Annotated in this window: 54 protein-coding genes (2 of these 54 running past the window's edge); 25 read left to right on the plus strand and 29 right to left on the minus strand. The window is 62.3% G+C overall.

Annotated elements, in window-relative coordinates; genetic code table 11:
• A protein-coding gene (locus tag HU736_RS03040; protein ID WP_186698482.1) for a purine-cytosine permease family protein crosses the window boundary here: on the minus strand, positions 1–921 show its 5' portion. 492 nt of this gene lie to the left of the window's left edge; only the first 921 of its 1,413 coding nucleotides appear in the window; its start codon is at positions 919–921; its stop codon lies off the left edge, out of view.
• A gap of 411 nt (positions 922–1,332) precedes the next feature.
• Between HU736_RS03040 and HU736_RS03045 the strand changes: the two genes are divergently transcribed.
• Positions 1,333–3,543 carry an ATP-binding protein gene (locus HU736_RS03045; protein ID WP_103438752.1) on the plus strand — a complete coding sequence of 737 codons (2,211 nt, stop codon included), beginning with the start codon at positions 1,333–1,335 and terminating at the stop codon, positions 3,541–3,543.
• Here HU736_RS03045 and HU736_RS03050 read toward each other — a convergent pair.
• Positions 3,500–5,284, minus strand: coding sequence for a sensor histidine kinase (locus tag HU736_RS03050; protein ID WP_186698479.1), 1,785 nt, complete (start codon positions 5,282–5,284; stop codon positions 3,500–3,502). The genes HU736_RS03045 and HU736_RS03050 overlap by 44 nt on opposite strands.
• A 76-nt stretch (positions 5,285–5,360) precedes the next feature.
• The gene (locus HU736_RS03055; RefSeq protein ID WP_186698477.1) at positions 5,361–6,407 is read right to left on the minus strand and encodes a LacI family DNA-binding transcriptional regulator; all 1,047 of its coding nucleotides are present in this window, start codon (positions 6,405–6,407) and stop codon (positions 5,361–5,363) included.
• Positions 6,408–6,675: 268 nt separating this feature from the next.
• Here HU736_RS03055 and HU736_RS03060 point away from each other — a divergent pair, with 268 nt between their 5' ends.
• From HU736_RS03060 to HU736_RS03085, 6 genes are all read left to right on the plus strand, one after another.
• A complete protein-coding gene (locus HU736_RS03060; RefSeq protein WP_186698542.1) occupies positions 6,676–8,880 on the plus strand; it encodes a TonB-dependent receptor in 2,205 nt (734 codons plus the stop codon).
• A 53-nt stretch (positions 8,881–8,933) separates the two neighbouring features.
• Positions 8,934–10,277 carry an LLM class flavin-dependent oxidoreductase gene (locus HU736_RS03065; protein ID WP_186698475.1) on the plus strand — a complete coding sequence of 448 codons (1,344 nt, stop codon included), beginning with the start codon at positions 8,934–8,936 and terminating at the stop codon, positions 10,275–10,277.
• Complete coding sequence (gene mgrA / locus HU736_RS03070) at positions 10,274–11,317, plus strand: L-glyceraldehyde 3-phosphate reductase (protein WP_181107242.1); 1,044 nt, start codon at positions 10,274–10,276, stop codon at positions 11,315–11,317. Before HU736_RS03065 ends, mgrA begins: the two co-directional genes overlap by 4 nt.
• Positions 11,318–11,320: 3 nt before the next feature.
• Positions 11,321–12,250 (plus strand): aliphatic sulfonate ABC transporter substrate-binding protein, encoded by a 930-nt coding sequence (locus tag HU736_RS03075; RefSeq protein ID WP_186698473.1) that lies wholly within the window; start codon positions 11,321–11,323, stop codon positions 12,248–12,250.
• Positions 12,251–12,370: 120 nt separating this feature from the next.
• Entirely contained in the window at positions 12,371–12,991 is a 621-nt protein-coding gene (locus tag HU736_RS03080; RefSeq protein ID WP_103437089.1) for a LysE family translocator, read from the plus strand.
• 21 nt (positions 12,992–13,012) lie between these two features.
• Positions 13,013–13,885, plus strand: coding sequence for an alpha/beta fold hydrolase (locus HU736_RS03085; protein ID WP_186698471.1), 873 nt, complete (start codon positions 13,013–13,015; stop codon positions 13,883–13,885).
• 11 nt (positions 13,886–13,896) lie between these two features.
• Here HU736_RS03085 and HU736_RS03090 read toward each other — a convergent pair whose 3' ends face one another.
• Positions 13,897–14,493, minus strand: a complete 597-nt coding sequence (locus HU736_RS03090) for an eCIS core domain-containing protein (RefSeq protein ID WP_225912964.1) — start codon at positions 14,491–14,493, stop codon at positions 13,897–13,899.
• Complete coding sequence (locus HU736_RS03095) at positions 14,490–15,044, minus strand: TetR/AcrR family transcriptional regulator (RefSeq protein ID WP_103438753.1); 555 nt, start codon at positions 15,042–15,044, stop codon at positions 14,490–14,492. The genes HU736_RS03090 and HU736_RS03095 overlap by 4 nt, the downstream gene beginning before the upstream one ends.
• An 89-nt stretch (positions 15,045–15,133) precedes the next feature.
• Here HU736_RS03095 and HU736_RS03100 point away from each other — a divergent pair, with 89 nt between their 5' ends.
• Together HU736_RS03100 and HU736_RS03105 are read left to right on the plus strand one after the other, a co-directional pair.
• Positions 15,134–15,865, plus strand: coding sequence for an SDR family oxidoreductase (locus tag HU736_RS03100; protein WP_103438754.1), 732 nt, complete (start codon positions 15,134–15,136; stop codon positions 15,863–15,865).
• Between the two features lie 24 nt (positions 15,866–15,889).
• Positions 15,890–16,480 carry a 2-hydroxychromene-2-carboxylate isomerase gene (locus tag HU736_RS03105; protein ID WP_186698467.1) on the plus strand — a complete coding sequence of 197 codons (591 nt, stop codon included), beginning with the start codon at positions 15,890–15,892 and terminating at the stop codon, positions 16,478–16,480.
• Here HU736_RS03105 and HU736_RS03110 read toward each other — a convergent pair.
• From HU736_RS03110 to HU736_RS03125, 4 genes are all read right to left on the minus strand, one after another.
• A complete protein-coding gene (locus HU736_RS03110; RefSeq protein WP_186698465.1) occupies positions 16,477–16,773 on the minus strand; it encodes a DUF7693 family protein in 297 nt (98 codons plus the stop codon). The genes HU736_RS03105 and HU736_RS03110 overlap by 4 nt on opposite strands.
• A gap of 8 nt (positions 16,774–16,781) precedes the next feature.
• Positions 16,782–17,327 carry a cupin domain-containing protein gene (locus tag HU736_RS03115; RefSeq protein WP_101318818.1) on the minus strand — a complete coding sequence of 182 codons (546 nt, stop codon included), beginning with the start codon at positions 17,325–17,327 and terminating at the stop codon, positions 16,782–16,784.
• 138 nt (positions 17,328–17,465) lie between these two features.
• Positions 17,466–17,999, minus strand: coding sequence for a cytochrome b (locus HU736_RS03120; RefSeq protein WP_103437094.1), 534 nt, complete (start codon positions 17,997–17,999; stop codon positions 17,466–17,468).
• Complete coding sequence (locus HU736_RS03125) at positions 17,996–19,048, minus strand: catalase family peroxidase (RefSeq protein ID WP_186698540.1); 1,053 nt, start codon at positions 19,046–19,048, stop codon at positions 17,996–17,998. Before HU736_RS03125 ends, HU736_RS03120 begins: the two co-directional genes overlap by 4 nt.
• Positions 19,049–19,173: 125 nt before the next feature.
• On the opposite strand from HU736_RS03125, the gene HU736_RS03130 reads away from it, so the two are divergent.
• Both HU736_RS03130 and HU736_RS03135 read left to right on the plus strand, forming a co-directional pair.
• Entirely contained in the window at positions 19,174–19,695 is a 522-nt protein-coding gene (locus tag HU736_RS03130) for a sigma-70 family RNA polymerase sigma factor (RefSeq protein ID WP_150569456.1), read from the plus strand.
• Positions 19,692–20,444 (plus strand): anti-sigma factor family protein, encoded by a 753-nt coding sequence (locus tag HU736_RS03135; RefSeq protein WP_186698463.1) that lies wholly within the window; start codon positions 19,692–19,694, stop codon positions 20,442–20,444. Before HU736_RS03130 ends, HU736_RS03135 begins: the two co-directional genes overlap by 4 nt.
• A gap of 9 nt (positions 20,445–20,453) precedes the next feature.
• Here HU736_RS03135 and HU736_RS03140 read toward each other — a convergent pair whose 3' ends face one another.
• Complete coding sequence (locus HU736_RS03140; RefSeq protein ID WP_103437097.1) at positions 20,454–21,113, minus strand: HAD family hydrolase; 660 nt, start codon at positions 21,111–21,113, stop codon at positions 20,454–20,456.
• Between the two features lie 100 nt (positions 21,114–21,213).
• Here HU736_RS03140 and lexA point away from each other — a divergent pair, with 100 nt between their 5' ends.
• The 4 genes from lexA to HU736_RS03160 are packed head-to-tail and all read left to right on the plus strand — an operon-like array spanning position 21,214 to position 26,944.
• The gene (lexA, locus tag HU736_RS03145) at positions 21,214–21,822 is read left to right on the plus strand and encodes a transcriptional repressor LexA (RefSeq protein WP_449127596.1); all 609 of its coding nucleotides are present in this window, start codon (positions 21,214–21,216) and stop codon (positions 21,820–21,822) included.
• A complete protein-coding gene (gene imuA, locus HU736_RS03150) occupies positions 21,822–22,442 on the plus strand; it encodes a translesion DNA synthesis-associated protein ImuA (protein ID WP_186698458.1) in 621 nt (206 codons plus the stop codon). The genes lexA and imuA overlap by 1 nt, the downstream gene beginning before the upstream one ends.
• Positions 22,443–22,448: 6 nt before the next feature.
• Positions 22,449–23,867, plus strand: coding sequence for a Y-family DNA polymerase (locus HU736_RS03155; RefSeq protein ID WP_186698456.1), 1,419 nt, complete (start codon positions 22,449–22,451; stop codon positions 23,865–23,867).
• A complete protein-coding gene (locus HU736_RS03160; RefSeq protein ID WP_186698454.1) occupies positions 23,864–26,944 on the plus strand; it encodes an error-prone DNA polymerase in 3,081 nt (1,026 codons plus the stop codon). The genes HU736_RS03155 and HU736_RS03160 overlap by 4 nt, the downstream gene beginning before the upstream one ends.
• A gap of 7 nt (positions 26,945–26,951) precedes the next feature.
• Here the strand turns inward: HU736_RS03160 and HU736_RS03165 are convergent, their stop codons facing one another.
• Entirely contained in the window at positions 26,952–27,773 is an 822-nt protein-coding gene (locus HU736_RS03165) for an aldo/keto reductase (protein ID WP_186698452.1), read from the minus strand.
• Positions 27,761–28,666 carry a LysR family transcriptional regulator gene (locus HU736_RS03170; protein ID WP_101318835.1) on the minus strand — a complete coding sequence of 302 codons (906 nt, stop codon included), beginning with the start codon at positions 28,664–28,666 and terminating at the stop codon, positions 27,761–27,763. Before HU736_RS03170 ends, HU736_RS03165 begins: the two co-directional genes overlap by 13 nt.
• 119 nt (positions 28,667–28,785) lie before the next feature.
• Here HU736_RS03170 and HU736_RS03175 point away from each other — a divergent pair, with 119 nt between their 5' ends.
• The 4 genes from HU736_RS03175 (at position 28,786) to HU736_RS03190 (ending at position 32,152) form a co-directional block, all read left to right on the plus strand.
• Positions 28,786–29,484: a CoA transferase subunit A gene (locus tag HU736_RS03175; protein WP_186698450.1), complete on the plus strand. Its 699-nt coding sequence runs from the start codon at positions 28,786–28,788 to the stop codon at positions 29,482–29,484.
• Positions 29,485–29,518: 34 nt separating this feature from the next.
• Entirely contained in the window at positions 29,519–30,175 is a 657-nt protein-coding gene (locus tag HU736_RS03180) for a CoA transferase subunit B (RefSeq protein ID WP_103437102.1), read from the plus strand.
• A 141-nt stretch (positions 30,176–30,316) separates the two neighbouring features.
• Entirely contained in the window at positions 30,317–31,735 is a 1,419-nt protein-coding gene (locus tag HU736_RS03185; RefSeq protein WP_103437103.1) for a short-chain fatty acid transporter, read from the plus strand.
• Between the two features lie 66 nt (positions 31,736–31,801).
• Complete coding sequence (locus HU736_RS03190) at positions 31,802–32,152, plus strand: hypothetical protein (protein ID WP_150569449.1); 351 nt, start codon at positions 31,802–31,804, stop codon at positions 32,150–32,152.
• Positions 32,153–32,253: 101 nt separating this feature from the next.
• On the opposite strand, the gene HU736_RS03195 is transcribed toward HU736_RS03190, so the two are convergent.
• Positions 32,254–33,138, minus strand: coding sequence for a dihydrodipicolinate synthase family protein (locus HU736_RS03195; RefSeq protein ID WP_186698448.1), 885 nt, complete (start codon positions 33,136–33,138; stop codon positions 32,254–32,256).
• Positions 33,139–33,170: 32 nt separating this feature from the next.
• Complete coding sequence (locus HU736_RS03200) at positions 33,171–33,953, minus strand: aldolase (RefSeq protein WP_186698446.1); 783 nt, start codon at positions 33,951–33,953, stop codon at positions 33,171–33,173.
• A gap of 154 nt (positions 33,954–34,107) precedes the next feature.
• Here HU736_RS03200 and HU736_RS03205 point away from each other — a divergent pair, with 154 nt between their 5' ends.
• Positions 34,108–34,647 (plus strand): helix-turn-helix domain-containing protein, encoded by a 540-nt coding sequence (locus HU736_RS03205; protein ID WP_186698444.1) that lies wholly within the window; start codon positions 34,108–34,110, stop codon positions 34,645–34,647.
• Between the two features lie 11 nt (positions 34,648–34,658).
• The gene (locus tag HU736_RS03210; RefSeq protein WP_186698443.1) at positions 34,659–35,471 is read left to right on the plus strand and encodes an AraC family transcriptional regulator; all 813 of its coding nucleotides are present in this window, start codon (positions 34,659–34,661) and stop codon (positions 35,469–35,471) included.
• On the opposite strand, the gene HU736_RS03215 is transcribed toward HU736_RS03210, so the two are convergent.
• Positions 35,433–36,017 carry a LysE family translocator gene (locus HU736_RS03215; RefSeq protein WP_186698441.1) on the minus strand — a complete coding sequence of 195 codons (585 nt, stop codon included), beginning with the start codon at positions 36,015–36,017 and terminating at the stop codon, positions 35,433–35,435. The genes HU736_RS03210 and HU736_RS03215 overlap by 39 nt on opposite strands.
• A gap of 270 nt (positions 36,018–36,287) precedes the next feature.
• On the opposite strand from HU736_RS03215, the gene HU736_RS03220 reads away from it, so the two are divergent.
• On the plus strand, positions 36,288–37,859 hold the full coding sequence (locus HU736_RS03220; RefSeq protein WP_103437109.1) for a TerC family protein: 1,572 nt from the start codon (positions 36,288–36,290) through the stop codon (positions 37,857–37,859).
• Here HU736_RS03220 and rarD read toward each other — a convergent pair.
• Positions 37,822–38,709: an EamA family transporter RarD gene (gene rarD, locus HU736_RS03225; RefSeq protein ID WP_103437110.1), complete on the minus strand. Its 888-nt coding sequence runs from the start codon at positions 38,707–38,709 to the stop codon at positions 37,822–37,824. The genes HU736_RS03220 and rarD overlap by 38 nt on opposite strands.
• Positions 38,710–38,772: 63 nt before the next feature.
• On the minus strand, positions 38,773–40,320 hold the full coding sequence (locus HU736_RS03230) for an EAL domain-containing protein (RefSeq protein WP_186698439.1): 1,548 nt from the start codon (positions 40,318–40,320) through the stop codon (positions 38,773–38,775).
• Positions 40,321–40,621: 301 nt separating this feature from the next.
• Here HU736_RS03230 and hppD point away from each other — a divergent pair, with 301 nt between their 5' ends.
• Positions 40,622–41,698 (plus strand): 4-hydroxyphenylpyruvate dioxygenase, encoded by a 1,077-nt coding sequence (gene hppD, locus HU736_RS03235; protein ID WP_101318855.1) that lies wholly within the window; start codon positions 40,622–40,624, stop codon positions 41,696–41,698.
• A 24-nt stretch (positions 41,699–41,722) separates the two neighbouring features.
• Here the strand turns inward: hppD and HU736_RS03240 are convergent, their stop codons facing one another.
• On the minus strand, positions 41,723–42,526 hold the full coding sequence (locus HU736_RS03240) for a CSS-motif domain-containing protein (protein ID WP_103437112.1): 804 nt from the start codon (positions 42,524–42,526) through the stop codon (positions 41,723–41,725).
• Between the two features lie 244 nt (positions 42,527–42,770).
• On the opposite strand from HU736_RS03240, the gene HU736_RS03245 reads away from it, so the two are divergent.
• Positions 42,771–44,846, plus strand: a complete 2,076-nt coding sequence (locus tag HU736_RS03245) for a hybrid sensor histidine kinase/response regulator (RefSeq protein ID WP_367615278.1) — start codon at positions 42,771–42,773, stop codon at positions 44,844–44,846.
• An 88-nt stretch (positions 44,847–44,934) separates the two neighbouring features.
• On the opposite strand, the gene HU736_RS03250 is transcribed toward HU736_RS03245, so the two are convergent.
• From HU736_RS03250 to HU736_RS03295, 10 genes are all read right to left on the minus strand, one after another.
• Positions 44,935–45,990 carry a HEAT repeat domain-containing protein gene (locus HU736_RS03250; protein ID WP_186698437.1) on the minus strand — a complete coding sequence of 352 codons (1,056 nt, stop codon included), beginning with the start codon at positions 45,988–45,990 and terminating at the stop codon, positions 44,935–44,937.
• Between the two features lie 96 nt (positions 45,991–46,086).
• Positions 46,087–46,650 (minus strand): NUDIX hydrolase, encoded by a 564-nt coding sequence (locus tag HU736_RS03255; protein ID WP_103437115.1) that lies wholly within the window; start codon positions 46,648–46,650, stop codon positions 46,087–46,089.
• A 2-nt stretch (positions 46,651–46,652) separates the two neighbouring features.
• Positions 46,653–47,405, minus strand: a complete 753-nt coding sequence (locus HU736_RS03260) for a GntR family transcriptional regulator (protein WP_103437116.1) — start codon at positions 47,403–47,405, stop codon at positions 46,653–46,655.
• 88 nt (positions 47,406–47,493) lie between these two features.
• Complete coding sequence (locus HU736_RS03265) at positions 47,494–47,883, minus strand: carboxymuconolactone decarboxylase family protein (protein ID WP_101318865.1); 390 nt, start codon at positions 47,881–47,883, stop codon at positions 47,494–47,496.
• A 100-nt stretch (positions 47,884–47,983) separates the two neighbouring features.
• Positions 47,984–48,469, minus strand: a complete 486-nt coding sequence (locus HU736_RS03270) for a flavin reductase family protein (protein WP_103437117.1) — start codon at positions 48,467–48,469, stop codon at positions 47,984–47,986.
• Positions 48,470–48,483: 14 nt separating this feature from the next.
• Entirely contained in the window at positions 48,484–49,965 is a 1,482-nt protein-coding gene (locus HU736_RS03275; protein ID WP_186698434.1) for an aldehyde dehydrogenase, read from the minus strand.
• Positions 49,962–50,795 carry an alpha/beta fold hydrolase gene (locus HU736_RS03280; protein ID WP_101318871.1) on the minus strand — a complete coding sequence of 278 codons (834 nt, stop codon included), beginning with the start codon at positions 50,793–50,795 and terminating at the stop codon, positions 49,962–49,964. The genes HU736_RS03275 and HU736_RS03280 overlap by 4 nt, the downstream gene beginning before the upstream one ends.
• A 64-nt stretch (positions 50,796–50,859) precedes the next feature.
• The gene (locus HU736_RS03285) at positions 50,860–51,450 is read right to left on the minus strand and encodes an amino acid synthesis family protein (RefSeq protein WP_101318873.1); all 591 of its coding nucleotides are present in this window, start codon (positions 51,448–51,450) and stop codon (positions 50,860–50,862) included.
• A 224-nt stretch (positions 51,451–51,674) separates the two neighbouring features.
• Positions 51,675–52,718, minus strand: coding sequence for an LLM class flavin-dependent oxidoreductase (locus tag HU736_RS03290; RefSeq protein ID WP_186698432.1), 1,044 nt, complete (start codon positions 52,716–52,718; stop codon positions 51,675–51,677).
• A gap of 96 nt (positions 52,719–52,814) precedes the next feature.
• Positions 52,815–53,300, minus strand: coding sequence for a flavin reductase family protein (locus HU736_RS03295; RefSeq protein ID WP_186698430.1), 486 nt, complete (start codon positions 53,298–53,300; stop codon positions 52,815–52,817).
• A 317-nt stretch (positions 53,301–53,617) separates the two neighbouring features.
• Between HU736_RS03295 and HU736_RS03300 the strand changes: the two genes are divergently transcribed.
• The gene (locus HU736_RS03300) at positions 53,618–55,021 is read left to right on the plus strand and encodes a purine-cytosine permease family protein (protein ID WP_186698427.1); all 1,404 of its coding nucleotides are present in this window, start codon (positions 53,618–53,620) and stop codon (positions 55,019–55,021) included.
• 37 nt (positions 55,022–55,058) lie between these two features.
• On the opposite strand, the gene HU736_RS03305 is transcribed toward HU736_RS03300, so the two are convergent.
• Positions 55,059–55,841, minus strand: the 3' portion of a protein-coding gene (locus tag HU736_RS03305) for a methyl-accepting chemotaxis protein (protein WP_103437121.1). The gene runs 843 nt beyond the window's last position; only the last 783 of its 1,626 coding nucleotides appear in the window; the start codon falls outside the window, past its right edge — the gene reads right to left on this strand; its stop codon occupies positions 55,059–55,061.

The following is a 55,841-nucleotide window of genomic DNA, read 5'->3' on the forward strand; positions in this document are numbered from 1 at the left end:
GATCGACAGCACCGCACCATACAGGTTGAGTGCGTTATGGCTGATCACGCTGAGCAGGAACAGCACCAGCATCAACGGGCCTATGGCGCCGGTGGCCATCTTCACCGCGTCCATGGTGTCCATCCCGGCCGGGATTGCCAGCACGGCTACAGCGCCGAACACGAACGACAGGCTCGAACCGAGCGCTGAACCGAGGTAGGTGCTCCAGAACGTCGAAGAGACTTTGACGTCGGCTGGGAGGTAGCGCGAGTAGTCGGACACGTACGGCGCAAAGGCGATCTGCCACAGTGCGGCGAGCGAGACGGTGGCCAGCCAGCCGGCCAGGTTGAAGCTGCCGCGGGTGAGGAAGTCGTCGCTTTGTACATGGCTGAAGATATAGCCAAAGCCGACCACGATACCGATGCCCAATACCCAGGTGCCGATACGGTTGAGCACATGGATGAAGCGGTAACCGATGATGCCGATGATGCCCGATCCCAGCGCCCCGACCACGATGCCGACCGATACCGGAATCGACTCCGCGACACCGTGCAGTGACTTGCCGGCAAGAACGATGTTGGATGCGAAGAAGCCGATGTACATGACTCCGGCAATCACCACCACCAGCAGGGCGCCGAGCGAGCCGAACTGGGCGCGGCTCTGAATCATCTGCGGGATGCCCATCTGCGGCCCCTGCGCCGAATGCAGCGCCATTAGCACGCCACCGAGCAGGTGGCCAACCAGAATGGCGACGATGCCCCACACCAGGTTCAGGTGAAACAGCTGCACGCCGAGCGCGCCGGTGACGATCGGCAGCGGCGCGATATTGCCACCGAACCAGAGGGTGAACAGATCCCTGACCTTTCCGTGGCGATCCTGCGGCGGTACATAGCCGATTGTATGTTTTTCTATCAGAGGGGCCGAATTGGCTGCACTGGTCATGACTGACTCCAAGGCAAGGAGGGGCGTCGGGAGATCCCCGGGTACGCGCCGGCAATGGGCGACGTGTTCTTGTTGGAGGGATGATGGCGGCTGGCTGGCGAACGAGAAATTAGTAAATATGTACTCATGAACGTTAAAAAACCTAAGGCTGAACTCGGCCTGAAAGGTCTTGGCAGGCAAGCTTCGTGCCGGCCTGGCAAATGCCCGCAGGCACGCGAGTACAGCGCCATGCGTGGTGAGTCTGTGCCATGCAATGGGGCGCGCTGTAACGCCCTGCACCAGCCTGGTGAGCGCTACTGTCGGCCGTTTTGTCCGACCTAGTACAAAATGGCACGGAACGTCTGCGCCGGTTTGATCTCCTATTCAGCAGATGGAGGACAACGCGCCTTGGGAATCGATGGTCAGCAAAAGATGAAATCAGATCAGGATAAGCACCCCGACCAGACGAACCCTCCGTTCCTGCTAGAGGGCGGGATTGTAAGCAGCCTGATCCAGACCATGGATTGGTCGTGCTCGCCCTTGGGCGCTCCCCGACAGTGGTCGTCCAGCCTGAAGACGCTGATGGCAACCATCTTGCCAGCCCAGGCGCAGATCGTGCTGTTCTGGGGGCCTGAATATGTTGCGCTGTACAACGATGCCTACACACCCACGATTGGCGCCAAGCACCCGCTAGCACTGGGCCGCCCCGCTCAGGAAAACTGGACAGAGCTTTGGGATGACCTCGAACCGCTGCTGAGCGGCGTGCGCAACACCGGGCAGACTTTTTCGGCGAAAGATCGGCCCTTTTACATCGAGCGTAGCGGCTATGGAGAGACGGCTTATTTCGATGTTTCCTATTCGGCAGTGCACGAGATCGACGGCACTGTCGGTGGCGTGCTGTGCATCGTCGCAGAGACGACCGAGCGGGTGCAGTTCGAGCGCCGGCAGAGTTTTCTGCTGGAGCTGGGGCAGGCCCTGCCGGAGCTGAACGAGCCGGAACAAATCGAGGCGTATGCCATTGAGCGGGTAGGCCAGCAACTGGGCGCGGCGCGGGTATTTCTCGCCGAGGCGCAGGGCGATGACCTGCAGGTGCGGATTGCCCGCGACTGGGTCAATGGTGCGAGTTCCAGGATTGGTGAGCTGCGCTATGCGGACATTGCCGCGCAACTGCCCGAACAGCTGGGCCGCGGCTTTATCGTAAACGCTGCCGAGACTGCCAGCGTGTATGTGCCGGTGCTGCGCGGCAACAGGCTGGAGGCCATGCTTGGCGTCGAGTTTGCGCAACCGCACTTCGTCGACAAAGACCAGTGCCTGCTGCTCGAGGACACCGCCAAGCGGGTTTGGCAAGCGATCACCCATGCCCGCTCCGAACGGGCTTTGCGCGCCAGCAGCGCGCACCTTGAGGCGACCTTTGCCGAGCTGATGGCGCTCAACGAATGCCTCGAAGAGCGCGTCTCGTCCATGCTCGCCGAACGCGAAGAAGCCAACCGGCAACTGCATGAAGCCAGCAAGATGGAGATGATTGGCCAGCTCACGGGCGGCATCGCTCATGATTTCAACAATATGCTCACACCGATCATTGCCTCGCTCGAGCTGATCCGTCGCCACCCTGAAGATGCCCAGCGTTCGGTGCGCTTGATCGATGGCGCACTGCAGGCAGCCGACCGCGCGCGGATTCTGGTCGGGCGCCTGCTCAGTTTCGCTCGTCGGCAGACGCTCAAGCCACAGGCTGTTTGCCTGGCAACGCTGGTCGATGAGATGCACGAGTTGATCGCGCGCTCGCTGGGACCGACCATCGAAGTCGTGGTGCAGATCGATCCGCAGTTGCCCAATGTGCTGGTCGATCCGCATCACCTGGAGCTTGCCTTGCTCAACCTGGTGATCAACGCGCGCGACGCCATGAGCAATGGCGGGCGGGTGTATCTGGCCGCTGGGGTTGGCGAAGACGACCCGACCTGGCCTGAGAACGTGCATGGCCGGCAGGTCTGGCTGCAGGTGCGCGACAGCGGCTGCGGCATGAGTCAGGAAGTGCTGGGACGTTGCTTTGAACCGTTCTATTCGACCAAGCAGGTCGGCAAAGGTACCGGGCTTGGCTTGCCCATGGTGCAGGGCCTGGCAGCCCAATCAGGCGGTGGCTTTGTCATCAAATCGCAGCCGGGACAGGGGACCCAGGCGACATTGTGGTTGCCGGTGAGTCGCGGTCAAGTCAGCGAACCGCTCGCCGAGGGCGCCGAGGACATCATGGCGCAGGGGCCGCTGCAAGTACTGCTGGTGGATGACGAGGACATCGTGCGTAACGCGACGGCTTTGCAATTGCGTGATCTGGGCTACCAGGTGGCTGAGGCAGCGAGCCCCGCCCAGGCGCGGCAGTTGCTGGCCGATGGGTTGGTGATGGATGTATTGGTGACCGACCAGATCATGGCCGATGAGACCGGTGCCGAGTTCGCTCAACGACTACGGCAGCGGCACCCACAGTTGCCGGTGTTGATCATTACCGGTTACGCCAATCTGACCCCGCGTGAGTTGAATGGCTTTGCTGTTCTGCGCAAGCCGTTTCGCCGGGCCGAACTGGCTGAGAGTCTGGCCCAGTTGCTCGCGCTCAACAGCCCACTGACGGAACCTCCTGAGGCAAGTACAGGGTAAACGTGGTGCCCTGGCCAGGTCGGCTGATCACCTGCACATCGCCGCCCGACTGCTTGGCGAAGCCAAATACCTGCGACAAGCCCAGGCCGGTGCCTTCACCGGCCGGCTTGGTGGTGAAGAAGGGGTCAAAAATCCGCTCCAGCAGCTCTGGCGCAATACCCGTGCCATTGTCGAACACCGAAATCGCGGCAAACGCCCCCGCCTGCAGATGATCACCCGGTTGCGCAGGCATGCTCTGGTTGGCGTCCAGCCGCAGCACCAGCGTGCCCACTGCACTCAACGCATCACGGCCGTTGATCATCAGGTTGAGCACTGCCGTCTCCAGCTGGCCTGGGTCAGCGTGGACAAAACACGGCGTCTGGGGCAGTTCCAGTACCACGTTGACCCGCGCACCGGTGGCGGTATCGAGCATGTCGGCCATGGCTTGCAGGCGGTGGCCAACCTCGAATATCTGCGGGCTGAGCGCTTGGCGCCGGGCAAAGGCGAGCAGCTGGCCGGTCAGTTTCGAGCCACGCTCAACCGTCTCGATCATGGTTTGCAGATAGCGCTGGCGGCGGCTGTCTTCCAGGTCGGGACGTTTCAGGAAGTGCAGCGACGAGCGAATGATGGTCAGTAGATTATTGAAGTCGTGCGCCACGCCTCCGGTCAGCTGGCCGATGGCTTCGAGCTTTTGCGACTGGCGCAGGACTGCTTCGGTTTGCAGCAATTGCTCGGTGCGCTCTTCGACACGCTGTTCCAGGCTGGCATTGAGTGCTTCGAGGGCGGCGGCGCTGGCGCGCACCTCGGCAACGGCCTGGACCCGCTGGATATGCGCCCAGCAGCGCTCGGTGACTTCGCTGATGAGCCCCTGCTCGTAAGCCGTCCAGTGGCGCGGTTGGCGGTCATGGATGGCCATCAGTGCGGTCAGCCGACCGTCCTTGATCAGCGGCATGCAGATGGTCGCAGTGATGCCAATGGCCTGGAATGTCGCGGCCTCATGTGGCAGCAGTTGGCTGAGGTTGTCGTCGATCACCAACGCCCGACCGGCGCGCAGCTGGCTGACCGCCATGCTGCCGAAATCAGCCAGCCGATAGTGGCCCACCAACCGTGGTGAGCCGGTCGCGACGGCATCGCCGCAAATGGTGAAACCGTCCTGATCTGCGTCCATGACGGCGTAGGCACAGCTGGACAGGCCGAGATGTCCGACCAGTAGACGGGTGGTGGTGGCCATGATCAGGTCAGGCTCGGTGGCGTCGGCCAAGGAACGGCTCAGACCGTCGAGAAAATTCAGGCGCTGATTGGCGACCACTGTCGCGGTGGTCTCAGTGACCGTATCGAGCATGCCGACCAATTCGCCATTGTGGTCGCGGATCGGGCTGTAGCAGAACGTGAAATAAGCGCGTTCGGTACCGCGCTGGCGATCAATCAGCAGTGGAAAGTTATCGATGAACACCGCTTCGCCGGCAAGGGCGCGCTCGGCAAGTACTCCGATGTCGCTCCACGCCTCCTGCCAGACTTCGCTGAAGGGAATGCCCAAGGCCAGTGGTTTGCCGCCCAGGATATCGCTGAAGGCATCGTTGTGCAGAGTGAGCATCTGCTCGCCCCATAGCACTGCCTGAGCGAACCGTGAGTTAAGGCACAGCGACAGGGTGGTCTTGAGCACGTCGGGCCAGCTTTCCATAGGCCCGAGCGCAGTTTCCGCCCAATCGTGGGCGCGGATGCGTTCGGCCATCAATCCGCCGCCTTCCAGCCATTTAGCCATTGCTAGGTCGATCCGTTTGCAGGGAGCACAAGGGTGCCCGGTGGCAGGGCTGATTGCGAGCGCTTTATGCGGGATGTCAGGCACTTTCGCGCGCGATCAGCTCGCAGTGCAACAGGTTCAGCCGCGGCACATCGCCATCCACGGCGATTGCTCCCAGGTGCTGCAGGACGCGCAGCGCCGCGATCTCGCCGATCTCCCGCGAGGGCGGGCGCAAGGTGGTCAGGCTTGGCAGCAGCAAATCAGCAAAGGCGTAGTCACCAAAGCCCATGATGGCCATGTCTTCGGGCAGCTTCAGGCCGGCGCGCTGGCCGGCGAGCACCGCGCCGGCGGCCAAGTTGTCGTTGGCAAAGATGATCGCATCCGGGCGCGGCTCGCGGCGGATCAAGGCCTGCATCGCCTGCTTGCCCGCCTCGAACGGAGCGCTGTCCGCCGTCGGCACGAAGAACCACGGCTCCAGCCCGGCATCGCGCAAGGTTTGCGCATAACCATCGCGCCGTTGCAGCGCACTGAAGTCGCCGGCCGCGCTGTTCTGCACGAAGGCGATGCGCCGGTGGCCCTTGTCGAGCAGATAGCGGCAGGCCTGCACGCCGACCTCGAAGTGCAGAAAACCTACCTGCAATGGCTCCCGCTCGGGACAGTAGTCCCAGATTTCCACGACCGGTACATCGGCCTCTGCCAGCATCTTCTCGGTGGCCGGGCTGTGAAACTGGCTGGTGACCACCAGTGCCGCCGGCGACCAACCGAGAAACGCGCGCACTGCGCTTTCTTCCTGTTCTTCGCTGAAATAGCTCGACGCCAGCAGCAACTGATAACCGTGCTTGATCAGGGTGTCGCTGAAGGCCTGGATGGTCTGGGCAAAGATCGGCCCGGAGATGTTTGGGATGACCATACCGACGATACGCCCGCGTGCCGAAGCCAGCCCGCCGGCTACCAGATTGGGCACATAGCCCAAGGCTTCGACCACGGCCTTGATGCGCTCACGCAGGGGCGGCGAAACCTGCTCGGGTTGATTGAAGTAGCGAGACACGCTGATCGATGAGACGCCGGCCTCGCGCGCCACTTGGGCGAGGGTGACGCGGCCCGCACCGCGGCGCTTACGAGGGGTGTCCTTGAGCTGGCTCACAGGGGCATCTCGAATGAATGAGCGCCGATGTTAGCGCTAACCCAGGCATGCTGCGCAAATAGCTTTATGGAATAAGAAAAGTTTTTTTAAGTATTTGACCTGCTAAGCGACGGGCTTGGATACTCGGTCCATGTTAGCGCTAACACAGCGCTGCTGTTGGCCACCGACTGCCACTCGCACGAGCGAGACCAGACATCGACAGCACTTCAATTCAGTCTGGTCTTTCAGGGCAGTGAGCATCATGCAGACACATCACATCCGTGGCGCGATGAATCGCGCCAACCGTTTCCCGGGCCGTTCACCACTGGCAACAGCCGTGCTGCTGGTAGCCATTGGCCAGTCGGCCCACGCCGCCGCTGACGACCAGCAGAGCCCGCAGGCTACTGCGCTGAGCGCCGTCACCGTGACCGCTACACGCCGCGAGGCGAGCCTGCAGGAAGTGCCGGTTGCGGTCTCGGTGGTGCAGGGCGAACAGCTCGAACGCGATAACCGCAACAGCGTCGCCAGCATCGTCCAGCAGGTGCCGACCCTCAACTACCGCGCGGGTGCGTCGAACAAGGACACCTCTCTGTTCATCCGTGGCGTCGGCACTATCTCGACCTCACCAGGCGTCGAGCCGACCGTAGCTACGGTGGTCGACGGCGTGGTGTTTGGCCGACCAGGCCAATCCACCCTCGATCTGCTTGATCTGGAACGCATCGAAGTGCTGCGCGGCCCGCAGGGCACGCTGTTCGGCAAAAACGCCTCCGCCGGCGTGCTCAACGTGGTCAGCAAAGCCATCCCCGAGCAGACCCAAGGCTATGTCGACTATTCGCACTTTGGCGGTGGCGACGAAAACCGTCTGCGCTTTGGCCTCGGTGGCCGCTTGAACGAGCAGCTCAAAGGTTCGTTGAGCACGCTGTGGGCCGACTATGACGGCAACGTGGAGAACCTCGCCAATGGCCATGATGTAAATGGCTATGAGCGCAAAGGCCTGCGCGGCAAGCTTGAATTCGAACCCAGCGATGAGCTGCGCCTGACCCTGATCGGCGACTACATGAAGGGTGAGGACACCTTGCCCAGTGGCGTCGTCACCCAGGCCAGCACGGCCTTTCGCAACCAGCTGGGCGCGGTCCGGCCGAGCGCGCACAACCGCGACATCAGAAGTGATTTCAAGACCCACGTCGAGGACGAAAACCAGGGCTTCTCGGCCCAGCTTGACTGGCAACTGGGGGATTACACCCTGACCTCGATCAGCGCCTGGCGCGGTTGGGACAACACCCAGTATCAGGACGGTGACCGCCGTGCGCTGCTGCCGCTGACCGCCTCCCATGACAAAGGCACTGTCGACTACGACCAGTACAGCCAGGAGTTTCGCCTGACCTCGCCCAAGGGCCAGTTCAACGAGTACGTGCTGGGCGCGTTCTACATGCATGGCACATCGCAGGAAACCTACCAGCGGCTGTCGGTCAACGGCGGCGTAGCCAACAGTGGCCGCGCCGACTATTCGACCACCAATGACAGCGTCGCCCTGTTCGGTGAAAACACCTTCAACTTCACCGATGATTTGCGGGCCATCTTCGGCCTGCGCTGGACCCACGATGACCTCGAATACGATCACCGCCGGGTGTCCACCTCGCCGACCTCGGTGACCGGCATCCAGCCCTCGACTGCCAGTCAGGGCTCGGTCGATGAAGACGGTTGGAGCGGCCGCACTGGCCTGCAATATGACTTCAACGACAACCTGACCGGCTACGTGACCTATTCACGTGGTTACAAGGGGCCGGCCTACAACGTGTTCTTCAACATGCAGCCGCGCGATACCGGTGCACTCAAGCCAGAAACCTCCGACGCTTACGAGATCGGCCTCAAGAGCACTGCGCTGGACAACCGCCTGGTGGCCAACCTGGCGCTGTTCCATACCGACTACGACGACTACCAGGCCAACTTCTTCGACACCGTGGCCAACCAGGTGGTCACCCGCCTGGTCAACGCCGGCAAGGTCAAGACCCAGGGCGTCGAGCTGGATGCCAGCTTCCAGGTCACCTCGCAGCTGAAACTGTCCGCCGCAGCGGCCTATACCAAAGCCCGCGTCGACCACTTCAACTGCCCAGCGGGCGCGGCTGCCAGCTGCGACATCGACGGCGGCCGCCTGCCGTTCACCCCGGACTGGAAGACCTACCTGCGCGCCGACTATGTGATCCCGCTGGACAACGGCCTGGATATCGAGTTGGCCAGTGACTACAGCTGGCAGGACTCGGTGCAGTTCAGCCTCGACCAGAACCCCGACACCGTACAGGGTGCCTACGGCATCTGGAACGCCAGTGTTGCCCTGGCCGATTACAACGAGGGCTGGCGGGTCGCACTGCTGGGCAAGAACCTCGGCGACAAGTCTTACGCACAGATGCTCTCCAGCGGCGGCGACTACATCTATCGCTCGGTGCCGCGCGATGACGGCCGCTACTTCGGCGTGCAACTGCGCAAGGACTTCTAACCGAGCGGCCCGTCCTGTGGCCGCCTCTTTGCACCGATCAGCGAGTAACTCCGATGAGTACAGCACCCCGTCAACTCAGCCTCGGCGCCTTCATCATGGCCACCGGGCACCACGTCGCCGCCTGGCGTCATCCAGACGTGCCGGCTGATCCGCTGGATTTCGCCACCTACCGGCGCGTAGCTCAGGCCGCCGAGGCGGCCTGCTTCGACGCACTGTTCGTCGCCGACAGCGTGGCCGCGCCGAGTGATGCCCTAGCCAGCCACAGCGCACGCTCGGTGTACTTCGAGCCACTGACATTGCTGTCAGCACTCAGCGCAGTTACCGAGCGCATCGGCCTGATCGCCACGGCCACCACCAGCTACAACGAGCCGTACCATGTGGCGCGCAAGTTTGCCTCGCTCGATCACTTGTCCGCCGGCCGCGCCGGCTGGAACCTGGTCACTTCGGATGCCGCCGCCGAGGCTGGCAATTTTGGCCGCAGTGCGCACATCCCGCATGGCGAACGCTATGCCCGCGCTCGCGAGTTTCAGCTGGTGGTGCAGGGCCTGTGGGACAGCTGGGCGGATGATGCGTTTGTCCGCGACAAGGCCAGTGGCGTGTTCCATCACGCCGATGGCGTGCGTGCCCTTGAGCATGTTGGCAAGCACTTTCGCGTCAAAGGCCCGCTCAATGTTGCTCGCACGCCGCAGGGCAGGCCGGTGCTGGTGCAGGCCGGTTCGTCCGAGGCCGGACGCGAGCTGGCGGCCGAAACTGCCGAAGTGGTATTTACCGCGCAGCCTTCACTGGCCAGGGCGCAAGCATTTTATGCCGACCTCAAGGGCCGCTTGGCGCGCTACGGGCGCGAGCCGGATGCGCTGAAGATCATGCCCGGCGTGTTTATCGTAGTGGGGCAGAGCGAGGCCGAGGCGCAGGACAAGGCCGAGCAGTTTCAGGCGCTGGTCGACCCCCGGGTAGGCGTGGCCTTGCTCGGGCGCATGCTCGGTAACTTCGACCTGTCCGGCTACCCGCTGGACGGCCCGTTGCCTGACCTGCCACCGACCGAAGACGGCCAGCGCAGCCGCCAGCAGTTGCTCACCGAGCTGGCCGGCAGCGAACAGCTGACCCTGGCCCAGCTTGGCCAGCGCATCGCCGGTGGCCGCGGCCACTACAGCCTGATCGGCACGCCGACGCATATCGCCGATGAGCTGCAGGCCTGGTTCGAAGGCGCCGCCGCCGACGGTTTCAACGTGCTGGTGCCGCACTTGCCGCAGGGCCTGGAAGACCTCGCCCGCTGGGTCGTGCCTGAGCTGCAGCGCCGTGGGCTGTTCCGCCGTGAATACCAGGGCCGCACCCTGCGTGAGCATCTGGGCTTGCAGGTGCCGGCCAATCCCTTCTTTGCCAAACGAGGTCAACCATGAGCTACACCGCCCACCCCGAGCGCTATGCGCGCATGCCGTACCGCCGCGTCGGCCGCAGTGGCCTGGTCCTGCCGGCGTTGTCACTGGGCCTGTGGCACAACTTTGGCGATGCCACGCCGATTGATACCCAGCGCGCGCTGCTGCGCACGGCGTTCGATGCCGGCATCAATCATTTCGACCTGGCCAACAACTACGGCCCGCCGTACGGCAGCGCCGAAAGCAACTTTGGCCGCTTGCTGCGCGAAGACCTGCGCGCCTATCGCGATGAGCTGATCATCTCCAGCAAGGCTGGCTGGGACATGTGGCCTGGGCCCTATGGGCAGGGCGGCAGCTCGCGTAAGTACCTGATTTCCAGCCTCGATCAGAGCCTGACGCGGCTGGGTCTTGACTACGTCGATATCTTCTATTCGCATCGTTTCGACGCCGACACGCCGCTGGAAGAAACCGCGATTGCCCTGGCCGATATTGTCCGCCAGGGCAAGGCTCTGTACATCGGTATCTCGTCCTATTCGGCGGGTAAAACCCGCGAGATCGCAGCATTGCTGCAAGCGCTGAACGTGCCACTGCTGATCCATCAGCCCTCGTATAATCTGTTCAACCGCTGGATCGAACAGGACCTGCTCGACACCACCGCAGAGGTCGGCGCCGGGGTCATCGTGTTCACTGCGCTGGCCCAGGGACTGCTCACCGACAAGTATCTGCAGGGCGTGCCGGCTGATGCTCGGGTCAACCGTGCCGGCGGCAGCTCGCTGCGCGCCGAACACTTGTCCGAAGCCAATATCGCTCGCGCTCAGGCGCTCAATGAAATCGCCCGCCGGCGTGGCCAGAGCCTGGCGCAATTGGCCTTGGCGTGGACCTTGCGCGACCCACGCGTGAGTTCGGCCCTGATTGGCGCCAGCCGGCCCGAGCAGATTATCGAGAACGTCGCCGCTCTGGACAACCTCGCGTTCAGCGCCGAGGAGCTGGCCGAGATCGACCAGTTCGCCGTGGAAGGCGGGATCAACCTCTGGGAAAAACCTTCGACCGACTGGAAGGAGTAAGCCATGACTATTGTTCGCTTGGCCGCAGCACTGCTATTGGCCCTCGCGGGGACTGTGCAAGCGGCAGATCCGGCCAGTTTGCGCATCGGCTACCAGAAGGGCTCGATCAGCCTGGTGCTGGCCAAACAGCACGGTTTGCTCGAGCAGCGCTTTGCCAATACCAAGGTGCAATGGATCGAGTTTCCGGCCGGGCCGCAGATGCTCGAGGCGCTCAACATAGGCAGCCTGGATATCGGCTCGACCGGCGATATCCCGCCGATCTTCGCCCAGGCGGCCGGTGCCGATCTGCTCTACATCGGCGCCGAGCCGGCCAAACCGCAAGCCGAAGTGATCCTGGTGCCCAAAGCCAGCACGCTGGCCAGCGTTGCCGAGCTCAAGGGCAAGCGCATCGCCCTGCAGAAAGGCTCCAGCGCGTACAACCTGCTGTTGCGCAGCCTGGCCAAGGCCGGCTTGAGCATCCGCGACGTGCAACCGGTGTACCTGGCCCCGGCCGATGCCCGCGCGGCGTTCGAACGCGGCAGTGTCGATGCCTGGGCGATCTGGGACCCGTTCTATTCGGCCATCGACGTCGAAGGCAAGGCGCGGGTACTGGCGGACGGGCAGGGCTTGGGCCTGATCGGCCCGTTCATGCTCGGCGCGCGGGGCTATGTCGAAGCCAACCCCGAATTCGTCGGCCACCTGCTTGAGCAGATAAGCCAGGCCGAGGCGCTGACCCGCAGTGACGAGGCCGGCAGTATCCGCACATTGGCGGACTTCATGGGTATGCCCGAGGAGGTCGTGCGGCGCAGTTTCAGCCATCGTCCGGCGTCGCCAGTGCTTGCCGTCAGTGACGAAATCATCGCCGCGCAGCAGCGCACGGCACAGTTGTTTTTCGACAACCGCTTGCTGCCCATGCAGGTGCAAATCGCGCCGGCAGTGTGGCGGCGACCTTGATCTATCTCCCAGCAGTACAAAATGTGTATCTGCTTATTTGAGGCTAACTGTATAGGTGGGCGGGCGAGGGCGCTGGGCTACTGTGGGTGCACAACATCTACCCGCTCGGGACACTTGCTCATGTTTGCCTCCTTCGACCTGCTGATGGCGTTCGTACTGTTCGCCTTCGTATCCTCCATCACTCCGGGGCCCAACAACACCATGTTGCTGGCCTCGGGGGTCAACTTCGGCGCGCTGCGGACCATTCCCCATGCGCTGGGGGTCAGCATTGGCTTCATGTTGATGGTGCTTGGTGTGGGTTTTGGTCTGGGTGAAGTGTTCAAGGCCTGGCCTGTGCTGTACACGGTATTGCGCTATGTCGGCGCCGCCTACCTGCTGTACCTGGCGTACAAGATCGCTACCTCCGGACCGATCTCCGCCAACGGCAAAAGCACGGCCAAACCGATGACCTTTCTCGGCGCTGCGGCGTTTCAGTGGGTCAATCCGAAGGCCTGGGTCATGGCTGTTGGCGCCATTACCACCTACACCCCAGCGCAAGGCTACGTGGTCAACGTGATCGTGATTGCCGCCGTATTCGCTCTGGTCAACCTGCCTAGCGTCGGGATCTGGGTAATGTTCGGCAGTGCCTTGCGCAACCTGCTGCAGAATCCGCGCTGGCTGATGCTGTTCAATGTCCTGATGGCCGTGCTGCTGGTGATATCGCTTTACCCGCTGCTGTTTGTACAATCGGCGTTTTCCTGAACCGGCGAGTACAGCCAAGCAATGCAATTGATCCCCTGGTCTCACGACTGCTCCGAAGGCTTCACCCTGCGCAGCTGGCGCACGCCGGCCAGCGGCAAGCCGTTGTTGCACTTTCTGCATGGCAACGGCTTTTGCAGCCTGGCCTATCAACCCCTGCTGATGCGCCTGGGTGATCACTTCGACTTGTGGCTGAGCGATGTGCAGGGCCACGGCGACAGTGACCACGGCGGTGAATTTCGCGGCTGGAATCGCTCGGCGCAGCTGGCGGTGGAAGCCTTCGAGACTGGCCGAGGCGAGTACGGCGAGGTACCGCGCTATGCGCTGGGGCACAGCTTTGGTGGCGTGTTGACTGGGCTGATCGTGGCTGATCATCCGCAGTTGTTCGAGCGCGCCGTGCTGCTCGACCCGGTTATCTTCAGCCAGCGCATGCTCGTCACCATGGGCGCTGCCCGGCTGTGTGGCCTGCACCGCAGTCATGGACTTGCGCGCAAGGCAGCTACCCGCCGCAGCCACTGGCCTGACCGCGAGGCGGCCTTCGCTGCGTTGCAGGGAAGGGGGATTTTCAAGGGCTGGCACGACTCCGCGCTGCGTGCCTACGTCGAGCATGCGATCGGTGATTGCGGCGAGGGAGTCGTGCTCAAGTGCCGGCCTGCGCGGGAGGTCGATATCTTTAGTTCGTCGCCGCAGCGGTTGTGGTCGAATCTGGCCAGGATCAGCACGCCTACGTGCATTCTCTATGGTGAGCAGACGTACCCGTTTGTGTTGGCGTCGGTGCAGCGGCTGGCTGCGCTCAATCCGCAGGTGAGCAGCCAGGCGGTGGCGGGTGGGCATTGCTTCATGCAGGAAGATCCAGCGGCGGCAGCGGAGCGAGTATTGAGTTTTTTCTGCCAGTAGGAGCCGCGTGATCAGCGCGCCTGACCAGACTGCTTTTTGCGCAACGCAGCCGCCACCTCGGCCTCGATCGCGTAGGCCGGGGCTTCCAGCTCGTTGTAGTTGCGCGTGTAGCGCCGGGCGAACTCGCTGACGCCCAGCTCCTGATACTGCTGTACATGCTTGAGTTCATGGGCCCATAGCGCGACGTTGTTCTCGGCGTCGCTGGCATGGCGAAAAATCACCGTGTCGATCAAGGTCACCGCGTTCACATCGGGGTTTTGCAGCAGGGCATTGGCGGCGCTGACCTGCTGTTGGTCACCGACCCGGTAGCGCACGGCGTCGAGCACGGCAAAGTCGTACCAGGCGTCTAACTGAACGCGGATATGCAGCGGGATCGGCTCGGTGCCGAGTGCAGTGGCGTCGGCCTGAGCTTGTTGCAGGGCGAAGACCAGGCCGCTTGAGGCCATCTGCTCGGCATCCTGCAGAATCTGCCCAGCCTGGCCGGGGTCGAAGGGGGTGCAGAAACAGCCCATCAAGCACACTTGATACTGGCCCGCCGGGCAGGTGTCTGCGGCAGCTGCAGGTTGGGCCAGGGCCAGGCTGAGCCACAGCAGCAGGGCAGGCCTCAAGCGAGCACCTTGGCGACCAGGCTGCGGCTGGCCTGAAGCAGTTCGCTTTGCACGGTTTCGCTGGCCAGCATGCGCCCGACCACCACCGCGCCGACACATTGGCTGATCAAGGCCCAGGCCAGTTCAGGATCATCCAGGGTCTCGCTCCAGGCTGCATGCAGTACGACCAACCAGTGCTCTGCCTCCTGGCGTACGGTTTGGTCGGCGCGGGCGATCTCCACCGCCAGTGGCGGCAGCGGGCAGCCTTCTTCGGCGTTATGCAGATGGGCCAGGCTCAGGTACTGCTCCAGGCAGCGGGCCAGACGCTGGCGTTCGGCGCCGCGCGCGGCCAGGCGGGCGAGGGGGCTGTTGCTCAGCTCACGGCGGACGATCTCGCTGAACAGGTCGTCCTTGCACGGGAAGTGGTTGTAGAACGCGCCGCCGGTGAGGCCAATAGCTTTCATCAAGTCAGCCACGCCGGTGCTGGCGAAGCCGCCGCGCTTGGCCAGTGCGCCACTGCTGGCGATGAGTTTTTCGCGGGTCTGCAGTTTGTGTTCAGTGGAGTAGCGCATCCAGATGACCTCCGCGCCCGGGCTTGACGATGGGCGAATCATAACATAGCGTTCGTTTACTAAATGATCGTTCATCAATGGAGGTGGCCGTGGCTGAACAAGACAAGGTGGTGCTGGTGATCGGTGCCGGCGATGCGACCGGCGGAGCCATTGCCAAGCGCTTTGCTCGTGAGGGGTATATCGCCTGTGTGACCCGTCGCGACGCGGCCAAGCTGCAGCCGTTGCTGGACGAGATTCATGCCGAGGGTGGCCGGGCGCATGGCTTTGGCTCCGATGCGCGCAGCGAAGAGGATGTCGCCACACTGATCGAAACCATCGAGCGTGACATCGGCCCGATTGAAGCCTTCGTCTTCAACATCGGCGCCAATGTGCCGTGCAGCATCCTCGATGAAACCCCGCGCAAGTTCTACAAGATCTGGGAGATGGCTTGCTTTGCTGGTTTTCTGACCGCTCAGGCAGTGGCCAGGCGCATGGTCACTCGCGAACGCGGCAGCATCATCTTTACCGGCGCCACCGCCGGCACTCGTGGCGCGGCGGGGTTTGCCGCGTTCGCCACCGCCAAGCATGGCCTGCGGGCGCTGGCGCAGAGCATGGCGCGGGAGCTGGGGCCGCGTAATATCCATGTTGCCCATGCAGTGGTCGATGGGGCCATCGACACCGCCTTCATTCGCGACAATTTCCCTGAGCGGTATGCGCAAAAAGACCAGGACGGCATCCTCGACCCTGCGCACATCGCCGACAGCTATTGGTTTTTGCATGCCCAGCCCCGCGATGCCTGGACCTTCGAGCTAGACCTGCGGCCGTGGATCGAACGCTGGTAAAACTGCCCTTCAAAGGATCGAGCGATGAGTAAATCCGTGGAGTTTTTCTTCGACCTCGGCAGCCCGGCCAGTTATCTGGCCTGGACGCAACTGCCCGAGTTATGCGCGCGCCATGCTGCGCAGCTGGTCTATCGGCCGATGCTGTTGGGAGGGGTCTTCCAGGCGACCGGCAACGCATCGCCAGTCATGGTCCCGGCCAAGGGCCGCTACATGATGCTCGACCTGCAGCGGTTCGCGCAGCGCTATGGCGTGGTATTCGGGCTGCCAGCTGGCTTTCCGCTCAATACCCTGGGGTTGATGCGCGGGCTGACGGGTATGCAATTGCAGGCACCTGAGCGCTTTGAGGCCTTGCTTGCGTTGCTGTTCAACGCACTTTGGGCAGAGCAACGCGCACTGGGCGATGCGCAGGTGTTGGAGCAGACGTTGGCTGCTGGCGGTTTCGATCCACAGCAGTTCGCCGAACTCGCAGCGCAAGTCGAAGTCAAGCAGGCATTGAAAGCGGCAACCGAGGAGGCAGTCACGCGCGGCGTATTTGGTGCGCCGACCTGTTTTATCGAGGGGCAGATGTTCTTTGGTCAGGACCGGTTGGACTTTGTCGAACAGGCCTTGCGCTAACTATCCAGGCCTAGCAGTAGCTCGATCTGTCGGCGCTCCCAGATGCTCAGCAGCTCGACCGGGTTGGTGCCGTAGCGCTGCCAGCTGTCACCGTTGCTGCTGATACCTTGCGGGTTGCAGCAGTTGGCGCAGTGGGCGAGGCCTTCGTGATCGATGATCAAACTCAGTTGCCAGCCGGCGCTGCTGACTTCGATCAGGTCTGGGCGCGGGCGCGCACAGACCTGCAACGGCTCGACCCCCATCGCAACATCACGCAGGCATTGGTATACCTCACGGCTGCTGGGCGCGCGCATGCTATCGATCAGAAGTTGGCTGGGGTGTTGGCGCTGATGATCTCAGCCTCGTCCTGGCCGATGTTCTTGAAGCTGTGGGCCAGGGTAGTGGGGATGTAGTAACCATCGCCGGCATTGAGCACGCTGACCTGGCCGTCTACCCACAGCTCAATGGTGCCGCGGGTAACCAGGCCGCATTCTTCGCCTTCGGCATGCACGATCGGCTCGCCGGAATCGGCGCCAGGCGCATACAACTCACGCAGCATACGCATCTGCCGGCCTTCGACGCTGGCACCGACCAGCAGCATGCGCAGGCCGTTGCGGCCCAGGTCGGGCTGGTCGCCGCCGCGGAAGACAAAGCGCTCTTCGCGCACCGGGGTATCGAAACTGAAGAACTCCGCCAGGGACATGGGGATGCCTTCAAGCAGCTTTTTCAACGAACTGACAGAGGGGCTGACGCGGTTTTGCTCGATCTGCGAGATGGTCGAATTGGTCAGGCCGCTGCGGCGAGCCAGTTCTCGTTGCGAGAGGCCGTTGCGTTCACGCACCAGTTTGAGTCGTGTCCCCGTGTCCATTAGCCGCCTTGTCTGTACTGAAGAGTGGTGTAAAAAATAATAAGCGACGCATTAAAACACACTCTTGTCAGCAACGCGCTGAGCATCTAAACGGCGCTGGTCGTGGTGGCTTGAGTCACGGCCAACGCCTGCTGCAGCTTATTTGCTGTCGCGCAGCGGCCCCGGCCACATGCTTTTGAACACTGCATCGCGGCGGACCCAGGCGTGCATCAATGCCGCACCCAGATGCACCAGCACCGTGGCAAACAGCAGATAGCCAGCCCAGCTGTGTGCGCCTCGCAGCAGCGCATACAGCTGCAGGTCGTGCGGGGCAATGGCCGGCAACTGCAAGGGGCGTGGATAACCACCGGCCGAGAGCATCGCCCAGCCCAGCAGCGGCATGCTCAGCATCAGGCCATACAGGGCAATGTGCGAGGCCTTGGCGGCTAGCCGCTGCAGCGCCGGCAGGTCTGCCGGCAGCGGTGGATGGGGAACTGTCAGGCGTACAGCGATGCGCACCAACACCAGCAGCAACAGTAACAGGCCGGTTGCCTTGTGCAGTTCCACCAGCAACGGATGGCGGGTCGACAGGTCGCTGACCATGCCCACGCCGATAAACAGCATTGCCAGGATCAGCACCGCCATCAGCCAGTGTAGCAACCGTGCGAAGGGGTGAAAGGCAGCAGGTTTCATGGTCGCACTCCAGTATTGAGGGACTCGCGGCTACGCCGATTGAAGGACTCCGAGTAGGCCGCCGAGCGCGCTGCCAGGATCGGATCGGCAGTGGCCTGAATGCCAGTCGGCAGAATCAGCGGATCGAAGTTGAGATCACGGCAGGCGCCTTGCTCGGGGGCATCGACGGCATTGATCACCAGCGTGCCGGCATCGATGCTGCGCCGTTGCGCGGGCCACGGTTTGGACGGGTCTTCCAGCGGGTCGCCCGGCTCTGCCAGCACCAGGCGCAAGGTCCAGCGCAGTGGGCCCTGGCTCAGCCGTTGGGCGAGGTCGTGCTGCAAAAACAGCGTGTCGCTGACCTGTGCAGGGAGGGCGCTATAGGGTGTTTGCGGTTCGACCTGCCAGCGCACCGGCTGCTCTTTGCCCTGGCGGTCGATCAGGCGGAAGGCGTTGATGCTGTGGTATTGGGTGCTGGCAAAGCTGTCGCTGGGCTTGTATGACGCCGCCCATTGGCGAAACGCCGCACTTTCCGGGTGCTCGGCAAAAAACGCCTGCATACGCGCCGGGTCCGCTTTGCCGGTGGCCGGGTCCGGGGTCATGGCCAGCACCTGTTGGTAGAACGCCTCTGGCGTGCCGATTGCCAGTACCGGCGGGTTGTTCATTCCGGTGCGCCAGAGCTGGCCGTCGTCGGTAGCAAATTGCAACGCCATGCTTCGCACGGGCACACCGGTGTCAGGCGTGGCCGGGTTGGCGCCGCCAATTGCGAAGCGGCCGATCACCGGCACCCGCGCTTGCTCGAAGACCCGCGCGCTGGACAACGGCGCGGCCAGCCCGCTGCTCTCGAAGTAGCCGGTGACGCAAAGGCCCTTGGCGTGGTTCTTGCGATACCCGGGGTGGTGCCCGGCCTGGGCTTCGAAGGTGTCGATGATGCGTTGCGGGCTGAGTTTGGGGCCGCCGATCCAGCCAGCGGTGTAGGCAAACGCGCAGCCGGCGGCGAGCAGGCCGGCGGCAATGGCCGTCAGCCGCCAAAGCTTGGCGGGGCCGTGCACGGGAGTGTTCATAAGCAACATCCGGATCAGTGAAGATGCAAGTACGACGGGGCAGGGCGCAACTTATTCCAGCCGCCCGGGAATAAATTTCGTGGCGCTGCGTCTGCCCCTTACACTGACTGTCCATGGGCCGGAATCACAGCATGCACGATCTCGACGACTCGCAATGGCGCGAACTGCTGCAGCGCCTGCGCCGCTTTGCCGTGTGGCTGACGCGCGAGCCGGGCAGTGCCGACGACCTGGTCCAGGCTACCATCGAACGCGCTTTGAGCCGCAGCGGCCAGCAGCGCGAGGCCGAGGCGCTGCGGGCGTGGCTGTTCAGTATCCTGTATCGGCTGTTTCTCGACAGCAAGCGTCGCGACCGGCTGCACCGGCGGTGGCTGGCTTGGTTCAGCGGCGGCCAGGAGATCAGCGAGCCGATCGGCGACAACACCGAAGACATCATCTTCGCCCAGGCCGACCTGCAGGCATTTGCCCAGTTGTCGGCCGAGCAGCGCGCGCTGCTGTTGTTGGTCAGCGTCGAGGGCTTGAGTTACAAGGAGGCCGCCGAGGCCTTGGCTATTCCTATCGGCACGGTGATGTCGCGCTTGTCGCGGGCCCGTGCAGCATTGCGCCAACTGACCGAGGGCAGCCCAGCGTCCCCGGCCCTGCGGAGACTGAAATGACACACCTGATCCCCAGCGAGCACGAGTTGCACGCCTATATCGACGAGCGCCTCGACCCTGCGCGCCGCGCTGAAGTACACGCGTGGCTGGCCGCCAATCCGCAGGAGGCTGCGCGTATCGAGGCCTGGCGCAACGACGCCCGACGCCTGCGTGCAGCCCTGGCCGGTTTTGGCGAACTGGCCCCCGGCCCGCCGCTTGAGCTTGGCCAGCTGCAACGGCGCTTGCGTCAACGGCGTGTGCGCCGGCTGGCGACGGCTGCGGCGTTGCTGTTGAGTCTGGGTGTCGGCGGCATGGGCGGCTGGCAAGCGCGGCAAATGAGCATGGCCTCCACCGAGCTGCCCATGGCCGATGCGCTGCAGGCTCATCGGTTATTTGTCGGCAGCAGCGCATTGGATATTCAGGCCAGCGACCCGGGCCAGCTACGCGCCTGGCTGGGCAGCCATTTCAATCGGGTCGGCCAATTGCCCGACCTGGCCGGCTTGGGCTTTCAGCCAGTGGGTGCGCGCCTGTTGAGCAACGAGCAGGGGCCGGCGGCGCTGGTGGTGTTCGAAGACAAGCAGGGCGAGCGGGTCAGCCTGTTCATGCGCCTGCCCGGCGAGCACTTTGCCAAGATGCCGACCGGTCAACGCACCGATGGCCAGCTGGAAGCCCGCTACTGGTCGCATGGCGCTTACAACTTCGCGTTGGTCAGCGACGCTGACGATCAGCGCAGCGAGTCGCTGCGTGAAGTACTTGGCGTCAGCCTTTAGCGGTTGCTGTCAGCCGCGCAGCTGTTCGATCAGGTGCCACAAGCGCGGGTCGTTGAAATCATCGATGACCAGTTGCGCGCCGGCTTGCTGCAAGCGTTCGGCCGTCTGGGTGGTGGCTATGGCCACGGTGAAGATCCCTGCAGCGCTGGCAGCGGTTACGCCGGGCAGTGAGTCTTCAAACGCCAGCGCATGCTCGGCATTCGCCTGCAGCCGCTCCAGGCCGGTCAGGTAGGGCAGCGGATCGGGCTTGGCCCGCGCCAGTTCGTCGGCTACCAGCACATGCGTGAAGCGTTGGGTCAGGCCCATTGCGCCAAGCATGTGTTCAGCATTCAAGCGCGGCGCATTGGTCACCACACACATGCCGATGGCCTCGGTCTTGGCGTAATCGAGCAAGCGCAGTAACCCAGGCAACGGTTGCAGTTCAGGGGCGAGCTCGCGAAACAGCGCTTCCTTGCGCTCCGCCAGCGCCTGGCGCTGCGCCGGGCTCTGATCTGGGAACAGCCTGGCGAATAGCTCACCGTTGGCCTGACCGCTGATCTGTTCATCGAACTGCGCCTGGGTCAGCTCGCGGCCGTCCTGCTCGTGCAGCAACTGGCGAAAGGCTTGCAGGTGCAGCGTGTCGGTATCGGTCAGGGTGCCATCGAGGTCAAACAGCAGGGCGGTCAGCATTGGTTATCCATAAGCTTGAACATCGAGCAGGGGATCATAACCAATGCGCACGACGAAGGGGGCTGTTCAGTTTTAGCAGAAAAGAGTACAAATGTGCTCCATGGACAATATGACCCCAAAACGCCGCGCGATTCTGGCTTTTATCCGCGAGCGCATCACCGATCACAGCCAGCCCCCGAGCCTCGCCGATATCGCCGAGCGCTTTGGTTTTGCCTCGCGTAGCGTTGCCCGCAAGCACATCAGTGCGCTGTGCCAGGGCGGCTACCTCGAAGTCACGCCCAATCAGGCCCGCGGTATCCGCCTGGCCGAGCCTTTGCGCCGGCCAGAAATCCTTGAACTGCCGGTACTCGGCCAAGTCGCTGCCGGTGCGCCGATCGGGCCCGATCTGGATATCCACGAGCAGTTGCTGCTCGACCCAAGCCTGTTCCGGCGCACGCCCGACTACCTGCTCAAGGTGCGCGGCGAGTCGATGATCGATGACGGCATATTTGACGGTGACCTGGTCGGCATCCGCCAGCAAGGCGAAGCCGACGACGGCCAGATCGTGGTCGCCCGGCTGGATGGCGAGGTCACTATCAAGCGTCTGCAGCGCATCCCCGGCGGCTTTCGTTTGCTGCCGCGCAACCCGGCCTATGCGCCGATCGAGGTTGGCCCTGAGCGCGACTTCTGTATCGAAGGGGTCTTCTGCGGCCTGCTGAGGCGCGACTGATGGGCGCCGTGGTCGATCTGGACGGCCTGCTCGACCAGCGCCGAATTTGGCGTGGCCGGCAAACCCAGGCGCGCCCGCTCGGCCTGCAGCCAACCGGCCATGCCCATCTCGATGAGCGCCTGCCCGACGGCGGTTGGCCTGCCGCTGCGCTGAGTGAGCTGCTGTTGGCCAGTCCAGGCTGTGGTGAATTGCAACTGTTATGGCCGAGCCTGGCCCGGCTCACCGCAGAGGCCGGGCGGGTGGTGCTGATCGCGCCGCCGTTTATTCCTTATGCGCCGGCGTGGCAGGCAGCCGGGGTTGATCTGCGCTGGCTGAGCCAGGTCGAGGCTGCGCCTGCCGATGCCTTGTGGGCTGCCGAGCAGTGCTTGCGCTCGGGCAGTTGTGCAGCGGTGCTGTGCTGGCCTGAACGGGCCGATGATCGCGCCCTGCGCCGCTTGCAGGTGGCTGCCGAAACCGGCCAGGCACTGGCGTTCGCCTGCCGCCCGCAGCACGCGGCGCACAACCCGTCACCGGCGGCGCTGCGCATTGCTGTCGATACTCGCCCCGCACAATGGCGGGTGCTCAAGTGCCGCGGCGGCATGCCGCCTGCTGTGCCAATTGCCAGTCGCCGTCAGGGTTGATGCAGCATGTTGTGGGCCTGCATTTTATTGCCACAGCTGGCGCTGGACAGCGTCCTGCGTGAACGCGACGACCCGGATACGCCGCTGGTATTGATCGGCGGGGCGACCCAGCGCCGCGTGCTGCAAGCGGTCAACCCGGCTGCCGCCAGGCTCGGCTTGCGCGCTGGGCAGACGCTTATGGCCGCCCGCGCATTGGCCGATGGTTTCACCTGCGTTGAAGCCGACCCGGCCCAGGTCGAGCAGGTCCAGCAGTTGCTGGCTGCCTGGGCCTACCGCTACAGCGCGCAGGTTAGCCTGCATTATCCGCGGGCCTTGCTGCTCGAGGTCGGTTCCAGCCTGCAGTTGTTCGGGCCATGGCCTGTGCTTCAGGCGCGCCTGCGCGAAGAGCTGGATGCTCTGGGGCTGCGCCAGCGCATTGTGCTGGCGAGCAATCCGGTGGCCGCTCGCATGCTTGCCAACTGTCATGACGGCCTTGCCCTGAGCGATGCCGACGACACCCGCACGGCCCTGGCCAAGCTGCCGATCAACAAGGTCGGGCTGCCCACCGAGGCCAGCGAGGCCTTTACGCGGATGGGCCTGCGTCAGCTCGGCGAGGTGCTTGGCCTGCCGCGTGATGCGCTGGCCCGGCGCTTTGCCGCCGGGGTACAGCTGCATCTGGATCAACTGCTGGGGCTGCGCAGTCTGGGTCTCGAGTTCTACCTGCCGCCGGACCGCTTCGAGACGCGTCTAGAGCTCAACTTCGACGTTGAATCGCATCAGGCCTTGCTGTTCCCGTTGCGGCGGATGATCAACGACCTGGCGGCGTTTCTGGCCGGGCGCGACTGTGGCGTGCAGCGCTTCGAGCTGCACCTTGAACATGTTGAGGGCCCGGACACCGTGCTCAAGGTCGGGTTGTTGGCCGCCGAACGTGATGCGACCCTGCTGTTCGAGCTGGCCCGCGGGCGCCTGGAGCCGCTGCGCATCACTGCGCCGGTGCGCAACCTGCGTTTGCTGGCAGCGGACCTGCCGGCCTTTGTGCCGCAGCATCAAGCGCTGTTCGACCCGCGCGCGCAACAGGCGCAGCCGTGGGAGCAACTGCGCGAACGGCTGCGCGCGCGGCTGGGTGATGAAGCGGTGCAGGGCCTGCGTGCCGAAGCCGATCATCGCCCCGAGTGCGCTTGGCAACTTGCCAGCCAAGGTGCGTCCGGGACGCTGCAGGCTGCTGCAGATAGCCGCCCAGGTTGGTTGTTGGCGGCGCCTTTGCGCTTGAGTGAGGCCGATGTGCAGCTGTTGGGGCGGGCCGAACGGATCGAATCGGGCTGGTGGGATGGCGGCGATGTGCGCCGTGACTACTACCGCATCGAAACCCGTGAAGGCTTGCGCGGCTGGGCCTATCAAGACCTCGCCGAGCCTGGTCCGCTGTGGTTGCAGGGGTGGTTCGCATGAGCGCCGGCGGCTATGCCGAGCTGCATTGCCTGTCGAACTTCAGCTTCCAGCGTGGGGCTTCCAGTGCCGACGAGTTGTTCAAGCGTGCCCGCGAGCAAGGCTATACGGCGCTGGCGATCACCGATGAGTGCACCCTGGCCGGTATCGTACGCGGCTGGCAAGCCGCCAAAGCGCACCAGCTGCGGCTGATCGTCGGCAGCGAAGTACGCTTGCAGGACGGGCCGAAACTGGTTTTGCTGGTCGAGAATCTGCGCGGCTATCAGAGCCTGTGTGGCTTGATCACCCGCGCCCGGCGGCGGGCGGGCAAAGGTGAGTATCAGTTGTTTGCTGCGGACCTTGAGGCCAATTGCGAGGGCTTGCTGGCGCTATGGATACCGGATGAGGCTGACGACGCGAACGCTGCTCAGTGGCTGCGTGAGCTGTTTGGTGAACGGCTGTACCTGGCCGTGCACCTGCACCGTGGGGCTGACGATACTACGCGCCTGGCTCGTTTGCGCACGCTGGCTGCCCAGTTAGGCATTCGCGCTGTGGCCTGTGGTGATGTGCACATGCACAGCCGTGGACGGCGCGCCCTGCAGGATTGCATGACCGCCGTGCGCCATCACTGCACGATCACCAGCGCCGGGCGTTACCTGTTCGCCAACGGCGAACGCCACCTGCGCAGCCTGGCTCAGCTCAACGAGCTGTACCCGGGAGACTTGCTCGAACAAAGCCAGGTGATCGCCGAGCGCTGTCACTTCGAGCTGAGTGAGCTGAAATACCAGTATCCACGCGAAGTGGTGCCGCCAGGGCAAACCCCGGCCAGTTGGCTGCGCCACCTGTGTGAACAGGGCCTGCCCCGGCGTTGGCCGGACGGCGCCAGTGCCGAGGTGCGCCAGGTCCTCGACAAGGAGCTGGCGCTGATCGAAGAGCTGCACTACGAAAGCTACTTTCTCACTGTGCACGACATCGTCGATTTCGCCCGCAACCAAGGCATTCTCTGTCAGGGCCGCGGTTCGGCGGCCAACTCGGTGGTGTGTTTTGTGCTCGGCATCACCGAGCTTGATCCGATGCAGCATCATCTGCTGTTCGAGCGCTTTCTCTCACGCGAGCGCAACGAGCCGCCCGATATCGATGTGGATTTCGAGCACAATCGCCGCGAAGAGGTCATTCAATATGTATTCCGCCGCTATGGTCGCCACCGTGCGGCACTGACCGCCGTGGTCAGTACCTATCACGCGGCTGGCGCGGTGCGCGATGTGGCGCGGGTGCTCGGGCTGCCGGCCGACCAGGTCGATGCGCTGGCCAAGTGCTGCGGCCGCTGGACGGATCGCATCCCCGATGCGCAGCGCCTGGCTGAGGCGGGCTTCGAGGCGCAAAGCCCGTCGTTGCGGCGGATTCTGGTGCTGGCCGGCGATCTGATCGGTTTCCCCCGGCACCTGTCGCAGCACCCTGGGGGCTTTGTCATTTCCGAGCAACCGCTGGACCAGCTGGTGCCGGTGGAAAACGCGGCCATGGCCGAGCGCACGGTGATCCAGTGGGACAAGGACGACCTCGATATGGTCGGCCTGCTCAAGGTCGACGTGCTGGCGCTGGGGATGCTCAGCGCGCTTCGCCGTTGTTTCGATCTGCTCGCGCAGCACCGTGGGCGCCATTTGACCCTGGCTACCATTCCCAGCGAAGACCCTGCGACCTACGCCATGATCAGCCGCGCCGAGACCATCGGTGTGTTTCAGATCGAATCACGCGCGCAGATGGCCATGCTGCCGCGGCTCAAACCCAAGACGTTTTATGACCTGGTAATCGAAGTGGCGATCGTCCGCCCGGGCCCGATTCAGGGCGACATGGTCCACCCGTATCTGCGCCGGCGGCTGAAGCAGGAAGAGGTGACGTATCCATCGCCAGCGCTCGAGGCCGTGTTCAAGCGCACGCTGGGTGTGCCGTTGTTCCAGGAACAGGTCATGGAGTTGGCGATGGTTGCCGCCGACTACAGCCCTGGCGAAGCCGATCAGTTGCGCCGCAGCATGGCCGCCTGGAAACGCCACGGCGGCCTTGAACCGCATCGCGTGCGCTTGCTCGAGGGCATGCTGCGTAACGGCTACGCGCTGGCCTTTGCCGAGCGAATCTTCGAGCAGATCAAGGGCTTTGGCAGTTATGGCTTTCCCGAGTCGCACGCTGCCAGCTTTGCCTTGTTGTGTTACGCCAGCAGCTGGCTCAAGTGCCACGAGCCGGCGATCTTCACCTGTGCTTTGGTCAACAGCTGGCCAATGGGCTTCTACAGCCCTGACCAGTTGCTCCAGGACGCCAGGCGCCAAGGGATCGAGGTGCGCCCGGTGGACGTCTTTTACAGCGAGTGGGACTGCACCCTTGAGCCCTTGGTCGGCGACGCCTTGGCCATTCGCCTGGGCTTGCGCCAGATCCGCGGGTTTACCGAAGCCGACGCTTCACGGCTGCAGCAGGCCAGGCAGCAACGACCTTGGCGCGATGTCGAAGACCTGTGCCTGCGCGCCGAGCTCGACAGCCGTGCCCGCGCGCGCCTGGCCGATGCCGGGGCGTTGCGCGGGTTGGCCAGCGATCGTCATCAGGCCCGCTGGCAGGTGGCTGCCGTGCAGGCGCAACTGCCCTTGTTCGCCGATATCGGCAGCGCAGGCGAGCAGGCCGTGGCGTTGCCAAGGCCAACCGTGGCGCAGGACCTGGTAGCCGATTACGCCACCCTCGGCACTACCCTTGGGCCGCACCCATTGAGTCTGTTGCGCCCGCGCCTGCGCGCATTGGGTTGTCGCAGCTCGGCGGAGCTGGACAGCGTCGAGCATGGCGATGCGATTGCCGTGACCGGTCTGGTGGTTGGTCGGCAGCGACCTGGCACGGCCAGCGGGGTGACGTTTGTCACCCTGGAAGATGAGGCGGGCATGGTCAACGTGGTGGTCTGGCGCGACCTGGCCGAACGTCAGCGAAGGGCGCTGGTTGGCGCCCAGTTGCTCAAGGTCAGTGGCCGGCTGGAACATGAGAAAGGCGTCAGGCACTTGATTGCCCGCCGGCTGGAAGACGTCAGCCCGCTATTGCAAGGGCTGGACGTGCGCAGCCGCGACTTTCACTGAGGCCGGCCTAGACCATCGCCAGGTGCTGCTTGCGCGTAGGCGGGGCAAAGGCCTGATCAATCGCTTGCAGGTCGGCAGCGCTCAAGCTTAGCTCGCCTGCCGCGGCATTGAGCTGCACATGCCTTGGGTCGACGGCCTTGGGGATGGCAATCACTCCCGCATGGCGGGTAACCCAGGCCAGGCTGACCTGCGCTGGGGTGGCGTTATGGCGCTCGGCGATTTCGGCCAGCAGCGGATGCTGCAGTAGCTGGCCTGCCTGGGCTAGCGGGCAGTAAGCCATGATCGGCATCTGCTGCGCCTGGCTCCAGGGCAACAGGTCGAACTCGATGCCGCGCTGGGGCGGGTTGTACAGCACCTGGTTGGCTGCACAGGCCGCGTTATCAAGCTCGATCATGTCGTTCAGATCGAAGTTGGAAACGCCCCAGCGGCGAATCTTGCCTTGTTCGCGCAAGCGCTCGAAGGCCTCGACGGTTTCTTCCAGCGGATACTGGCCACGCCAGTGCAGCAGGTACAGGTCAATGCAATCGGTGCCCAGCCGGCGCAGGCTGCGCTCGCAGGCTTGCGGCACGCCGCGCTGGCTGGCGTTGTGCGGGTAGACCTTGCTGACCAGAAACACCTGGTCACGGCGACCAGCCATGGCGGCGCCGACCACTTCCTCGGCGCCACCTTCGGCATACATCTCGGCGGTGTCGATCAGGCTCATGCCAAGCTCGATGCCTTGCTGCAAGGCCGCCACCTCGGCGGCCTTGCGCGCCGGGTCTTCGCCCATGTACCAAGTGCCTTGGCCTATGGCGGCAATGCGGCGGTCTGCAAGTTCTACTGTGCGCATGTCAACTCCTGTGGCGGGGTGTGGGCAATGACGACATCCAGCAGCGCCTCGGCTGCGGTTGAAAGCTTGTGTTCACTCAGCGAAATAACGCCAATACGCCGCTCGACGCTGGGTTCAACCAAGGCGACGCAGCGGGCGCCAAGCTCCTGCATCTGCTTGATGCACAGAGCCGGCACAGCGCTGACGCCAAGGCCATTGGCGACCATGCGGCCGATGGTGGTCAACTGATGGCTCTCGAACGCCACGGTCAACTTGCCGTGGCCGGCGGCGACGTTCTGTTCCAGCAGCAGGCGCACCGCAGACGGTCGTTGCAGGGCGATGAAATCTTCGGCCAGCAATGCCTGCCAGCTCACCTCATGCTGCAGTGCCAGCGGTGAGTCTGCTGGCACCACCGCCACGAAGCGGTCCATGTACAGCGGCACAAAGCGCAGACCGTCGAGGTTGTCCGGCTCGAAACCAATGCCTAGTTCGACGCGGCGATGGCGCACCAGTTCCTGCACCTGTTCATTGATCACGTCATGCACGGTGACGTTGACCCGCGGATAACGCTGGCGAAACACCTTCAACGCCTGCGGCAGCAAGTTGCCGGCGAAGGCCGGCATCGCCGCCACCGAGACCCGCCCCAGTTGCAAGGTAAAGCGCTGGCGCAGCATCTCTTCGGTGTCGTCCCAGTCGGCCAGCAGCCGCCGCGCCAACGGCAGCAGCACCTCGCCTTCGGGGGTCAGGCTGACGCTGCGGGTGGTGCGGGCGAGCAGGGCGCCGCCGAGGTTGTCCTCCAACGCCTTGATGGTCAGGCTCAAGGCCGGCTGCGACACATGCAGATGCTCGCCCGCCTGGGCAAAGCTCAGGTACTTGGCTACGGTGACAAAGGCACGCAACTGCTTGACGTTCATGCGGGGGTGGGCCTTTTGTTTTAGAAAAATTATCAATCGATGACTAAAACAAAATTAACAAATCAGTCGGCAGCGGTGAAGATGGCTGCACGCACAAACAACTATAAAGGCGAATCAGCATGGCCGGACTGGACAAGCGCGTTGCAACCTACGAAGAGGCCCTGGCAGGCCTGACCGACAACATGACCGTACTGGCCGGCGGCTTCGGCCTCTGCGGCATCCCGGAAAACCTCATCGCCCAGATCAAGCGCAGCGGGGTCAAGGGCCTGACCGTGGTCTCGAACAACTGCGGCGTCGATGGTTTCGGCCTGGGCATCCTCCTCGAAGAACGGCAGATCGCCAAGATGATCGCGTCCTATGTCGGCGAAAACGCCGAGTTCGAGCGCCAGTTGCTCAGCGGCGAACTTGAAGTGGTACTGACCCCCCAAGGCACTCTGGCAGAGAAAATGCGCGCTGGTGGCGCTGGCATACCGGCGTTCTTCACCGCCACCGGCTATGGCACCCCGGTTGCCGAAGGCAAGGAAGTGCGTGAGTTCAATGGCCGCAAGTACATCCTCGAAGAAGCCATCACCGGCGATTTCGCCATCGTCAAAGGCTGGAAGGCCGACCACTACGGCAACGTGATATATCGCAACACGGCGCAGAACTTCAACCCGCTGGCCGCTACTGCCGGCAAGATCACCGTGGTCGAGGTCGAGGAGATCGTCGAGCCCGGCGTGTTGCTGCCAAGCGAGATCCATACCCCAGGGATCTTCGTCGATCGTGTGATCGTCGGCACCTTCGAGAAGCGCATCGAAAAGCGCACCGTCAAGGCCTGAACGCCGCCCATAGAACAACAAAGAGATCCAGACCATGGCACTGACCCGCGAACAGATGGCCCAACGCGTCGCCCGTGAACTGCAGGATGGCTTCTACGTCAACCTCGGCATCGGTATCCCGACCCTGGTGGCCAACTATGTCCCCGCCGACATGGACGTGATGCTGCAATCGGAAAACGGTCTGCTCGGCATGGGCGAGTTTCCCACCGAGAGCACCATCGATGCCGACATGATCAACGCCGGCAAACAAACCGTCACCGCCCGCCGCGGCGCCTCGATTTTCGATTCGGCACAATCGTTCGCGATGATCCGCGGCGGCCATGTAGACCTGACCGTACTCGGCGCCTTTGAAGTGGATGTGGAAGGGAACATTGCCTCGTGGATGATCCCCGGCAAGCTGGTCAAAGGCATGGGCGGCGCCATGGACCTGGTTGCAGGCGCCGACAACATCATCGTCACCATGACCCATGCATCCAAGGACGGCGAGTCCAAGCTGCTGTCGCGCTGCAGCCTGCCGTTGACCGGTGCTGGCTGCATTCGCAAGGTGCTGACCGACCTGGCCTATCTGGAAATCGAAAACGGGGCATTCATCCTGCGCGAAACCGCGCCGGGCGTGACTGTCGAAGAAGTGATTGCCAAAACCGCCGGCAAGCTGATCGTTGCCGATGATGTGAAAGAAATGACCTTCTGATCGCCGCTGGTTTACCCCAGCCCCCTGTAGTGGTGGGCTTGCTCTGCAAAGGCTGACCCCTTTGCCGAGCAGGCCCGTTGCTGCAGGTTTTTTGCGTGTGCCTTGAAATCCCCTGACAAGACCAATAAAAGGAAAACTACCGTGGCCGCTGAAATTCAGGATAGCCGCTCCGCCCGGTTCGCTCTGCGCTGCTCCAACTGGGCCGAGCGCTGGTTCCCCGACTCGTGGGTATTTGCCGCCTTGGCGGTGGTGCTGGTGTGCGTCGCCGCAATGGCCATGGGCGCCAAGCCGACCGACACTGCCAAGGCCTTTGGCGATGGTTTCTGGAGCCTGATCCCGTTCACCATGCAGATGGCCTTTGTGGTCATCGGCGGTTATGTGGTCGCCAGCTCACCGCCGGCGGCACGGCTGATCGATCGGCTGGCACGGATCCCGAAAAACGGCCGTTCTGCAGTCTGCTGGGTGGCGCTGATCTCGATGGTGGCGTCGTTGCTCAACTGGGGCCTGTCGCTGGTGTTCGGCGGCTTACTGGTAAGGGCACTGGCCCGCCGCACCGATCTGAAAATGGACTATCGCGCTGCAGGCGCAGCGGCCTACCTTGGCTTGGGCGCGGTATGGGCGTTAGGCTTGTCGTCGTCGGCGGCGCAGCTGCAGGCCAACCCGGCCAGCCTGCCACCGTCGATCCTGTCGATCACCGGCGTGATTCCCTTCACCGAGACCATCTTCCTTTGGCAGTCCGGCGTCCTGCTGGCGGCGCTGGTGATCGTCTCGCTGATCGTGGCCTATGCCACCGCACCCGGCGCCAGCAGCGCGCGTACTGCCGAGCAATGCGGGATCGACCCCAGCTTCAGCGCGCCGCCGCCGGCGCCGCGTACCCGTCCCGGCGAATGGCTGGAACACAGCCCGGTGCTAACCTTGTTGCTGGTGGCATTGGCTGCTGGCTGGCTATATCAGGAGTTCGCCAGCAAGCCGGCGATTACCGCGATTTCCGGGCTCAATACCTACAACTTCCTGTTCATCATGCTCGGCGCTCTGCTGCACTGGCGGCCGCGCAGCTTTCTCGATGCCGTGACCCGCGCGGTGCCGACCACCACCGGGGTGCTGATCCAGTTTCCCCTGTATGGCTCGATCGCCGCGGTGCTGACTCAGGTCAAGGGCATCGATGAGCAGACTCTGGCTCATCATATCTCGACCTTCTTCGTGCAGATCGCCACGCACGACACCTATGCCTTGCTGATGGGTGTGTACTCGGCGGTGCTGGGCTTCTTCATCCCCTCGGGCGGCGGCAAGTGGATCATCGAAGCGCCGTACGTGATGCTGGTGGCCAACGACCTGCAGTATCACCTCGGCTGGGCGGTACAGATCTACAACGCGGCCGAAGCCTTGCCCAACCTGATCAACCCGTTCTACATGCTGCCGCTGCTTGGGGTGCTTGGGCTCAAGGCGCGGGACCTGATCGGCTTCTCGTTCGTGCAGCTGCTGGTGCATGCGCCGTTGGTGCTGGTGCTGCTGTGGGCACTCGGCTCGACCTTGCAGTACACGCCACCGGTGATGCCGTGAGCGGGTCCGGGCACTTAAACGGTTAAACGCGGTCACAGCCGGGCACACATTTACTCAGGAGCTGTAATGAAGAAGATTTCTCTGTGTCTCGGCGCCGCACTGTTGGCCGGGCTGGCGGGCTGCGCCGGCAATGACCACCTCGACACCAGCCGACTGACCAAAGTCGATGAAAACCACGCCAACCTCGAAGCGAACGGCGCGCGTTATACCCTCGACAGCTACATCATCCCGTTCAACCAGCCATACTTCATCAGCGTCCAGCGCGATGACGGCAAACCGCTGACCATCGCCGAGGCGGCAGCTGTCGCACAGCCGTACATCGAAACACGTGGCTGCACCCAGCCCGTGGCGCGTCGCCCGGATCTGGACAAGAGCAACGCTGCGAAAACCCAGTGGATCGTCGGCATCGAGTGCTGATGACTGGCTGTTTGCTGTTGCGTTGAATCGACAACGTCTGCCTGACCTTGGTTGAGGTTCAGGCAGGCGCTTGTACAGGGTGTGGCTACCCGCTCAACCGCTCAGCGCAGTTGCGCCAACAGTTCCTGCAGTTTCTCGATGTTCTGTTGATCCAGAGCGAATACCGGCCGGCGTGGTTCACCCGCATCCAGCCCGGTCAGGGTCAGGCCGGCCTTGACGGTAGCCGGTAAGCCGCCCTTGAGGATGAACTCAAGCAATGGCAACTGCCGGTAGAACAGCGTTTTGGCCTGTTCCAGGTCGCCCGCCAGTACCGCGTGGTACAGCTCCAGGTTGAGTTCCGGGATCAGGTTGCAGGCCGCCGTGCACCAGCCCTTGGCACCCGCTGCGAAGGATTCCAGCGCCAACGGGTTGCAGCCGTTGTAGAACGGCACCTGACCCTCACCGAGTACATGCAGCTTGTGCATCCGCTGAATATCACCGGTACTTTCCTTGACCATAGTGACGTTGTCGATCTCGCGCACGATGCGCAGGATCAGTTCGACCGGCATGTCGGTGCCGCTGGTGGCCGGGTTGTTGTAGAGCATGATCGGCAGGTCTACCGAGGCTGCGATGGCGCGGTAGTGCTGGACAATCTCGCGCTCGCTGAGCTTCCAGTACGCAGTTGGTAACACCATCAGCGCATCGGCGCCATGTGCCTGGGCAAAACGGGCACGGCGGATCGCCCCGGTAGTGGTCAGGTCAGAGACGCTGACGATGCTCGGCACGCGCTTGGCAATGCTGCTCAGGCTGTACTCGGCGACCTGTTGCCATTCACTGTCGCTCAGGTAGGCGCCTTCACCGGTGCTGCCCAGCGGCGCGATCACGTGGACGCCACTGTCGATCAGGCGCTCGATGCACTGGCCGAGTGCAGGCAGGTCAAGCTGTTCGCCGGCATGGCTGAACGGGGTAACGGTGTAGCCGATGATGCCGTGGAATTGTGTAGTCATGGTGCAAGGCTCCGCAAACAAGGCAGGGTTGATCAGTTCAGGCAGTCTTCATGCTTACGCAGGCACTGGCGGGCGTAATAGTTGAAGGCAGCAGTGTGGCGTTTGGGCCGGTCGATCCAGTCGTGTGCCTCGCGGCCCAACGCGGGAGAGATTGGTTTGATGGTGCCGGCAGCCATCGCCAGCAATTGCAGGCGGGCGGCGCGTTCGATCAATTGGGCGTAGACGCAGGCTTGCTCGACGCTGGCACCGGTCGACAGCTGGCCGTGGTGCGAGAGCAGAATGGCGCGCTTGTCGCCCAGCGCGTTGCTGATCAGTTCGCCTTCTTCGTTGCCCACCGGGACACCAGGCCAGCTTTCGAGAAACGCGCAGTCCTCAAAAAGCGGGCACAGGTCCATGTGCGAGACCTGCAGCGGCACTTCAAGCATCGACAGCGCTGCGACATGGGTCGGATGCGTGTGAATGATGCAGTTAACGTCTGGACGGGCGCGATAGACCCAGCTGTGAAAACGGTTGGCCGGGTTTGGCATGCCTTGTCCTTCGAGCACTTCCAGGTCCTCGTTGACCAGCAGCAGGTTGCTGGCGCTGATCTCGTCGAAACCCAGGCCCAATTGTTGGGTGTAGAAGGTACCGGGTTGTGGCCCGCGGGCGCTGATTTGCCCAGCCAGGCCGGAGTCATGGCCGTGGTCGAACAGAATTCGGCAGGTCAGTGCCAGCTTTTCGCGCACGGTCCACGTATTATCGGCGAGCGAACTTTGCATCTGGGTCAGCGCCTGGCGCACCAGTTGCTCTTTGCTGTGTGACAGGGTTGTGGCCATGGGCGACTATCCTCTGTGGCGAATGATGAAGGTCAGCGGTCTGTGTTCGGCTGTGTGGTGTGGTCCGAGCTCGATGATGCAATTAATGACACTAGATATCCTATATGACACAAAGTGTCATAAGCAACAGTGTTTCTTGGGAATACCGAAATTCATGTCTATCCGATTGAAATTGCTGAGAAAAAAACTCGGTATCACGCTTGAGGTACTGGCTGACAAGGCCGGGATGACCAAAAGCTACCTGTCCAAAGTCGAGCGCGGGCTGAACACACCGTCGATTGCCAGCGCGCTGAAATTGGCGCGGGCGTTGAACGTTAACGTCGAGGAGCTGTTCTCTGAAGATGCCAGCGACCAGGCGCGCTACAGCCTGGTCCGCCAGGGCGAACGGCAGGCCTTGGTCGGCAGCGGCGAGGGTCCCGGCTATGCCGTGCTGACCTCGCAGGTCGGCCAGCGCAGCCTGCTGCCGTTTCTGATCCAGCCGCCCACCGAGTTCAGCGATCCGACCTTCAAGGAGCACCAGGGCGAGGAGTTTCTGTTCGTCCATAGTGGCCAGGTTGAGGTCGATTTCATGACCGAGCGGGTGCTCCTGGGGAAGGGCGATGCCTTGCATTTCAACGCCCAGACTCCCCACCGGCTGCGCTCGATTGGCCCGCAGCAGGCGCAGTTGCTGGTGGTCGTGCAGGGCAGCGAGTAAGGGGCAGGGCGATGATCGAGGCCTCACGGTTCTGGCGCGATCCGGCATTGCCTTTCGTTGAAGCGCGCCGCGTGGGTGACGGCCGCCAGGTGTGTTACGCGGCACACTCCCATGAGAGCTTCTCGCTTGGAGTGATTACGGGTGGGCGCAGCAGCTACATGACCGGTGCGGTCAGTCATGAGGTGACTGCGGGCAGCACGGTGTTGATCAAACCGAGCGTGGTGCACAGTTGCAACCCAGTTGCTGGCGAGGCGTGGTCGTACCTGATGCTGTTTGTCGATATGCCGTGGCTGAGTGCGCAAGGCGTGCAGTTGCCAGAGGCAACCCTGAGCCATTCCCCAGCGCTGTACAGCCGGGTACTGCAGTTGTTCGCGAACTTGTTCGATGAAGCGACGGCCGAGCGCGAAGCCTTGCTCGCAGCTTTTTTTCGGGACTTGCCCGGCTATCTGCAACCTGCGGCAGCGACGCCCAGTGATGAGCATGCGCAATTGGAAGCTGGCGCAGCGTTCATCCGCACGCACCGGCAGGACCCGTTGACCCTCGCCGATATCTGCGCCGCTGCCGGATTGTCGCGGGCCTACCTGATTCGCGCCTTTCGCCAGCGCTTTGGGTTGACCCCGCATGGTTATCTGCTGGACCAGCGCGTGCAATATGCGCGTAGCCAACTGCGCCTGGGCCGGCCCATCGCCGAGGTGGCGGTGGACGCAGGCTTCGCTGATCAGGCGCATTTGCAGCGCGCGTTCAAGCGGCACCTGGCGGCAACCCCCGGGCACTACCGTAACGCCTCAGGCGCGCAGCAGCACCACAGCGCTGGCCACGATTAATGCCGCCAGCAGGCGATTGAACAGGCGCAAGCGCTTCGGGTTGTCCAGATAGTGGCTGATCACACTGCCGGCCCACGCCCAGCTGGCGATCGAGACAAAGCAGATCGGCGCGTAGATTGCGCTGAACAGCCACAGCAGTGGCTGATCCCCGCCGGTATAGACGCCCACGCCGGCAACGGCCGCCAGCCACGCCTTCGGGCTCAGCCACTGCATGGCCGCGCCTTGCCAGGCTGAGGGTGCCTGCTGCTGTTGTTCAGCCGCTAGTTCGCCGTCGTCGTGGGCCAGTTGCCAAGCCATATACAGCAGGAACAACACACCGCCCCCCAGCAGCAACTGGCCCAGCGCTGGCCAGCGCAGCAACAGCTGGTGCACACCCAAACCGCACAACAGCAGTAGCAAACAGAAACCCAGCGTCGCACCCGCGACATGGCCAAGGCTCGCCCGCAGGCCGTGGCGGGCGCCGCTGGCCAGGGCTACGATATTGACGGGGCCGGGTGAAATCGAGGCTGCCAGGGCAAAGGCAGCCATGGACAAGGACAGGCTCATGAGCAGGATTCCAGAGTTGAGGTGCGCTGATCGTGCGCGCCCACCCGGCCTGCGTATTGAACCAAAGTCCCCTCTGGTTTGCCTCAGAAACACCTGTTACAGGTTTTGTAATAGTTTCCCGCTGTCAGAAAATACGACTGTAATTGTAGGATCTGCATCCCAATTTCCCATTCAGGTATCTATGAACACCTTCTCGGAGCCCCCCAGTTCCTGGTCGTCCCGGCCATCTTGCACCCCCTCCCGTAACACATCCCTTGTGAGTACCCGCTAATGGAATGGCTTGCCGACCCCACGGCCTGGCTAGGCCTGTTAACGCTTATCGTCCTCGAGCTGGTGCTGGGTATCGATAACCTGGTGTTCATCGCCATCCTGGCTGACAAGCTGCCCCCGCATCAGCGCGACCGCGCGCGGGTGATCGGCTTGAGCCTGGCGCTGATCATGCGCCTGGGCCTGCTGGCGAGTATCTCGTGGATGGTCACCCTGACCGAGCCGCTGGTCGAACTCTTCGGCAAGACGTTCTCGGGCCGTGACCTGATCATGCTGTTTGGTGGTGTGTTCCTGCTGTTCAAGGCCACCATGGAGCTGCACGAACGACTGGAAGGGCACGTTGCGCAGTCCAGCGGCAGCGTCCGCCATTCGGCGTTCTGGCCGATCGTTGCGCAGATCGTGGTGCTTGATGCGGTGTTCTCGCTGGACGCGGTAATTACTGCAGTGGGGATGGTCGAACACCTGTCGATCATGATGATCGCGGTGATCTTCTCGATCGGTATCATGATTGTTGCCAGCAAGCCGCTGACCCGCTTCGTCAACGCCCACCCGACCGTGATCATGCTGTGTCTGGGCTTCTTGATGATGATCGGCTTCAGCCTGACCGCAGAGGGTCTGGGCTTTCATATCCCGAAAGGCTACCTGTACGCGGCGATTGGTTTCTCGATCCTGATCGAGCTGTTCAACCAGCTCGCCCGGGCTCGTCGCAAGCGCAGCCTGCAAGAACATCGCCCACTGCGTGAGCGCACTGCGCATGCGGTATTGCGCCTGATGGGCGGTCGTCGGGTAGAAGCGGACGAAGTTGGTGAAGAGATTGCCGATCTGGTTGAGGGTGGTCAGGAGCAGGTGCTGTTCGATCGCCGCGAGCGGGTCATGATCAGCGGTGTGCTGAACCTTGCCGAACGGCCTATCCGCACGGTGATGACGGTGCGTACCGAAGTCGATGCGCTGGACCTGGCACTGCCTGCCGAGAGCATTACCTTGGCCTTGGCCAACTCGCCATACTCGCGCCTACCGCTGATTCGTAACGGGCGTATCGAGGAGCCGCTTGGTTTCGTGCACAAGAAGGAGTTGCTCAAGGAGTACCTCGAGGGCAACAGACCTGACCTTGAGGCGATGGTGCGGGCGCCCCTGAATCTGCTGGAGAGCTTCAGCATCCTCAATGCGCTGGAGCAGATGCGCGGCCAGTCGACTCATATCGCCTTTGTGGTCAACGAATTCGGTGACTTCACCGGTTTGCTGACCATGACCGATATTCTTGAGTCGATTGCCGGTGAGTTGCCAGACGCCAGTGAGGTCGAAGGCCCGGCCATTGTCGAGGAGGCTGACGGCTTTGTGGTCAGCGGTGCCTTGAACCTTAGCCAGGTGCAGGCGCGGACCGGCTTCAGTGCCCGCGCTACCGAGGACTACCAGACCCTCGCGGGTCTGGTGATGAGCTTGCTGGACCGCTTGCCGCGGGTCGGTGACTGTCTGGCCTGGAACGGCTGGACCATGACCGTGATTGCGGTGGAGGAGCGGCGCGTGCGCCAGGTGCGCCTTACACAGAGCGGCGGCGTTGACGGAGCAGGTGCTTGATGCCCTCGAGCACCAGCACCAGTACCGCCGCCCAGATAGGCAGGTAGGTCAACCACTGGTCACGACCAATGGTTTCGCCCAGCAGCAGGGCGACGCCGACCAGTAGTACCGGCTCGACATAGCTGAGCAGGCCAAACAGGCCGAACGGCAACAGCCGACTGGCGAGTACATAGGCAATCAGTGCACCGGCGCTGATTGCCCCGAGCAGCGGAATCAAGCCGTAGAGCCCGGGGTATGCACGCAGGTCGGCGGCCGACAGTGGGCCGTGGAACACGAAGTACAGCGCCCACGGCAACAGCAAAAACATGTCGCACCACAGACCGCCCAGGTGATCGGTGCGGCAGCGCCTGCGCAGCACGAAGTAGATCGGGTAGCCTATCATCACCACCAGGGTTTCCCAGGCGAAGCTGCCATGCTGGTATAGCTCGTGGCCTACCCCCAGCGCAGCGCACGCGACTGCCACTTTTTGCAGGCGTGAAAGCCGTTCGCCGTAGACCAGCCGCCCGGTCATGACCATTGCCAGCGGCAACAGGAAATAGCCCATCGACACCTCTAGGCTACGCCCGTGCAACGGTGCCCAGAGGAACAGCCACAGCTGCACGCCCATCAACCAGGAAGTGCCGAGCATGCCCAGTAGCAGCGCCGGGCTGCGGCGCACCCGGGCAAACAGCTCGGCGACACGCTGCCAGTCCTTGCTCAGCAGCATGAACAAGGTCAGACAGGGTAGGGTAAGCAGGGTCCGCCAGCCAAAAATCTCTTCGCCGTCGAGCGGCGCCAGCAGCGAGCTGTAGAAGTACATCACGGCGAACAGGCAGGACGCCGTGACCGATGTAACAATTCCTTTTGACACGAATGCCTCAATTACAGTGAATGGACGGTTTGGTCAGCTGCGCATGATCTCAGGGCGAACCTCCTAGAGCAACCGCGGACGAGCCGCCAACGCCTGCAGAAAGTCCTCCAGCGGCATCGGTCGGGCAAACAGGTAACCTTGCTGAAAGTCCACGCCGTGACCTTGCAGATAATCGCGCTGCGTGGCTGTTTCGACACCTTCGGCGACAATGCCCAGACCCAGCTTGGCCGACAGTTCGATGATGCTCTCGAGGATGTGCTGCGACAGCGCGTCACCGCCGATCATGGCGACAAAGCTCTGATCGATCTTGAGGTAATCGACCTTGAACTGGCGCAGGTAATTAAGGCTTGACTGGCCGGTGCCAAAGTCGTCGAGGGCGATCATCACGCCCATGTCATGCAGTTTGGCAAACAGCTCGAGCGCAACCGGGGTGGCCTCAAGCAACTTGCGTTCGGTGAGCTCCAGGGTCAAGGCAACTCGCCCAGGAGGAAAATGCTGCAGGAACGTCCGGCAATCTTCCAGCAAGCTCAGATCCTGGCAGTGGTCGGCAGTGATGTTGATGCCGATATGAAAGCCGTCTTCCAACAGGGCGGCGTAGGGCGCGAGGCTTTGAGCGGTGTGCAGCATGAGGGCGCGGGTCATCGCGACGATCTGCCCGCTGTGTTCTGCATAGGGGATGAACAGGTCAGGGCGCACCAGACCTTCGCGCGGATGGTTCCAGCGCATCAACACCTCGGCCCCGGCCCAGTGGTAATCACCATTGCGTACTACAGGTTGGAAGTATGGTACGAATTCGTTGGCCTGTAGCGCCCGATCCAGCTCCGCGCGTGGGGACGATGCACGGCGCAGTTGCCAGTGGCAGACACCTGCGGCCGCGACGCCCAGCAGGATTAACAGGGCCATCACCGCAGGGTACTGATGACTGATCAGTTCGGCCTGCTTGCCTGTGGCGAAACCGCCATGGACACTGAACGGATAACGCGTCGAGGCCTGCTCTACCGCGGCGCTGGGCGATGCAGGCGGAGTGCCTTGATGAACTATGCCATCTTGGCCCATCCAATTGCCGCCGACGCGCAGGTACAGTTGCTGACCGCTGCCAATGAGCCGCAAGGCAGTGAGCAGATGATCACCGTCGACAGTGGTGAGCGCCGCGCGTTGTGCGTTGCCTGCACGATAGACCAGCAAGGCATGCCCTGGTGTGACAGAGTTGCCATCCATCAGCCACAGACGGTCGTCAGTGTAATGAATGGGGCTGACAGCCTCCTGGTGCTCGCCAAACAATGACGTACAGTAGAGGATGTTGTCGCTGACCAGATTGGCTGAGCGCACAAAAGCATTGCGTGTGACCTCACTGCGCAGCGCGACCTCAAGCTGCGCGCACGGCTGCCCCGCCAGTGGCAGCAGGGCCTGGGCCGCCGTTGCCAGGCTGTCAAGAATGTGCTCGACATGGGCAACGACCAGACGGCTGGTTTTCTCGCTGGCCTGATACATGTCACGCTGGCTTTGCCAAGCCATCACACCAACCCCGCATAACACAGGCAGAAGGCCCATCAGCCACGGGAGCAGGGCATGCCAACGGCGGCGGCCGGGATGTTTGTTTGAAAGGGGCATGTGGACCTGAAAGTGACGATGACCTGCCAAGGATAGCCGTTGGTCGGGTTGAGCGGACAACTAAAAGCGCGACAAACTCATTTACGCCCTATAGAATCCAATTACGAATAAAACAATAAAGTCCTCTCATGCTGAGGGCCAAGCCGCCGAGAATGTGCCCCTATGCCACACCATGGGTTCAAATTGATCATTGGTACTTTCCTCGCCCGCAGCGTGCGTGGCATCCCCTGCTCGCCACCCGGCTGTCCGCCATCGAACGCAACTGAATAATCGTTATTACGCAGTAGATGAGGACACGAACATGGCTGATATCTTCGAAAACCCGATGGGCCTGATGGGCTTTGAGTTCATTGAACTGGCATCGCCGACGCCGGGCGTGCTGGAACCTGTATTTCAGATACTGGGCTTCACCAAGGTCGCTTCGCACCGCTCCAAAGATGTGCACCTGTACCGCCAGGGCGACATCAACCTGATCCTCAACAACGAGCCCAAAAGCATTGCCTCGTACTTTGCTGCCGAGCATGGTCCGTCGGTGTGTGGCATGGCCTTCAAGGTGCGCAACGCCCATGAAGCCTATGCGCGTGCACTCGAGCTTGGCGCTCAGCCGGTGGAGATCGAAACCGGCCCGATGGAGCTGCGACTGCCCGCCATCAAGGGCATTGGTGGTGCGCCGCTGTACCTGATCGACCGTCACGAAGAAGGCAGTTCGATCTACGACATCGACTTCAAGTTCATCGAAGGCGTCGAGCGCAATCCGGTCGGTGCGGGGCTGAAGATCATCGACCACTTGACCCACAACGTCTACCGTGGACGCATGTCGTATTGGGCCAACTTCTACGAGAAGCTGTTCAACTTCCGCGAAATTCGCTATTTCGACATCAAGGGTGAGTATACCGGCCTCACCTCCAAGGCCATGACTGCGCCGGATGGCATGATCCGCATTCCGCTGAATGAAGAATCGTCCAAGGGCGCCGGCCAGATCGAAGAGTTCCTGATGCAGTTCAATGGCGAGGGCATCCAGCACGTCGCCTTCCTTACCGATGATCTGCTCAAGACCTGGGACGCGCTCAAAGCTCTGGGGATGCGCTTCATGACTCCGCCACCGCAGACCTACTACGAGATGCTTGAAGAGCGGCTGCCAGGCCACGGCGAGCCGGTGGACCAGCTGCAGCCGCGCGGTATCCTCCTCGACGGCGCGGCTGAATCAGGTGACAAGCGCCTGCTTCTGCAGATCTTCTCGGAGACCTTATTGGGTCCAGTGTTCTTTGAATTCATCCAGCGCAAGGGTGATGACGGTTTCGGTGAAGGCAACTTCAAGGCCTTGTTCGAATCGATCGAGCGGGATCAGGTGCGTCGCGGCGTTCTCGACGTGCAATGACGGCTGGCGCACCCTGCTTGTGGTTCAGGCAGTGGTGCGCTCTCGCTTGCGCCGAGCGCGGAGTATGCCCCAGTAGGTAATGGCGGCAGTCAGAAGACCTACCAGCGTCAGCGAGGGCAAGACCTGAACCATCAGCGTACGCGCCTCTGCCAGCGTGTACCCCGCTGGATAACCCACGTTCACCCGATAGTCATGCCGAGTCGACGGCGCACTGCGGAAGAATTCGCTCTGTGAAGGTTGTTGCTGATCGCGGCTATCGCCTTGACTCCAGAGATAAGCGTCCTCGAACTCCAGTACCAACACAAGCCCATCCTGAAAACCCTGCAGTTCTCTGCGCAGCTCAATGCCATAGCTCGTCGCAATGATGCCTGGACCATCGTCGCTCAGCCGATATTCGACCATTACACCATTGGGCGTTGTCGGCGAGTCGAAATTCAGCCTGACCGTGCGTCCGGCGGTGATGTCGATGTGATGCGGAATGATCGTTGGCAAGGTGCTGCAGTACGCCAGATCATCTTTGGTCAGCTCCAGTGAGTGGATTCGCGGGTCGCTGGCGGTCATCGCTCGCAGTTGTTCGATCACATTGTCACACGCCTGGCCGCTGAACTGGCTGGCGGTACTGGCCGTGAGCAACAGACTGTCCAAGCGTCGATCAATCGCGAACAAAGCCTCTTGGGCCGATATGCGCGCGTTTTCGTCTAGCTTGCGCTCTAGCTGATAGAACATCACGGTCAGCCCGGAAACAATCGGTATCAGCCCGACCGCCGAGACTAACAGCAGCTCCAGCAAACTACGCCCTGTGTGCATGAGTTTTGACATCGGCAACATCCTTCCCTCTGGTGCTGTCCGCGTTTGGACAACTGGCAGATCAGATTACGTAGGGCGCGACACCGCAGATGTAGGCTTATGTCGATTCAGCTTTGGGGAAACTCCAGCTGCGCTGTGGGAGCTCGGAGCAAAGCGGGGTCAGAGGTCTCCTGCTCGCCTCGCAAATCCGGCGTTGCAGTGGATCAAGTTCCAGCAGATCATGCGCACTAAATAGTCAGCCAGTCGACGTCAAGGAATCCAGACAGTGGTCGCCAAGGGCAAGTCGTCCGATACCGATTTTCAAGTGATCCATCTTGAACCCAGTTGGAAGCAGGTCGACCCGATTGCGCAGGCCATTCGCATGTTCGATTGGGGCGCCACCCCCCTGGGTGTACTGGCGCAATGGCCGCCCTCGCTGCGGCACGCCGTGGATATCATGCTCGCGTCGCCGTTCCCGGCAGCGCTGATATGGGGCGACAGACTTACGGTAATCCATAACACCGCGTACTCGGACGTGATCGGCAAGGGCGCCCCTGGTTTGGGCGGCAGTTTCGAGCAGTTATGGCTCAAGCATTGGGAGCACGTTGGGCCGTCTGTATTCAAAGCGCTCGAGGGGCAAGCAAGCTTCGTTGGCGATGCCCCCATTCTGGTCGCAGATGGCACCGAGGCCGGCAATGTCTGGTGCGCCCTGGGTTATACGCCGATCAGAGACGAGCAGGCACGCGTCGCGGGTTTTCTGCATACCGCCATCAACGCCACAGCCAGCGTCGAAACGCTGGGCGAGTGGCGTGAGCTGACTGAGCGATTCGAGCAGCAGATCGCGCAGTACCAGGCCGATCGCGAAGGGATCTGGGCGTTATCTGGACAAGCCATGATCATGGTCACGCTTGATCTGCGCCTGCATGCTGTAAACCCCGCGTTTGAACGCATGATGGGATGGACGTTGTCGCAAATGGCCGAGATGCCTATCATCGACCTGATACACCCATCCGATCGACGTGACGTGTCGGAAGTTGCGCTGGACGTGCTGCACGGCAATGGCGTGAGCGAGCTTGAGAGCCGAGTGCGTCACCGTGCCGGACATTATCGCTGGATCCGATGGAGTGCTCGGCGCGACGGTGAGTTTCTGACCGTGGTGGGCAGTGACATCAACCAGGAGCGTGAAAACGCTATGCGACGCTCTGAGGCGCTGCTGCGCAATAATCAGCGCGTCACTGTGGTGAGTCAGTTGGCAGGTGGCATGGCCCATGAAATGAACAATTTGCTGTCTGGCATTGGCGGCAGCCTGGAATTGTTGCAACGGCGTATCGACCAGGGTCAACCCGACCGAATTGCCAGTTACGTAGAGCTGGCACGCGACTCGGTTGAGCGCGCAATGATCCTTACGCATCAGCTGCTGGCTTTTTCCAGAACTCAACGTCTGTCGCCGCGACCGCTGAACAGCACGCAGGTGATGACAGCCTCGCAGCCTTTGTTTTTGCAGGCCCTGGGCCCAGAGATTCTCCTTGAGTGTCATCTGGATAGTGATGCCTGGCCGATCCTGGTCGACTCGGGGCAGCTGGAAATCGCTCTGGTCAACCTGTGCACCAATGCCCGTGAGGCCTGCAACCTTGCGGGCACAGTGACCATTCGCAGTTTCAACCAGCGGCTAGAGGATGATGAACGAGCCCATGGAGGGCTACCGGGAGGTGATTATCTTGCCATTCAGGTGGAAGACAATGGCCATGGCATGGCCAGCGAAGACATTCCTCGCGCGTTTGAGCCGTTTTTCACCAGCAAGCCTGCAGGGCGCGGCGCGGGGCTGGGTCTGTCCATGGTCTACGGCTTTGTTCACCAGTCAGGGGGCTATGTCTGGCTCGAGTCCACGTTGGAGCAAGGCACCCGGGTGACCATGATCTTCCCGCGCTGTCTGCAAGCTGTCGAACCGGAGGCTACGCCTCAGTTACCGGTGCTGATGGAGCCTGTCCATGATCGGCGCCTGTTGCTTATCGATGACGAAAGCGGCCTGCGCGCGCTGATGAAGGAAGCGTTGGTAGAACAGGGCTTTGAGGTAATCGATGTCGCAGATGCTGCAGGTGCGATGAGCAAGTTTCGCCACGAGGGAAGTTTCGATCTTGTCATAACCGACATTGGCCTGCCTGGCGGCTCCAGTGGTCGCCAGGTAGCGCAGGCGATGCGGCTGCTGCAACCGCAGCAGAAGATCTTGTTCATAACCGGCTACAGCGAGCACCCGATCGAGCAGGCCTTGCTCGACCAACCCGGTACGGGCTTGATGCTCAAGCCATTCTCGCTGGCACTGCTGGTTGCTCGGGTACAGAGTATGTTGACCGAGGCAAAGTGATAGAGCGCTGGCTAGCAATTTGTACAGCCCGCGTCGCGTCTAACCCCAGTCCTGAAGCCTCGAACAGAGTGCAATTGGTTGCCAAGTGCTACAAGCCTTGTTGCAGAATCGGATCGTCCGGGTTCTGGCGCTCTAGCTCGGCCAGCAGCACTTGCACATTCTGCAGTTGCCCGGTCTCCTTCCAGTACTGGATTAACAAAAGCCGCGCGTTGCGACTGGCAGGTTGCCGGTCGAGGATGGTTTGTAGCTGCTTCTGCGCGGCTTCAACCTGCTCGAGCTGATGCAAGGTGACCGCCAGCATGTAGCGGTAATCAGTGTTTTCCGGCTCCAGTTCAACCGCGCGGGCAAACGCCAGCAAGGCATATTCGGTTTGCTGATGGCGATTGAGCCACAGACCGAGATCGTGCTGCAGAAAGGCCGAGTCTGGCTGCAGTGCCAGCGCCTTGGCCAAAACCTGGCGAGATTCGTCGTGCAAGCCTTGGCGTTCGAGCAGGCGTACCTGGACGGCGAGGGCATCCAGGTTCTGCGGGCTCAGCTGCAAACTGCGCTGCAGGGCCAAAGCGGCATGTGCGTAATCATCCTCATGCAGGTATAACCGGGCCAGATGCACTTGCGCGGCGCTGTCTTCCGGTTGCTCCAGGAGGGCTTGTTGGTAGGCTTCGAGGGCTTGTTGCAGCGGCCCGAAATACAAGCCAATGGCGTCCGCGTCGAGGCCGAGTAGGGCATCTACTGCCGCGAAGCGCACACTTTGCTCGTCATCATTAAGCATAGGCCCAAGCACCAGGCTGCGTTGGCCGGCAGGCAACAGGCGGCGAATACTCTCGATGGCTGCGCGACGTACCATCGGGTCATCGTGTTGCAGGTCAAGCCTGGCCAGCTCCAGCGCTTTTGGCGAGGGATAGTTGGGCAACTCGGCATACAGTGCTGCGCGCCGGATGGGCGTCAGGTCGCCACGCTGCAACTGTTGATAGAGCACCCGCGCAGCTCCTGGCAGGCCGTCGTGGGCCTGGCGCAGCGCTTTGCCATAACTGTGCGGCGCGACTGCCGGGACGCTAATTTCGACATCCCGCGAGCAGTAGCCGAGGGTGGCCGATACCAGGACCAGAGCGAGCACGGCGATCAGGTACAGGCGGTGTCTGGGCATTGGCAGGTCCGGTGGTCAGGAACCACTGAGCTTGGGCCAGGCGCCGCCTAAATGCAATGCGGGAGGGCGCGTTGGCGTCGCTAGACAACACCGCAGTCAGCGAATGAAATGCACCTTGCCGGTGTCATCATTGCCCATGTAGATCCCGTACACACCCGCCTGACGCTCCAGGATATAGCGCTCGAGAATCTGTCGGATGGCCGGGTAGTAGATCTCGTCCCAGGGGATCTGGTCAGGCTCGAAAAACTTGTAGGCAAGGGTCTCTGCACCGAACACGCCGGTTTCAGCGGTGGCGATGGCGCGGAAGACGATATACACCTCGCTGATTTTGGCCACGCTGAAGATCGAGTACGGCGAGACGATTTCGGCCCGTACTCCGGTTTCTTCCCAGACTTCACGCAGCGCCGCCTGCTCGGTGGTTTCGCCGGCTTCCATGAAGCCTGCCGGCAGCGTCCAGGTGCCAGGGCGCGGGGGGATCGCGCGCTGGCACAACAGGTACTTGCCATCGCGCTCGATGATGCAGCCGGCGATGATTTTCGGGTTGATATAATGGATGTAGCCACAAGCGGCGCAGTACAGGCGCTCATGGGTATCACCGGAAGGAACGCCCCGGGCAAGCTCGGTAGTGCAGTACGGGCAATAGCGCGGGGAGTTGGGCATGGTCAGCGGCCTATGCGAGGGTCCTTCAGGGCCACGGGCGCGACGATCTCGCGCACCTTGGTATTGTCATCCTGCTTCTGGCGCAGGTAGTCCAGCGCCACTGCAGCGGCAGCGCGTACATGGTCGACCGAGGCCTGATGTGCGGCCAGCGGGTCGCCACTCTTGATCGCCGCAACGATCTTTTCCATTTCCTTGTTGCTGGCGCCACGGCGGTTCTGTTGCGACACCGAGGTCGCTCGCAGGTAGCTGATACGTGCCTGCAACTGGCGCAACTGGGTGGCCGCGACGTGGTTGCCGGACCCTTCCAGGAGTACGTCGTAGAAGCCTTGCACCGAGTCGATCACCTGCTGCAACTCGCCATCTTCGAGCGCTTCGCGGTTGACTTCGAGCGCACGCTCGAGCGCGCGGATGTCCTTGGCCTTGGCGTTGAGGGTGAACAGCTGGACGATCAGGCCCTCGAGTACGCAGCGCAGCTCGTAGATGTCACGGGCATCTTCCAGGGTGATGATCGCGACCCGCGGGCCCTTGGCGTCGGCAAATTCGACCAGGCCTTCGGATTCGAGGTGGCGTAGCGCTTCGCGGACCGAGGTACGGCTGACGCCGAGGCGGTCGCACAAGTCGCGCTCGACCAGGCGGTCACCCGGTAACAGGTGAAAGTTCATGATCGCGTTGCGCAGTTTGTCGAGCACGATCTCGCGCAGGGTGACGGGGTTGCGGTTGACCTTGAAGCTGTCGTCGAGTGGCTGGCGTTTCATCAGGTGCGCTCTTTATGAGGCTGTTGCGCCAACCTCGCGAAGCACCACGAACCGGGGCGCTCCTTGCAGTGGTTCGAACAGCCCGCTGTTAACGGGTTGACTCCGCGTCGGCTTCGGCAAAGGCCTCGCGGGCCAGCCGGAAGCTGTCTACCGCCGCCGGCACGCCGCAATAAATGCCGACCTGGAGCAGGATCTCGCGAATCTGTTCACGGCTCAGGCCATTACGCAAGGCGCCGCGGATGTGCAGCTTAAGCTCATGGGGCCGATTGAGTGCGGAAATCATTGCCAAGTTTATCATGCTGCGCTCTTTGAGCGACAAACCATCACGGCCCCAGACATGGCCCCAGCAGTACTCGGTGACCAGGTCCTGCAGCGGCTTGGTGAACTCATCGGCGTTCTGCAGAGAGCGGTTGACGTACTCTTCGCCCAAAACTTGCGTGCGGATCTCCAGGCCCTTTTGATACTTGTCGTTGCTCATGGCAGTGCTCCGCAATAAAACAGGGCCGCGAACAAGGGTGAGGTTCGCCGCGGCCCCCAAAAAAGTCAGCGCTGCGCCAGGCAGCGCGGTGGCACTCAGGTCAGCCCAGCGATGGCAGGGCGCCGAGCTTGCCACGATGGTAGACCATCGGCGTCACCGGCTCGGCCGGCAGCACCAGGTTTTTCACCGCACCGACGATGATCGCGTGATCGCCGCCGTCGTATTCGCGCCACAACTCGCATTCAATGATCGCGGTGGCCTTGGTCAACAGCGGGTTGCCCAGCTCGCTGAGCTGCCACTCGATGCCCTTGGCCTTGTCTTTGCCCTTGCCGGCAAAGGCATAGGCTTCGGCGGTCTGCCCGGCCGACAGCAGGTGAATGGCAAACTGCTTGCTGTCTCGCAGGATCGGGTAAGTGTCCGAGGCGTAGTTGGGGCAGAACAGCACCAGCGCCGGCTCGATCGACAGCGCACTGAAGGCGCTGGCAGTGATGCCGACGATGCCGCCGTCGGCGTCCAGCGTGGTAACGACCGTGACGCCCGAGGGGAACGAGCCCATCACGTCTTTGTAGATGCCAGGTTCGATCATCTTGGCAGTGCTCCTTAGCGCATCACGAAGGGGTCGGGCATGGGCGCGGTGGACAGGTTGATCCACACGGTCTTCAGCTCGGTATAGGCCAGCACCGAATCGATGCCACTTTCACGGCCGTAGCCGCTGTTCTTGAAGCCGCCGATCGGCGCCATGGCCGAGACTGCACGGTAGGTGTTGACCCAGATGATCCCCGAGCGCACGTCACGGGCCAGCCGGTGCGCGCGGCCCAGGTCGCGGGTCCAGATACCTGCCGCCAGGCCGAACTGCGAGTCGTTGGCGATCGCCAGGGCCTCTTCTTCGGTCTTGAAACGAATGACCGCCGCGACCGGGCCGAATACTTCTTCCTGCATGATCTTCAGCGAATTGCTGTCGCACTCGAACAGGGTCGGCTCGTAGAACCAGCCATCGCCCTCGACCTCGGCACGCTTGCCACCCATGCGCAGTGTGGCCCCCTCGGCGCAGGCTGCGGCGACCAGGCCTTCGACCACTGCCAGCTGCTGTGCGGTGGCCATCGGGCCCATTTCGCTCTGCTCGTCCTGCGGATTACCGATGCGGATGCGTTTGGCCCGCTCGACCAGCCGTGCAACGAACTCGTCGTAAATTTCGTCCTGCACCAGCAGCCGCGAGCCGGCGACGCAGCTCTGCCCAGAGGCAGCATAGATGCCCGCCACTGCACCATTGATGGCGCTGTCCAGGTCGGCGTCGGCAAAGATGATGTTGGGCGATTTGCCACCCAGCTCCAGCGACAGTTTGGCGAAATTCTCGGCGCTACTGCGCACTACATGGCGGGCAGTCGCAGCTCCGCCGGTGAAGGCGATCTTGCGGATCAGCGGATGACGGGTGAGGGCAGCGCCAGTGCTTGGGCCGTAACCGGTGACTACGTTGACCACGCCAGGTGGGAAACCGGCCTCAAGGGCCAGGCGGGCCAGCTCGAGAATGGTTGCCGAAGCGTGCTCGGACGGCTTGAGGACGATAGTGTTACCCGCGGCCAGCGCCGGTGCCAGCTTGATTGCGGTCAGGTACAGCGGGCTGTTCCAGGGGATGATCCCGGCTACCACGCCCATCGGCTCATGCACGGTGTAGGCGAACAGATCAGGCTTGTCCAGCGGCAGGGTGCCGCCTTCGAGCTTGTCGGCCAGGCCCGCGGTGTAATGGAAAAACTCTGGCAGGTAACCGACCTGGCCGCGGGTTTCGCGGATCAGCTTGCCGTTGTCGCGGCTTTCCAGCTGGGCCAGGTGTTCTTTATTCTCGGCAATCAGGTCGCCAAGCCGGCGCAGCAGTTTGCCCCGCGCAGTCGCGGTGAGGCCGCGCCAGGCCTTGCTGTCGAAGGCGCGCTGGGCCGACTGCACGGCCAGTTCAACATCAGCTTCGTCGGCGTCGGGCAGTTGCGCCCAGACCTGCGCGGTGGCCGGGTCGAGGCTGTCGAAAGTCTTGCCGTTTTGGGCATCGCGCCATTGGCCATCGATGCACATCTGGAAACGAACGAGGGTCATGCAACTATCCCCTTGGCGGATTCGGTGAGGGTGCGCGCTTGACTGAGGAAGTCCAGCAGCATCTTGTTGACTTCACGCGGCGCTTCTACTGCCATCATATGCCGTTGTTCGGCGAGGACCACGCAATGTGCTCCGGGGATGCGTGCGGCGAGCTGGCGGGTCATGGCCGGAGTGGAGCCGGAGTCGAGTTCGCCGGTGGCGATCAGGGTTGGTGCCTGAATGCTGCCCAGATCGCTTTCGCGGTACATGTCCTGGGTGGCGAACAGCGAATAGGTAGTGTGGTAGCCCTGCGGGTCATTGCTGGCCAGGATCTGCTTGATCGCGGCGACCTGAGCCGGGTTGGCGGCCTTGTACTCGCGGCTGAACCAGCGCTCCAGGGCGGCGTCGACGTTGGCGTCCGGGCCCAGTTCGGCCGCTTGTGCCGCGCGGGCGATGACCCCGGCGCTCTGCTCGGGCGAGCGGTTGAACACGCTGTTGAGCACCACCAAGGCCGTCAACCGCTGCGGATAATTCAGGGCAAAGGCCCGTGCCACCAAACCGCCCATCGAGAAGCCGATAACCGTGGCCTGGGCGATCTGCAGATGGTCGAGCAGCTCGGCCAGTTGCGCGGCGTAGCCCTCAAGTGGGGTATCGGCGGCAGGCAACTGGCTCTGGCCGTGGCCGAGCATGTCGTAGGCTATGACCTTGTAGTCAGTGGCGAGGCCGACGATCTGGCCGCCCCACATTTCCTTGTTCAGGCCGACGCCGTGGATCAGTACCACAGGCTGGCCTTGGCCAGTCACCAGGTAGCTGGTGCCGGCGGGTGTGCGTTCAGCAACAGGCTGAATCATCGAGGGCGCTCCTTGAGCGTGAGGCGTGGCGCTGTGCGCACGCCCCGGCCCGTTGATCTAATTGTTATTGAGCTTTTTCGGCTGCCAGTTCTTCGAGGTCGATGTAGCGGTTGCCGATGCGCGGGTGCAGGCGGCCGCCGTCAGCGGCGCCCAGTACCACCACGATCTCGTCGGCACGTGGTGCATCTTCGATCTGCATTTCCAGGGTGATGTAGTGCGAACGCAGGCCTTCGTCATCCTTCTGCATCATAGGGATCTGGATCGAGGTGCCTGGGCCGCCACGCTTGTTGGTGAAGCTCAGGTAGCTCTTGGCTTGCACCGCTTCGCGGTAATGGTTGCCAAAGCGCAGGGTGTGGATCACCGCCGAGGCGTGTTCGATCTCGCCATCAGCACCGACGACCGCCGCTTTGCCGTAGGCCTCGATCTTGTCCGCGCCGCCGATCGCAGCAATCAGACGCTCGACCATCAACGCGCCGAGGTCAGAGCAATTGGCACGGATTTCCGGTTTCAGATCATCAACGAAACCGCGACCCGCCCATGGGTTCTTGATCACCACAGCCAGGCCGACCATGGTCACCGGTTTGTCGGTGGCCTTGCCGCCTTCGATGCGGGTTTCTTCGGAGTAGGTGACGATCTTGCGGATTTCGAAACTCATGGATGGCTCCTGTCAAAGATATCTGGTCTTGTTGTCTGATGGTATACCATAATATTTGTTCTGCAATAGCTTGATTGAAATTTCTCCGGCGAGAAGACGAAAGGCCGCTCAATCCAGCTATACAGGGGCCGCCGGCAGATCATCGACAAAAAAATGCCCGCTCACGCGGGCGATCAAGCCCGCAGGAGCGGGCTGTTCCCGCAATGAATTCAGGTAATGGGAATTCAGATGAAAGCCGGCACGACTTCCTTGATGAACAGCTCCAGCGACTTCTTCTTTTCGGCATGCGGCAAGCTGTTGTCACACCAGAAGCTGAACTCGTCGACGCCGAGCTCCTGGTAGTACTTGATTCGCGCAATGATTTCTTCGGGCGTGCCGATCATGGTGTTCTTGCGAATGTTGTCCAGCTCGAAGGCGGGCACTTCGGCAAACTTCGACTCCGGGCTCGGCTCGAGGAAGCCATTGACCGGAACGGTCTTGTTGCCGAACCAGGCATCGAAGGTGCGGTAGAAGCGCGCAATCGCCTTGGCGCCGATCTTCCAGCCATCTGGTTCGGCAGCGCTGTGCACGTGGGTGTGGCGCAGCACCATCAGTTGCGGGCGCGGTACCTCTGGGTTGTTGTCGAGTGCGGCCTGGAATTTGTTTTTCAGGTCGAGCACTTCTTCGTCACCCTTCATCAACGGGGTGACCATCACGTTGCAGCCGTTCTTCACGGCAAAGTTGTGCGAGTCTGGGTCACGTGCGGCAATCCACATCGGCGGCATGCCGCTTTGGACTGGCTTGGGTACGCTGGTCGAAGTAGGAAATTTGTACACCTCGCCTTCGAAGGCGTAATCGCCTTTCCACAATTCGCGGACCGCCGGGACCATCTCACGCAGGGCCTTGCCACCTTCGGTAGCAGGCATGCCATTGGCCATGCGGTCGAATTCGAATTGGTAGGCGCCGCGGGCCAGGCCGACTTCCATTCGCCCGTTGCTGATCACGTCGAGCAGGGCGCATTCGCCGGCTACCCGGATCGGGTTCCAAAACGGCGCGATGATGGTGCCGGCGCCCAGGCGAATCTTCTCGGTGCGTGCGGCCAGGTAGGCCAGCAGCGGCATCGGGCTGGGCGAAATGGTGTATTCCATGGCGTGGTGTTCGCCGATCCACACGGTGCTGAAACCGCCGTCCTCGGCCATCAGGGTCAGTTCGGTGAGGTCTTCGAACAACTGGCGGTGGCTGACCTGTTCATCCCAACGTTCCATGTGCACGAACAACGAAAATTTCATGGGGCATTCCTCAACGCTTGAATGTCGCGCCTGGCAGGGCAGGCGTCAGTGATCACAACGGACGCGCCTGGCATCCGTAGACAGAATAGGCAGTGCTCAGGCGAAGGCAGGCAGGCTGGCCATCTTGCCGCGGCAGTAGATCATCGGCTGTGGCGCTTGCTCAGGGACGATCAGGTTCTGCACCTTGCCGACCATGATGGCGTGGTCGCCACCTTCATATTCACGCCACAGTTCGCACTCGATGATTGCGGTGGCGTTGGCCAGCAGGGGGTTGCCCAGCTCGCTCAAAGTCCACTCGATGCCAGCGGCCTTGTCCTTGCCCTTTTTCGCGAAGGCGTAAGCCTCGGCTTGCTGCTCGCCGGAGAGCAGGTGAATGGCAAAGCGCTTTTTGGCGATCAGGACAGGGTAGGAGTCGGAGCTGTAATTAGGGCAGAACAGCACCAGCGGCGGCTCCATCGACAGCGAGGAAAAGGCGCTGGCGGTAAGGCCGACGATCTGGCCGTCGTCATCCAGGGTGGTGATGACGGTAACGCCGGACGGGAAGGAGCCCAGGACGTTCTTGTAGACGGTTGCGTCGATCATGAAGTGATCCTCTTCGCAGGGGAGCGGTGGTCCGCTTTTTATCGTTGATGTGTCTGATGGTATACCGTAATACTCGTTTTGCAAGCGCTAATTACGCATCTGAAAAAAACACGATGAAAGGCGACAACCCTTTGAATACGCGGTCTTGCAGCCAATTTAGATTGGCCTGGAAGGTTGCTGAACCGGATCAGTTACTGCTTTTTAGGGCGGCGCAGTGTTGTCAAAAGCTTGGAATACCATAATATGGTCCGCAGCTGAGAGGCCGCCATGAGCGGTTTCCTACAACGATAAAAACGACCCTTTCGAGCTGAATTCCTATGTCCCAATCGTCGTCGCAGCACCAGTTTGTCGAGAATCACACGGTCGATTACGTTCCACCAGCAGAGCGCCACGGGAAGGCGCGCGACCTGTTCACCCTCTGGTTCAGCACCAACATCGCGCCGCTGCCCATCGTCACCGGCGCCATGGTGGTCCAGGTTTTTCATCTGAATCTGCTGTGGGGGTTGATTGCCATCGCTCTAGGGCACTTGCTCGGCGGGGTGGTTATTGCCCTGGCCTCGGCGCAGGGGCCGCAACTGGGCATTCCGCAAATGGTCCAGAGCCGTGGCCAGTTCGGCCGCTATGGCGCTCTGCTGATCGTGTTCTTCACCGCGCTTATCTATGTTGGCTTCTTCATCTCCAACATCGTGCTGGCCGGCAAATCGATCCATGGCATTGCCCCCAGCGTACCGATGCCGACGGCAATCGTGATCGGCGCCCTCAGCGCGACGGCGATCGGCGTGATCGGCTACCGCTTCATTCATAGCCTCAACCGCATCGGCACCTGGGTGATGGGTTCGGCGCTGCTGGCCGGTTTCATCATGATGTTCGTCCAGGACCTGCCCGCCGACTTCTTCAGCCGCGGCAGCTTCAACTTGTCCGGCTTCATCGCCACTGTTTCGCTGGGCACCATCTGGCAGATCAGTTTCTCGCCCTACACCTCTGATTACTCGCGCTATCTGCCGCGCGAAATCGGCATCGCCAAGCCGTTCTGGGCGACCTATTTCGGTGCCACCCTGGGGACCATCCTGTGCTTCAGTTTTGGCGCGATTGCGGTGCTGTGCGTGCCGGAAGGCACTGATGCCATGGCGGCGGTGGAACAAGCCACTGGCTGGTTGGGGCCGATCCTGATGGTGCTGTTCCTGCTCAATATCATCAGCCACAACGCCCTCAATCTGTACGGCGCGGTGCTGTCGATCGTGACCGCGATTCAGACCTTCGCGGCGCAGTGGACTCCCAGCATCAAGGTGCGGGTGATCCTCGCTACAGTGATTCTGCTCGGTTGTGGGATGGTTGCGCTGAACGCGTCGGCTGACTTCATCGGCCAATTCATCGGGTTGATCCTGGCACTGCTGCTGGTGCTGGTGCCGTGGGCATCGATCAACCTCATCGATTTCTACCTGATCAAAAAAGGCGTGTACGACATCGCCTCGATATTCAGTGCGGATGGCGGCATCTACGGGCGCTTCAATCACCACGCGATCATTGCCTACGCCTGCGGCATTCTGGTGCAGCTGCCGTTTGCCAATACTGCGCTGTATGTCGGGCCGTACTCGAATCTGGTCGAGGGCGCAGATTTGTCGTGGTTGTTTGGCTTGTTGGTGACCTGCCCGCTGTATTACTGCCTGGCCACACGTGGCCAGACCCAGCGGGCTGGCAAGCCGCTACGCATCAATCCCTGATAGACAACGGGGGCTGCCCGGCAGCCCCCTTGTGCTGTCAAAGCTTGAACTGCGCCACCATCCCGTTCAGGTCCACTGCCAGGCGCGACAGATCCTGCGCCGCAGCGCTGGTCTGGTTGGCGCCCGCCGAGGTCTGCATCGACAGATCGCGGATGTTGACCAAGTTGCGGTCCACCTCTCGCGCCACCTGCGCCTGTTCTTCGGAAGCGCTGGCGATGACCAGGTTGCGCTGGTTGATCGAGGCAATCGCTTCAGCAATTACCTCCAACGCTTCGCCGGCTGACTGGGCCACTTCCAAGGTGCCGTTGGCGCGGCTGCGGCTGCTGTGCATGGCTGTCACGGCGCGTTCGGTGCCGTTCTGGATACCGGCAATCATCTGTTCGATTTCAGCGGTGGACTCCTGAGTGCGGTGGGCGAGGGCGCGCACCTCGTCGGCGACCACGGCAAAACCGCGGCCAGCTTCGCCAGCGCGGGCGGCTTCGATTGCCGCATTGAGGGCCAGCAGGTTGGTCTGCCCGGCGATGGCGCCGATCACGTCCAGCACGCGGCTGATTTCGTTGGCACTGGTGGCCAGTTGTTCGATTTCAGTTGAAGTGCCGCTGACGTCGTCGACCAGATGCTGGATCGAGCTGAGTGCCTGATTGACCTGATCGCGACCGTCACGGGTGCTCTGGTCGGCGCCTTTGGAGGCATCGGCAGTGGTCACGGCGTTGTTGGCGACTTCTTCGACGGCGGCAGTCATCTGGTTGACCGCAGTGGCTGCCTGGTCAATTTCGGCACTTTGCTGATGCAGGCCGCGGCTGGTGTCTTCGGTCACGCT

The sequence above is a fragment of the Pseudomonas shirazensis genome (genome assembly GCF_014268785.2).
In the GTDB taxonomy this organism is placed as follows: Bacteria; Pseudomonadota; Gammaproteobacteria; order Pseudomonadales; family Pseudomonadaceae; genus Aquipseudomonas; species Aquipseudomonas shirazensis.

What these genes read in the sequence shown, in the direction of transcription:
- HU736_RS03045 (WP_103438752.1), top strand. Translation starts at nt 1,333, where the DNA reads ATGAAATCAGATCAGGATAAGCACCCCGACCAGACGAACCCTCCGTTC.
- HU736_RS03050 (WP_186698479.1), bottom strand. Translation starts at nt 5,284, where the DNA reads ATGGCTAAATGGCTGGAAGGCGGCGGATTGATGGCCGAACGCATCCGC.
- HU736_RS03060 (WP_186698542.1), top strand. Translation starts at nt 6,676, where the DNA reads ATGAATCGCGCCAACCGTTTCCCGGGCCGTTCACCACTGGCAACAGCC.
- HU736_RS03065 (WP_186698475.1), top strand. Translation starts at nt 8,934, where the DNA reads ATGAGTACAGCACCCCGTCAACTCAGCCTCGGCGCCTTCATCATGGCC.
- mgrA (WP_181107242.1), top strand. Translation starts at nt 10,274, where the DNA reads ATGAGCTACACCGCCCACCCCGAGCGCTATGCGCGCATGCCGTACCGC.
- HU736_RS03075 (WP_186698473.1), top strand. Translation starts at nt 11,321, where the DNA reads ATGACTATTGTTCGCTTGGCCGCAGCACTGCTATTGGCCCTCGCGGGG.
- HU736_RS03080 (WP_103437089.1), top strand. Translation starts at nt 12,371, where the DNA reads ATGTTTGCCTCCTTCGACCTGCTGATGGCGTTCGTACTGTTCGCCTTC.
- HU736_RS03085 (WP_186698471.1), top strand. Translation starts at nt 13,013, where the DNA reads ATGCAATTGATCCCCTGGTCTCACGACTGCTCCGAAGGCTTCACCCTG.
- HU736_RS03095 (WP_103438753.1), bottom strand. Translation starts at nt 15,044, where the DNA reads ATGCGCTACTCCACTGAACACAAACTGCAGACCCGCGAAAAACTCATC.
- HU736_RS03105 (WP_186698467.1), top strand. Translation starts at nt 15,890, where the DNA reads ATGAGTAAATCCGTGGAGTTTTTCTTCGACCTCGGCAGCCCGGCCAGT.
- HU736_RS03110 (WP_186698465.1), bottom strand. Translation starts at nt 16,773, where the DNA reads ATGCGCGCGCCCAGCAGCCGTGAGGTATACCAATGCCTGCGTGATGTT.
- HU736_RS03115 (WP_101318818.1), bottom strand. Translation starts at nt 17,327, where the DNA reads ATGGACACGGGGACACGACTCAAACTGGTGCGTGAACGCAACGGCCTC.
- HU736_RS03120 (WP_103437094.1), bottom strand. Translation starts at nt 17,999, where the DNA reads ATGAAACCTGCTGCCTTTCACCCCTTCGCACGGTTGCTACACTGGCTG.
- HU736_RS03130 (WP_150569456.1), top strand. Translation starts at nt 19,174, where the DNA reads ATGCACGATCTCGACGACTCGCAATGGCGCGAACTGCTGCAGCGCCTG.
- HU736_RS03135 (WP_186698463.1), top strand. Translation starts at nt 19,692, where the DNA reads ATGACACACCTGATCCCCAGCGAGCACGAGTTGCACGCCTATATCGAC.
- HU736_RS03140 (WP_103437097.1), bottom strand. Translation starts at nt 21,113, where the DNA reads ATGCTGACCGCCCTGCTGTTTGACCTCGATGGCACCCTGACCGATACC.
- lexA (WP_449127596.1), top strand. Translation starts at nt 21,214, where the DNA reads ATGGACAATATGACCCCAAAACGCCGCGCGATTCTGGCTTTTATCCGC.
- imuA (WP_186698458.1), top strand. Translation starts at nt 21,822, where the DNA reads ATGGGCGCCGTGGTCGATCTGGACGGCCTGCTCGACCAGCGCCGAATT.
- HU736_RS03155 (WP_186698456.1), top strand. Translation starts at nt 22,449, where the DNA reads ATGTTGTGGGCCTGCATTTTATTGCCACAGCTGGCGCTGGACAGCGTC.
- HU736_RS03160 (WP_186698454.1), top strand. Translation starts at nt 23,864, where the DNA reads ATGAGCGCCGGCGGCTATGCCGAGCTGCATTGCCTGTCGAACTTCAGC.
- HU736_RS03165 (WP_186698452.1), bottom strand. Translation starts at nt 27,773, where the DNA reads ATGCGCACAGTAGAACTTGCAGACCGCCGCATTGCCGCCATAGGCCAA.
- HU736_RS03170 (WP_101318835.1), bottom strand. Translation starts at nt 28,666, where the DNA reads ATGAACGTCAAGCAGTTGCGTGCCTTTGTCACCGTAGCCAAGTACCTG.
- HU736_RS03175 (WP_186698450.1), top strand. Translation starts at nt 28,786, where the DNA reads ATGGCCGGACTGGACAAGCGCGTTGCAACCTACGAAGAGGCCCTGGCA.
- HU736_RS03180 (WP_103437102.1), top strand. Translation starts at nt 29,519, where the DNA reads ATGGCACTGACCCGCGAACAGATGGCCCAACGCGTCGCCCGTGAACTG.
- HU736_RS03190 (WP_150569449.1), top strand. Translation starts at nt 31,802, where the DNA reads ATGAAGAAGATTTCTCTGTGTCTCGGCGCCGCACTGTTGGCCGGGCTG.
- HU736_RS03195 (WP_186698448.1), bottom strand. Translation starts at nt 33,138, where the DNA reads ATGACTACACAATTCCACGGCATCATCGGCTACACCGTTACCCCGTTC.
- HU736_RS03200 (WP_186698446.1), bottom strand. Translation starts at nt 33,953, where the DNA reads ATGGCCACAACCCTGTCACACAGCAAAGAGCAACTGGTGCGCCAGGCG.
- HU736_RS03205 (WP_186698444.1), top strand. Translation starts at nt 34,108, where the DNA reads ATGTCTATCCGATTGAAATTGCTGAGAAAAAAACTCGGTATCACGCTT.
- HU736_RS03210 (WP_186698443.1), top strand. Translation starts at nt 34,659, where the DNA reads ATGATCGAGGCCTCACGGTTCTGGCGCGATCCGGCATTGCCTTTCGTT.
- HU736_RS03215 (WP_186698441.1), bottom strand. Translation starts at nt 36,017, where the DNA reads ATGAGCCTGTCCTTGTCCATGGCTGCCTTTGCCCTGGCAGCCTCGATT.
- HU736_RS03220 (WP_103437109.1), top strand. Translation starts at nt 36,288, where the DNA reads ATGGAATGGCTTGCCGACCCCACGGCCTGGCTAGGCCTGTTAACGCTT.
- HU736_RS03230 (WP_186698439.1), bottom strand. Translation starts at nt 40,320, where the DNA reads ATGCCCCTTTCAAACAAACATCCCGGCCGCCGCCGTTGGCATGCCCTG.
- hppD (WP_101318855.1), top strand. Translation starts at nt 40,622, where the DNA reads ATGGCTGATATCTTCGAAAACCCGATGGGCCTGATGGGCTTTGAGTTC.
- HU736_RS03240 (WP_103437112.1), bottom strand. Translation starts at nt 42,526, where the DNA reads ATGTTGCCGATGTCAAAACTCATGCACACAGGGCGTAGTTTGCTGGAG.
- HU736_RS03250 (WP_186698437.1), bottom strand. Translation starts at nt 45,990, where the DNA reads ATGCCCAGACACCGCCTGTACCTGATCGCCGTGCTCGCTCTGGTCCTG.
- HU736_RS03255 (WP_103437115.1), bottom strand. Translation starts at nt 46,650, where the DNA reads ATGCCCAACTCCCCGCGCTATTGCCCGTACTGCACTACCGAGCTTGCC.
- HU736_RS03260 (WP_103437116.1), bottom strand. Translation starts at nt 47,405, where the DNA reads ATGAAACGCCAGCCACTCGACGACAGCTTCAAGGTCAACCGCAACCCC.
- HU736_RS03265 (WP_101318865.1), bottom strand. Translation starts at nt 47,883, where the DNA reads ATGAGCAACGACAAGTATCAAAAGGGCCTGGAGATCCGCACGCAAGTT.
- HU736_RS03270 (WP_103437117.1), bottom strand. Translation starts at nt 48,469, where the DNA reads ATGATCGAACCTGGCATCTACAAAGACGTGATGGGCTCGTTCCCCTCG.
- HU736_RS03275 (WP_186698434.1), bottom strand. Translation starts at nt 49,965, where the DNA reads ATGACCCTCGTTCGTTTCCAGATGTGCATCGATGGCCAATGGCGCGAT.
- HU736_RS03280 (WP_101318871.1), bottom strand. Translation starts at nt 50,795, where the DNA reads ATGATTCAGCCTGTTGCTGAACGCACACCCGCCGGCACCAGCTACCTG.
- HU736_RS03285 (WP_101318873.1), bottom strand. Translation starts at nt 51,450, where the DNA reads ATGAGTTTCGAAATCCGCAAGATCGTCACCTACTCCGAAGAAACCCGC.
- HU736_RS03290 (WP_186698432.1), bottom strand. Translation starts at nt 52,718, where the DNA reads ATGAAATTTTCGTTGTTCGTGCACATGGAACGTTGGGATGAACAGGTC.
- HU736_RS03295 (WP_186698430.1), bottom strand. Translation starts at nt 53,300, where the DNA reads ATGATCGACGCAACCGTCTACAAGAACGTCCTGGGCTCCTTCCCGTCC.
- HU736_RS03300 (WP_186698427.1), top strand. Translation starts at nt 53,618, where the DNA reads ATGTCCCAATCGTCGTCGCAGCACCAGTTTGTCGAGAATCACACGGTC.